Raw genomic sequence first — 42,686 nt, 5'->3', positions numbered from 1 at the left:
TCCTCTCCGTCGTAAACAACGGAGATTCCAAACATCACTGTTTGGGCTTCCTCTTTCGTTGAGTTGACTTACAAGGGTTGGGTTTCCCCGTCCAAGCAGAGGTCAGTCTCTCGGGAGGCGTTGATTTCCGTCTGCCCGACGGTATTTGCTAACTGTTTTAATGCAGATTTCAGAATATTTTTGGCGGCATTTTCATCTCGGTCTGCTACATACCCGCAGTGAGGACATTCGTGAAGTCCGGGTACTGAGAGTTTTGACAACCTTTTCACCGCAATTTGAACAATTTTGAGATGTGTATGCAGGTTCAACGGCAATCACCGGAACCCCATAAATTCTCCCAAAATATTCTAGCCATTCTCTAAATCTGTACCAAGCAGCATCATTAATTGACTTGGCTAAATGATGGTTTTTAACCAGATTGCGTATCCGTAGGTTTTCAATCGCTACCAAGTCGTTAGACTGGATGACGTGTTGAGCCTGTTTACAGACCCGATTCTGACGCCTGCGTGAAACTCTTAGATGCGCCCTTCCTAACCGATTTCTGGCTTTTTTACGGTTTTGACTTCCCTTTTTTGTTCTTGATAACCGACGTTGCAGCTTTTTAATTCGTCGCTCATCTTTTCTTAGAAAACGGGGATTCTCTACCTGTTTACCTGTTGAATCAGTGTAGAAATGGTTTAAACCGACATCCAAACCTGTTTGTTTGTTACTGAGTTCTTTGTTTTCCTTTCTGGTGTGGTCTATCAAAAATTGGGCATAATATCCATCGTGTCTTCTAATCACTCTAACTCGTTTAATTTGTTGGAGTTGATAGAAGTGCAAATCTCGACTTCCCCAAAGCTTAAATGTACCCGCTTGAAACTTATCAGAAAACGTTAAATAGCGTCTATCTTCTGAAAGCACCCAACCCGATGTCTTGTATTCAACAGAAGCTCTGACTTGATACTTTTTAAAGCTGGGAAAGCCTTTTATTGGTGCGCTTCCTTTAGGGGCTTGCAAAGCCGGGAGATCGCACCGCTTTTGGCCCGGTATTTTTTGCCGACAATTTTGATAAAATCGTTCAATTTAAAACAGATAGGATAAGGATTTAACGGATTAAGCTATCTGTGAGATGCCAAGATCTATGGGTTTTACAGTTAAGTTAATCCGTTCTTCCGCTTCTCTATCCGTTTTTAAATTGATGCCCAAGCTCTCTCTGCGTGTGCTTGTCGAGCCATAGAATTGAGTTTGTTTACCCAAGGAAAGTCGGGGTTGTCTGACAGCAGTTTGCAGTAGCGATAGGCATCGTTGCGGCTTTTAACTTGACCATTTATCCATGCTTTGATGATGCTGTTGCGAACGAAACGACCAGTACGGATAGCTTCGTCTAACTTTCTGTACTGGTATTGCGTTCCTTGCAGCTTCATTTCATACACAAGCATAGATTATCGACATCAAGCCACGATAAACTTATGTTAGCATAAAATAATCCGTCGTGAACGACCTTGCTCTAAACCTGCTTCTCTTGGTAAACAGCACCAGGAAGAAGATTAATTAAGGGCATTCGTTAAAATTTAATTTTTCATCACCCTTAATCATCTTCCATTTTGTTAATTTAATCTGTGACAAATTGAATTACGTTTTGGTGACAGCACTAGAAAAACCTAGTGACTTGCTTCTTCATATACTGTGATTTCTATCACAAGAGTAATTATACCACTTTTTCGCTACCAGAGCATAAAAATCTTTCAATCGGAATATATCTTAGAGAAAACTCGGCGAAAACCGTACTAAAATAGACGGTACATACGAATAATGACGGATTGCGCGAACCGTTTACATTTCGTTACGATAGGTTCATAGATTAAATTAAGGTAATACACCTTTTAAACAAGATGAATTCAGAGGTCATTCTTAATGAATAACTCTATACGTGTAGGTAACTTATTCGGGATTCCGTTCTATGTGAATGCTTCCTGGTTTATCGTACTCGGATTAATGACATTTAGTTACGGAACCAACCTAGCATCCGAATTTCCCACCTTGGGCGGGGTGAGTGCAGCTTTACTCGGTTTAGTCGCCGCTCTGCTATTATTTGCATCAGTATTAGCCCACGAACTCGGACATAGTTTTGTCGCGATCAAACAAGGAATTAACGTTAAATCAATTACGTTATTTCTATTTGGTGGACTGGCGAGTTTAGACAAAGAAGCTAAAACCCCCGGTGGTGCCTTTTGGATTGCGATCGCTGGCCCTGCGGTGAGTATTCTGTTATTTCTACTTCTAAGTGGAATTGGTGCAAGTATCGCAACAACAGGGCCGTTAGGGGCAATGGTGGGTCTACTGGCTTATATTAACCTCGCCCTGGCATTATTTAACCTGATTCCTGGCTTACCGCTTGATGGTGGAAACGTGCTTAAAGCCATCGTTTGGAAAATTACAGGAAAACAGTATACAGGTGTAATTTGGGCAAGCCGAGTCGGTCAAGCCTTGGGATGGACAGCGATCGCATTAGGATTCCTTCCGGCGTTATTCTTCGGTCAATTCCCCAACTTTTGGACAATCTTAATCGGTTGGTTCCTGTTACAAAATGCAGGGGTTTTAGCCCAAGATGCCACATTACGCAGCAAACTTTCTGAGTTCACCGCAGAAGATGCCCTGAGTAACGATACTCCGATTATTTCTGAGGATTTATCCTTGCGCGAATTAGCCAATGAATATATCATCGGAAAAGCTCAAGCCAGACGGTTCTTTATTGTTAATAACGAAGGTCAATTGTTAGGTCAATTTCAAGTCGATCAGATGAGATTTATTCCCACCTCTCAATGGCCGACCACTCAAGTCAAAGACCTGATGCAACCCATTGAACTTTCCCAAACGGTAGAAGCCACACGTTCATTACTCGATGTTGTTACTTTATTTGAAAAAGAACAAATTAATGAATTAGCCGTGATGCGAAATGGAATGTTAGTCGGGTTAATTGAAAAAGCCTCAATTCGCCAAGTGTTACAACGCAACGCTGAAGCCAAACCCGCTTAAATTTCAAAGCATTGTAACTAACCCTCAATTAAAAACCCGGTTTCTCGAAGAAACCGGGTTTTTGGGATGTACCTGAATTCTCCCAGTCAAGTTCAAAACTGTAGTAGGGGCGCATGGTGATGCGTCCCTTCTGATTTTGGTGAAGTCCGAAAACTGGGTAGGGGCTTTTCGGGTGGGCTACCCAAACCGTTAACCAACAAGATTTAATCAGGAGGATGACCCAATTTAGTTAATACCTCTCTCGCAGTCTCTTGTACACCTTCATATTCATCTTGAAGAAGGGCTAATAACGCCTCGATCACGGGATCAGAAGTATCGCCCAATTTGCCCAACGCCTCCACCGCAGCCTGACGCATATCTTTATTTTTATGTTGAAGAAGGGCTTCTAACCCCTGTATCACGGCTGGGGAAGTATCGCCCAATTTGCCCAACGCCCTAGCCGCAGCCTCACGCACACGTGCATTTTTATCTTGAAGACGGGCTAATAACCCCTGTATTATGGGTGGGGAACTGTCGCCCAATTCGCCCAACATCCTAGCCGCAGCCTTACGCACATTCCAATGTTCATCTTGAAGACAAGCTACTAACCCTGCTATCACGACTGGGGAAGTATCGCCCAATTTGCCCAACGCCTCGACCGCAGCCTTACGCACATATTTATATTTATCTTGAAGACGGGCTAATAACCCTTCGATCACGACTGGGGAAGTATCGCCCAAATTGCCCAACGCTCTTGCCGCAGCCTTACACACAGGTTCATTTTCATCTTGAAGACAGGCTACTAACCCTGCTATCACGACTGGGGAAGTATCGCCCAAATTGCCCAACGCTCTTGCCGCAGCTTCACGCACATCTTCATTTTCATCTGTCAGAACAGTGACAAGATCGCGAGCGGCAAATTTAGCGACTGAACCACTGGCTCCAATTTTTCTAAGATCGTCCAGCCGATCATCTACCGTAGCTTCTGGAGCAAATAAGTTGCGGATAAGGCGTTTAATTCGTCGGCGCTCTCGTTCTTGTTCTAAAGCTTCTAAGTCCAGTCCGGCTAGTTTACCCATTTCCTCTGCTACAAAACTGGGGACTCTAAATTCAGAACCTTTAGCCAAACAGCAATCTCGAACCGCTAACAAAAAGCCTTTGATTTCCTCTTTATTCTCCGATTTTTTCTGGGCTGCCGCTAAGAACTTCTTCCATTTTTCCGGGTCATCTTTGAAGTCATTTTGTAGCAAGTATAGGGCGGCTAGATACTCGGCTACGGGGTCTAAAGCAAAACGGATTTTATCTCTATCTCTTCTATCTTCTCCGTATCCTACGAATTTGATCAGACGGAGATATTTCTCAAAATAGTCAAGGCATGATTCCGCATTGTTACCCAAAGCTGTTACTACCTCCTCGCGGTTGGCTTGGGATGGCTTGTAGCTTTTTTCTAAACATTTCCAAGCAATGACTTTAGCATCCTCTTTGACTGTCGGATATTTATTGTTCGTCGCTCTTTCACCTTGAAGATTCAGCTTGTCAAGATAGTCCAGTATCAAGTCGGGGATATTATCTAGCTTAGACGCAGAATAATTGTTGTTTACTTCTGTAGGCTCGTTTTCATTAATCATCCGCTCGGCATAAAGCTTTGCCAGCAAAACGGTAATGGTTTTCCGTTCGCCTACAATGCGGGTAAGTTGGGAGCATTCTTGTAAAAAATCCTCCTGATCTTCCTCAAACAAATTCCACTTTTCGCGCTTCTTTAAATACTGCTCAATAAAGTAAGCTAATTTTCCCCCATCAAAGCGGCAAGTCTCTATTTTGATGTCAATTCCTCTAAACGTTTCATCGGTTCTGGAAGTGACAATAAAAGCATTCGCCGGAAAATCTTCACCGTCAAAATCGATTTGTTCGCGAGTTTGTGGACTCATCTCCGAGTAATGGTCTACAATTAATAAAATTCGGCGCTGTCGGAGAAGTTGTTCAACCAATAGTTCATCGGTAAACTTTTGTTCGCTGTCGGTTAATTCTTGAAGAAGGTTTACAACAGTTTTTGTGAGAGGCGTAGTATTTTCTTCAGCATTCGAGTCCAGGTCTTTTTCTATTAAAATGGGTAACATAGAATGTCCGGCTAGTTCGGAATTTTTTTCCATTGCCCATTTAGCAATTTCACAGGCTATGGTTGTTTTTCCCGATCCGCCCTCGCCCTTGATTAGCACTCGTATTCGCTTATCGTTCTTAAAAGTTTAGCTTAAATTTTCGGGGGTTATTTCATCAATTTCTTTATCATTTAATATCACCGGAACCGCAACGTAATCCTTTCGATCATCAACCGTTTCTTCTTTTAAAAAATTCTTCTGAAACGTTTCCAGATGCTTCTCAACCCAAGCATCTAATACCCGAGGACGATATTTTAGAAAGCGTAAAAGACCAACGGGTATTTTCATCGGCGGGTTTATGGGCGTTTGAGGTATGCTAAATTCCGCCGGGAGCGACAGCAACCACAGGGGACGAAACCGGAGAGTTCCCAAGTACAAAACAGCCAACACGGGAATTGAAAGCAACCACCATTGTTGCTTCTTCTCCTGATTATTTTCTGATTCGACTTCTGTTTTATCTTCGGTGAGTTGATTTGTTTTTTCTGACTCAGCAGAAGTGTTAGGTTGAGGTGTAGGTTGATCGATGGCTTGAGCATATTCCCAACTATTATTCGGTTTTGGGTTGGCGTGTGTTGGGGAAAAGCTTGTGATCGCGACGGGAAAAGAAAGACCCAATAGGGCGAGTTTCAGTAAAATTAATCCGCTCTGTTTGGACTGTGCCACAGATTAAAATACCCCTAAATGATAATTTGTTCTAAATCCAATATATACAGTCAACCCAATGATCGCCAATTAGCTGACAACTGCCTTTTTTTTGATAAGATACCTTTGATATCAAGTTATTGTTCAAACTTTAGTCTAAACTTTAGTATTTAGGCGAAACCCGCCCCTACAAAATTGTTAATTGCGATGATTCGACCCATTACTCCCGATGATACAGCCGAACTGATCGCCCTAGCCAAAGACACAATTAGCTTTGAACCAAACGAACTTGAGGAACTCGATAAAATGTTCGCCGACTACTTCAACGGTAATAGCGATGACATCTGCATTACCGACGATGAAAATGGGCTGGTAGGGGTGGCCTACTGCGCCCCCGAACGGATGACCAACGGGACGTGGAATTTGCTGTTGATCGCCATCCGCCCCGACTATCAGGGACAAGGACGGGGTTCCGCATTGCTGCGCCAGGTTGAACAAACGTTGATGGGGCGGGGTGAGCGCGTGCTATTGGTAGAAACCTCTGGGCTGCCCAGTTTCGAGCGCACACGGGCATTCTACCGCAAGTGCGGTTACGATGAGGAAGCGCGAATTCGTGATTTCTACGATATTGGCGACGATAAGATTGTTTACCGTAAGATGCTAGCTGTTCAGGGGATGTAATACCGATTTTTTATGAAGCTGCATTTAATTAATCCCCCCTTAGATCCCCCCTAGCCCCCCTTAAAAAGGGGGGAAGCCGCAGGCGGGGGGATTCCCTTAAAAAGGGAGATCAAGAGGGGATACGCCTGAACGGTTTGACGAGCTGATTTATCCAAAGTCCAATTGATAAACTCGCCCCTACAAATATATGAGACAATAAAAGGCGGTACATCGGAATAGAGAATTGAAAAACTGTGAGTTCAACTGTCGTCACGACTGAAAATGCAAAATCAACAGCTAGCCTAGCCCGTCGTGCTGTTTTCCCCTTCACGGCGATTGTCGGTCAGGAAGAGATGAAACTGGCTTTGCTGCTGAATGTGATTGACCCTAAAATCGGTGGTGTGATGATTATGGGCGATCGCGGAACGGGCAAATCGACTACAATTAGAGCGTTAGCTGACTTATTACCCGAAATTGATATCGTTGCAGATGATCCCTTCAATAGCCATCCAGACGATCCCGAATTGATGAGTGATAGCGTGCGTGAACGAGTTTTCAACCAACTCTCAGTTCCCGTCGCGCGTAAAAAAGTACCGATGGTTGATTTACCTCTGGGGGCGACGGAAGATCGGGTTTGTGGCACGATTGATATTGAAAAAGCCTTAGCCGAAGGGGTGAAAGCCTTTGAACCGGGTTTACTTGCCAAAGCGAATCGCGGTATCCTCTATGTTGATGAGGTGAACCTGTTAGATGATCACTTAGTTGATGTATTATTAGATTCTGCGGCCAGTGGTTGGAATACGGTTGAACGAGAAGGAATTTCGATTCGTCATCCAGCGCGATTTGTATTAGTCGGTTCAGGAAACCCAGAAGAAGGTGAATTACGCCCTCAACTGTTAGATCGTTTTGGAATGCACGCGGAAATTCGCACGGTTAAAGAACCGAATTTGCGGGTGAAAATTGTTGAACAACGCACTGCTTTTGATCGCCAACCTAAAGAATTTCTCGATCAGTATGTCAGCGATCAAGAACAACTACAACAGACGATTATTGACGCTCAAGAAAGACTTTCTTCTGTAGAAATTGACTATGATTTTCGAGTCAAAATTTCTCAAGTTTGTGCAGAATTGGATGTTGACGGCTTGCGAGGGGATATTGTTACAAACCGCGCCGCCAAAGCCTTAGCCGCCCTAGAAGGTCGCACAGAGGTAACAGTCGAAGATATTGGTCGGGTAATTACGTTATGTTTGCGTCATCGTCTGCGAAAAGATCCCTTAGAGTCGATAGATTCAGGATATAAAGTCCAGAAAGTTTTCCGTCAAGTATTTGGTTTACCCGAACCCGGGGAGGGGAATTAATTTAGGGGGTTAAAGGGCTAGAAAGTGGAACATTAAACCTTTAAAAACCCCTAACCCATGCCAAGACGTATTATTGGATTTGATCCGGGACTCGCGACTTTGGGCTTTGGTGTGATTCATTGTGAAAATACAAGGGAACGGGATGGCCGTTATTCCGTTTCTCTTGTTGATTTTGGTGTGATTAAAACACCCGCTCATCAGGAAATGGGAAAGCGTCTTTGTACGATTTATGATGATTTACACACGTTAATTGAACAGTTTAAACCTGATTTAGCGGTTGCAGAAAAATTGTTTTTTTATCGCATGGGAAGTACCATTCCCGTCGCTCAAGCCCGAGGGATTTTAATGTTGGTTTTAGCCCAAGAAAAAATTCCCTTGGTTGAGTTTACGCCTCCCCAAATTAAACAAGCGTTAACAGGTTACGGTAACGCCGACAAACGAGAAGTCCAAAATGCTGTTGCCCGAGAGTTAGACTTAGATAAAATTCCGAAACCCGATGATGCAGCCGATGCTTTAGCTGTTGCTTTAACGGCTTGGTTTGATGATGAAATGGTTCCTAAGCTATAAAATAGAAAAAAATATCAATTTAGGATAGATGGTTATTTTAACGTCTCAAGAAATTGCTCAATTTCGTTCCCAACTCTCAGAATATCCGCAAGCCTTAGAAGCCTTGGATACCATAGAAGACTGTGAAGGAGATATTGAAGATGCAGCCATTTCCCTCGCTATCCAAGTGGGACAAACACCGACAACCTCAGAAAATTGGTTGGATGGTGTAGCAAAGCGATATCGGGTGACAATTTGTCATCAAGAATACCGCGAGGAATTGTTGCAAGGGAATATTAGTAAAATGGTTGGACATTTAATTGCACAAAATACTTGTCCCCAACTGTTGGTGACTCCCGTTGTTATCTATGCGATAAAAACAGGTATTCAGCAATTCTGTGAACCCTTAGAATACAAGCTGTCCTCTTAAAGAATGAACCCAACACAAAATTAACCCAAAATTAGCCTAAACCTCTTGACTTCAACTCAGTTTTTCGCTTAAAATACCCATCAAAGTTAACCCTCAAAGACGAGGCGTTAACGCATTTTTTAATGTCCAAATTTCAAAGACTTTTCTGATGGGTGTTCAAACGGTCTCACCAAGGGGTTTAATGTGCTGAGAAAATTGAAGTTAAACTTATGGCATCAGGGTTTTATTTACTGGGGTTTATTCCTGTCACTCTCCGCTTGTACAACCTCATCAAGTGTTTCTCTCCAAGAAATAGAAACCCAACCCAAAGTATCTAAAGAAGTTGTTGCAGACTCCCCCATTTTTGAAACAAAACAGGTTAATGATAAAGGCGGATATTATTGTTCAGATGGCAAAACCGCATGGGGGCCAGTCACCCAAAAAATGATTGAAAAATGTGTTGACTGGGGAGGCGGAAGTAGCTGCAATAATAACCAATGGTCGGAAACACTCTTTCTCAAAGCCTACGGAAATCAACGCTGTCCTGATGGTTCTCGCTTCAATTCGATTACAGGTTATTGTGTAGAAGGAAAGAATGCTATCGGCCCTTTTCCTCAACAATTAGTAACAGCTTGTACTAACGCAGATGGGGGAAATTCTTGTCAATCTAATCGTTGGGATAGTCGATTTTTGTCTCAAATTTTGCGAAATGAAGGATTAATACAACCCCCAGAAGTTCCTCCACAATTTGTATTATTAGCCTTCGATGGTTCTAGTTCTCTAGAGGCCTGGAACAAGTCCCGAAACTTTGCAAAAACGTTAGAACAGAAAGACATTAATCTCCGCTTTACTTATTTTATCAGTGCCGTTTATTTTGTCAACAATGACAACCGCAAACTCTACGATGCCCCAGCAGGAAAGGGTCTCGGACGTTCAGCCATTGGTTGGGGCGGTTCAGCCGATGAAGTGAAACAACGACTCGAACAGCTTAATTTAGCCTATCAAGACGGACATGAAATTGCTTCCCATGCTGTTGGTCATTTTAACGGCAATAACTGGAGTGAAGCCGACTGGAAAAAAGAGTTTGAATACTTTGAAAAGTTCATTTTTGACGCTTATCAACTCAACGGTTTAACAGGTCGTCTCGCCTTTGACCGCAGTGCAATTCAAGGATTTAGAGCGCCGGAATTAGGAATCAGTCCCGGTTTATTTAAAACCTTAGAAAAAGAAGGATTTCGGTATGATACCAGTCGCTCGAACCAACTTAACTATTGGCCGCAAAAACAAAACGGCGTTTGGAATTTTCCGTTAGCGAGTATTACAACTGCTTTAACCAAACAAAGTTTATTGTCAATGGATTATAACTTTTATTATCTTCATTCTAAGGCAAAACCTAACCCCAGTCAAGCCAAACGGTATGAAGAAGATATGTTCAAAACTTATATGAACTATTTTGAGAGTAACTATAACGGAAATCGCGCCCCCATACATATTGGTCATCATTTTTCAGCTTGGAATAACGGTGCCTATTGGAATGCGTTATTTCAGTTTGCGGAAGCCGTTTGTGGTCAACCCGAAGTTCAATGTATTACCTATAGCGAACTTGCAGATTTTATGGATTTGCTGACACCTACTCAAATTACAGCTTATCAGAAAGGTGTTTTTCCCAAAACTGTAGGGAAGAATTCCTCTGAAAATCATCATAAATCTGTTGAGGAAATCTCATCTGATTTATGTCAAATTTAAGAGCCAATTAGAGATGAATTTTTTTGCGAAAATCGTCATTGTATTCAGCCTCCCAATAATTTTGAGCCGATTGAATTTGTAGAGGGTTGATAATTTCCGCATCGCTCAAATTTGCGTGTTTGAGGTTGGCTTGGTGAAAGTTCGCATTTTTCAGATGAACACCTCGGAGATTAGCACCTTTGAGGTTAGCTTCTTTAAAATTAGCATCTTGAAAATCCGTGTCAAACAGGTCATCAACGGAATAAAAATCAACTCTAATCAGAATAGCTTGATAGAATTGAGTATGATTCAAACAGGCTCCACACAAATTCGCATCAGTCAAATTTGCACCTTGAAAGTTGGCTTGAGCTAAATTTGCAGCTTCTAAATTAGCCCGTTCAAAGTTAGCCCCTTGAAGTTTAGCCTCTTGAAGTTTCGCTTCTCTCAAGTTCGCTTTTGTTAAGTTAGCTTCCCTCAAATCAGCTCCCTGTAAGATAGCGAGTTGCAAGTTAGCCTTTTCCAGTTTAGCTTGTTGTAGGTTAACATCCCGCAAGTTCGCCCGAGTTAAATTCGCCCCTTGTAAGTCTGCTTCTCGCAAATTTTGAACCTCTCGTAAATGGTTTGTTCTCACTAAATAGGCTTGACGTAGGTTCGCCCCTTTTACATTTGCACCTTGGAGTTCAGCGCCCATCAATTCTGCTTGCTCTAAATTCGCTTCAGAGAGATTCGCATCCGTGAGATTAGCTTCGCACAAATTAGCCTGTTTGAGATTGGCTCCGCGTAAATTAACGCCCTGAAAATCCACAGCCGAGAGGTTGGCTTGTACAAATTTAGCTTTTCGTAGAGAATAGGCTTGTTTGAGATGGCTTCCTTGCAAGTTAGCACCCTGAAAGTCTGCACATTTGAGGTTCGCCCCTTCGAGGTTGGCACCTGTGAGGTTGGCACCTGTGAAGTTCGTTTCATGGAGATTGGCACCTTGTAAGTCAGCACCTTGTAAATTCGCTCCACTGAGATTAGCATGACTCAGGCTAGAGCCTTGTAAGTTGGCTCCCTCTAAGTTCGCTTCGCTCAAACTGGCGCCCGATAGGTTAATCTGTTTGAGATAGGCTTGAGAAATATCGAGTCCATCGAGAGAAACACCTTCATTATTGAGGTCTTCGAGGGCTTTTAGTCTAGCTCGACTAGCTGAAACTCCTGAAGTTGCAGCACTATCAACCACCTGCCATGCTTCATAAATCGCCCGTTGTCGGCGTTTACGACTTTCGAGTAAATATAAAACCGCAACCGTTGAAATACTGAAGCTTTCGATATGGTCAACGGTAATCAGCGAGAGGATTTCCTGAGTAATACAATGTAAAGCCGTGTCTTGTACCTGACAAATGGTTTCACCTGCAACCCAGTTTTCAATGCGGTTAACAAACAGTAGACCAATATAAGCAATGACTAACGCCAGGTAAATGCGAAACCACAGACATTTATCAAAGGAGTGAAATAAAGGCGATCGTTGAAAGATATTTTTCCACTGATACCATTTTACACGTTTGGGTCGTTTCAAGGTCATACTGCTTCTACCGCTTAAAAAGAAGTCACGAGTTGACGACAACCCGTGCTTTCTCAAATCTTAATGTATTCTTACCATAGACCTCGAACGGGTGTGGGGGGTTGTGGCGGTTCACTTCCCACAGCCAGACAACTTCCATAAAGCCGTTTACAAACTTCATCAATTTTATCTTGATCCCGTAATGGATTTTGATACCCTCTAAATAACGGCCCGGGAATAATCGCTTCGTATTCTTCTTTGGTCATTTGTTCTATCAGAACTTCCGCCAGCGCTAAACCCTGTGTTAAGCTTGCAACCCTCTGTCCGGCTGTAATGGTTAGGGCGTTGGGGTCATCGGGGTTATCTTGGAGAGCCAGTTGAATTTCACCTTCTAAAACGTTTATTGTACCAATTCCGTCTTCATCAGCACTCATTAAATAAATCGTTCCTTGGACACCGACAGCGAACCCGGAAAGACAACCGTTAGCAGGGCCTGAAGCCACTAAAACCCCTTGTTGGACTTCGATACATTGACCCACAACAATCGCAGAATTTTCGGTGATTCGTCCCGATGCGCCTGTGTTAAAATCAATCTGCGCTCGGGCTTGTTCGGTGCGGACTTCTTCGCCGATAGTCGCATTATCGTTTTCTTGGGCAACTTGGTTTTCGATAAAGACTTCGTTGTTATCTCCGAGAATTTCTGTTAGGATTGCTAAATCGATTTGTGCGATCGCCTCAATAGCCGCAAAAGCGATGGTTAGGGCAACTCCTAATCCGCCTAAACGAGATTTCATGGGTTTAAGTGAACTCCTCATCTCCTCTCTCCTTTCTCTATGAATGGTTTACTTGTCTGTCGATGAACTTTTCAACGAAAACAGAAGTATTTCGGGATAGTTAATCTCCTAAATTTATCACTGTAAATCTAATCTGACTAGACCCGTTTTATATGACTGAAAACACGGGTCACAGTAAAATGAGGTGCTAAGTCCGAAGACCTAACACCTCGTTTATTTTAGACCAATTGTGACGAGAGGGGTTTTCTCACCTCCCCAGTTGAACTAGGAAGGCGGAAGAAGGTGGCTAACCGTTAGACAATTCCTTCAGAAGAATCAGTTGTCGTACCCACTAAACCGAAGGAAACTTGATATTGATAGGCTTGATAGAAGTTGATTTGAGTCACTTCTTGAACCCCGTAGAATTGAGTCAACTGTTGAGCATTTTGAGCTACGAATGTATCCAATTGTAACTCAGGATTTTCAGTCAGGAATTCATTGCTGTAGGGGTCAACACCCTCTTCTAAACCTGCACCGAAAGCATACTCAACAACTTGACGGTTACTAATTTCATCGAGAGGTTTACCGTAGAAATCAGTCAGGACATCTCCATTTTCTGCGATGTATTCATCGAGGTCATAAGAGTCATCAGTTTCTAAACCTTCTTCGAGGAATTGACCCTGCATTTCACCGATTAATTCATCATCTTCAACCTCACCGCTTTCATCAGTATCAAGTTCCTCTAGATTTTGCTCAATCAACGCAGCATTTTCTTGGCGGAACCACTCAGTATCGAGAATAGCAGAAGTGCTGACTGCTTGTGTTTCGGTATACTCGAAAGCAGCTTCATAGTTGAAGGAATAAACCTGTTCAACTCGGTAGTTTTCAACCACTTCTTCTAAACCGCGATAGTATTCGAGGTTAACGAACCCTCCGACATCTAAACCAATTTCGGTTGCTGTTTCTAAGATGAACGTCTTGACAACTGAAGCATCAAGTTCGGCGACTTTTTCAACAGAAATCTCGAAGTGTTCAGCGATTTCTGACTTATATTCTTCGACAAATCCATGAACATCAACCGGAGACAATTCTAAGCTATTTGCCAAGCCGTAGGTTGAAGCGTGTTCAACAATTTGAGTTTCGCTGAGTTCCTCAACTGAAACTCCAAAATTGGCTTCTAAAACAGTCTTTTGGGTAGATTTGTAGAACTCGACATCGACTTCTTCTTTTGCAACAAACTTGCTGTACACACCTCCGACAACCATTTCAGAAGGAAGTTCTGCAACTTGTTCAACCGCAATTTCAAACCGTTCTGCGAGTTCATGTTTAAATTCTTCTCGCAGGTAGTTTTCAGAGTCTTCATCGACATATTCTAACGGGTTGATTCCGTTTTTCCATCCCTTACCGAACATGAACTTGATTAAGTCTTTATCGGGGATGGAAGTAACATCGACTTCTCCACCTTCCATGTCGTCGGGGTCATCAACGTTATCACCTACGCCATCATCAGAATCATCAGAATCATCATCGGAATCATCATCCAAGTCATCATCGGAATCATCATCCAAGTCATCATCGGAATCATCATCCAAGTCGTCAGAATCATCATCCAAGTCATCATCGGAATCATCATCCATTTCTTCAGAATCATCATCGGAATCATCATCGGAATCATCATCGGAATCATCATCCATTTCTTCAGAATCATCATCCGAATCATCATCAGAGTCATCCGAATCATCATCCGAATCATCATCAGAGTCATCATCCATATCGTGATAGAACTTGGCGATTTCTTCTGCGTTATCTTCACGGTATTTGTCGAGGTCAATAGGACTATATTTGACCTTTTCTTCTCCGAGAATTTCCTCGAACTCGCGACTGAAGCAGATATCAACGACCTGTTTAACGCTGAGTTTAGAGATATCGGTGACTTCAATTTCAAACTCTGCTAACAATTGATTTTGTTGTTCAACCGTTAACTGCGAGATTTGATATTTCAGGTAATTAACATCGAGGTTAGCGAAGGTATCATCTAAACCATCGAGAATATCCGCATCCGTCAGAGGAACAACTTCTCCCCGCAGAACATCGTCTTCTGAGACTTCATAGAATGTCGCAATTTCGGTAGTCTGCGTTTGACGAATATATTCGTAGCTAATTTCAGACTGAACCAGTTTGAGTTCAAAGCTTTGGAATGTTTCGCTTCCAGACAGTTGAACCAGTTGTTGAGCAGTCAGTTCTTCAACATTGGTAACTGTAACAGAGAGGATGGTGTTAATTTCTTCGACGGTAACGGTTCCTGCTTCGACTAAACTGTTTAGTTGGAACTCAACGTACTCTTCATCAACTTCGACTTGTTTAGCAACCGTTGTAACATCGAGTTGTTTGATGTATTCTAGAACATCCGCATCGGTAAAGGGAGCATCTCCTTCAGCATCATCATCTCCTTCTACATCATCATCGCCTTCTACATCATCATCGCCTTCAGCATCATCATCTCCTTCAGCATCATCATCTCCTTCAGCATCATCATCTCCTTCTACATCATCATCGCCTTCAGCATCATCATCTCCTTCTACATCATCATCGCCTTCAGCATCATCATCGCCTTCAGCATCATCATCTCCTTCAGCATCATCATCGCCTTCAGCATCATCATCGCCTTCAGCATCATCATCATCATCGCCTTCATCACCCAGAAACTCTTCAATTTCGGTAGCGAAAGTTGTGCTGAAGTATTCAATGACTTGTTCTTGAGTAATTACAGCATCCGCTTCTAAGTCAAGAGCGGTAATGATTTGTTCACCGTAAACAGAGACAACGAACTCTAGGTTAAACTCAGCCGGTACCAGTTCAATTGTTGTTTCTTCACCCAGAATTTCCTCGAACTCGCTATCAGAAATTAACTGAGCAACTTGTTCGTTCGTGAGAGTATCAATATCCTCGACAGCAGTTAACTCAATCTCTAGAATTTCCGAAACACTGGTGAGATTTTCTGCGGTAATAACCTGAGTCAGTTGATAGCGAACGAAGTCATAATTAATGTCTTGTTCTCCACCTTCCACACTGACAACGTTCGACTGTGTAAACCATTCTGTTGCTAATTCGTCGGTGACACCATCTTCATCAACATCCGCATAGTCAGCAATTGCAGTAACATTTGTTTCCGCTAAGAACTCGAGAATTTCAGTGTCAGAAACCGTTACAACATCTTCACCTGTAATAGCGGCGATATCAACACCCAGCGCTTCAGCAATTGCAGCCGCGTAAGTGTCTTTAACGTACTCGAGGTCAACTAATCCTTCTAAGCTAAATTCTTCGCTGTGTTCGATAGCAAACTTGAAGACTTGCTCGAAGGAAAGTTCAGAAATATCTTTGAATTCGGCATAGTATTCTTTCAGTGCGGCTTCAAGTTCTTCTCCGAATTCTGCTTTGTATTCTTTAGCGTTGAACCAGTTTAACTTGCTAAACTCAACTGCACCTTCTTGTTCGTAGACGAATTCAACAATTTGCAGTTTGCTAACTTCGATAATAGACTCTACACCAAAGGTAGCTTGAACATCGCCTTCAAAAGTTTGACGGAAGTAGTCAAAGTCAATCTCTTGAGATAAACCACCGACTACAAAATCAATCACAACATTGACATTAAGTTCACTAACTTCAGTGACTTCAATATTGTAGAAAGATGCGATTTTCTCAGCGAATTCTGTGCGGTAAACTTCTACAGTTTCTTCTTCAATATAGGTTGAAAGGTCAATTCCTTGTTCCAAGCCAACCGTCACCATGTACTTGTAGACTTGTTCGGAACTGATTAAACTAACGTTTGCTACTTCAAAGAAACTTGTCAGTGCTGAAGCATTTTCTGTGCGATAAACTTCGACTTGGAATGCAGACAGTTGTTTGTCGGCTTCAAACCCTTCCGTGAAGAAGTATTCTTTGATTTCCTCAAAATTCAGGTCTTTTTCTTTCTTACCGATAGATTCTGCAAAGTCTTCCAGTTCATCTTTGAATTGCTTACGAACCCATTTTTCATCGATATAAGGGTGTTTTCCACCGTAGATAAATTCTAAGGTTTCATCAACGGTAACATCAGCACCAAATTGAAGTTCTAAAGCTTCTTTGTAGACTTCTTTCAGGTATTCAACATCAACCACTTGCTTCAGCAGTCCGAGTTTCAAACCTTCGCCTTTTAAGAACGCTTTGAGTTGACCATCGGTTAAGTCATCGAAGTCTTTAACTCCACCTTTGAAAAAGTCTTTGATTTCTTTTTCAAATCCTTTAAGTTCTTTACGCAGTTTCTTGAAGTCAAATACAGAACCACTTAACTCTTGCTCGAGGACAAAGCTCTTGATTTGAGAAACTTCTAAGCTGCTAACTTGCTCGATTTCAATATTAAAGAATTGAGCCAGTTGAACTGCATATTTTACTTTAGAATATTCGACATCAACCTCAATTTCTAAGTTCGCACTGTCGATAACTTGTTCATCGGTGAGTTCGCTGGCATTCTCAACATCAATTTCTTCGCGAATTTCTTCACCGTATTGTTTTTTGATGAAGTTGAAGTCTAGGAAAGCAGAAGTATTTAAACCTTCTTTAATTCCTTTTTCTTCTAGATATTCAAGAATTTGTTCAGGAGTTGGATTTTCTCCCAGTTCTTCAGTTAGCTTTTCGCCGTGAATTGCTTTGAGATAATCAAAGTTAACTTTAGCTGAAGGACTGTTTCCTTTGCCAACAACTTCCTCTTGAACGAATTGGATTAACTGTCCTAAATTCAGGGTTTCAACAGATTCAACTGAAAAGAAAGCTTTGATTTCTGCATCAAATTCCTTCAAAAGTTTATCAACATCAAAGAACTTAGACAGTTTGACTCCTTTCAGGTCAGACAAGTCTTTTTCGAGTAACAAGTCTTGCAGTTCTTCGTTGCTAATTTCACCTGTAATACCGAGTTTTTCTAACAGTTCGGCGTTCCCTTTAACAACTTTAATGTTGAGATAAACCTGAGATACGGGTTCTACTTCGCCATCATCATCGGGAGTTTCACCGTCATCGGGAGTTTCACCGTCATCGGGAGTTTCACCGTCATCGGGAGTTTCACCGTCATCGGGAGTTTCACCGTCATCGGGAGTTTCACCGTCATCGGGAGTTTCACCGGGAATGTTGACAGGAGGAACTTCTCCAACAATACCGTCATTTCCTTCACCGCCAACCTCGGAGTCGTCGCTATCGTCTCCTGCTATATCATCATCATCGGCATCATCATCATCGGCATCATCATCATCGGCGTCATCATCATCGGCGTCATCATCATCGGTGTCATCATCGGTGTCATCATCATCTAGAGGAGGAACGTCATCATCATCGGCGTCATCATCATCGCCTAAAATGAGGTTCAGGTTGCTAACAATAGACTCAACTAATTGTTCGATATCTAACTCAGCGATGCTAGAAATTTGCAGAACTTCTAGAACTTTAGAAACCGAGAAGGAGAAGCTAAACTCACGATTTTCAAACCGTCCAAACTTGAACCAGTGGTCAACCAGATTAATTTGACCGGACTGAACAAATTCAACCAGGTCTTGGTTGAGTTCTAAGTATTCACCAACTTTAAAGAAGTTGCTAAATTCCCGTCTTTCTTTCTTACCAAACTGAGAAAAATGCTTGAACAGACTGAATTGACCACCTTGAACAAAAGACTCTAAATCGGAGTTAAAGCTGAGATATTCGCCGGGTTTAAAGAAGTCGCCGCATTCGCGTTGTTCGTATTGTCCAAACCGCAGGAAGTGACGGATAGCACTGACAAATTTACCTTCACCTTGGAAAATGCTATCGAGGTCAGTATTCTTTTCTAGGTACTTCTGAACTTTAAATAAGCTGTTAAATTCCCGTCCTTCTTTGATGCCAGATTCTAGGAAATGGGTGAGTAAACTTTGACGGCTGACAACTTGGGCAACATCAATGTTTTTCTCTGAGTATTCGGTGATATTAAAAATGTAGCTAAATTCCCGACCTTCAAACTTACCAAACTCATCAAAGTGTGCTTTCGCATCCAGTTGACCTGCATCTACTAAGGCTTTGATGTCGGCGTTGAATTCTAAGTAAGCATCTACATCAAATAATTCTTCCAGGATATCATCTGTTGATTCTGTATCATCCAGTTCAACTCCTGTTTGTACCGCTTCATCGGGAAGGGGTTCTGCGCCGTCTCCTATTCCGCCATCGGGTTCAGTAGGGATGGGGGTCTCATCAACAGGCGTTTCTGAACCGTCGTCGATGTCATCATCTATATCATCGTCTGAGGTGACATCTACGGGTTGATTAATATCGTCAATGTTGTCGTCGATGTCATCATCCTCATCATCATCCTCATCATCGGTGTCATCCTCATCATCGCCGTCTTCTACTATTGTAATTTCGACGGGTTCATCGTCTGAGTCTCCCGGTACAACATCCACAGACTCAACGGGTTCTTCTGTGATGGTTTGGGTTTCTTCGTTAACAGGAAGGCCAGTTAAGGGGTCAAAAATTAAGTCATCCATAGCTAAATAAAACCTCTAGTTAAATTACAAAAACTTTACTCAAAAAAAATCTGTAGGTTAGTGACTAACCGGAGTCTACTTTTCCCTTCGAGATTTCACCCAGACTAGAAGGGGGAATTCGGTTGATAAAGACCCTAGAATTGAGCTGTGATTAGCTTCGTTTCAAGCCTGAATTGATGTCCTCCTTTCAGCTTGGATTTTTTAGTTCTCATCTTTCAGGATTTAATCTGAGGCCTTACACCGAACTTTTTGTTCTATACCCTGATTCTAATCAACAGTTTTAAGATCTCTATGAGGGTCAGATGAGAAGATTTTTATGATTTTTTAGACCTACATATTCAATTTTTACACCCTGACTCCAACAACGGCATCGGTGAAAACACGGAACTTTGAAATCCGCCCTAGAAAGTCTTGAAAGCATCATATCGCAAGGATTTTAGTATCAATCTCTAAGTGATAGCTAAAATTAAATCGGGCAATTTACGTGTTTTTACTGAGATCTAAAAGTTATAATTTATTCATACAAATTTTTTTGATCCAAAAATAAGTCACTCCGTTTTTGTTGAGATTGATCTAACGGAATGACTCAAAAATTAATTTTGATGGATTGTCAAGCTTCCTTAAAAAAAGTTAAGAAAATTACCTTATAAATTTCTCTTTTGTCTCTATCTTTCGATAGATTTTAGAAGATTAATAGGGCGACTGTTGTCAACGGCTCCGATCTGAATCCGGGAGTCAGAACCTTTTTATTTAAGACGTGATTTTCCAAATCCGGTTCCCTAATATTTCCACAAATTAAGGACAGAGCCGATAACCCATCCCTCTCACCGTTTCAATGCGATCGCCTCCAAGTTTTTTCCGCAGATATCCCACATAGACATCAACAATATTAGATCCCGGATCGTAATCATACCCCCAAACGCGATCCAGTAGTTGCTCTCGACTCATCACTTGTTCGGGATGACGCATCAAGGTTTCGAGAAGCTGAAATTCTTTAGCAGAAAGTTTGATGGGACAATCACCGACTTGGGCTTGACGAGTATACAAGTCCAGGAGAATATCCCCTGCGGTTAACACCCGTTCCTCTTTCATCGGTGCAGAGGTTTGATGGCGCAAACGGGCGCGAACCCTGGCGAGTAACTCCGCAAAGCGAAAGGGTTTAGTCACATAATCATCCGCCCCTTCTTCGAGGCCTGCGACTTTATCTTCGAGATCATCACGAGCGGTTAAGATAATGATCGGGACTGTTTCTCCCTGACCCCGTAACTGCTTCAAGATTTGAAAGCCATCCTGATGAGGAAGATTCAAATCCAGGATAAGCAAGTCAAATTGATTTCCCAATGCTTTTTGTAAGGCGTCATCGCCATCGTTAGCGACTGTTGTGGTGTAGCCATTAGCTTTCAGTCCCTTTTCGAGAAAGGCGGCGATCCGAGGTTCATCTTCAGCAATCAAAATCCGACTCATTAGACAGAACTTCCTTCAGGAGAATGATTTCAGGACAATTGATCAAAACGAATGCTGGATGTGAAATCCTAAAGATGCAGCCTGTATTTGCTGGAGTCGCTCTGGATTAAAATTCATCTTCTGTAACCGTTTACACTTAATTCTTAGAACCTTAAGCGATCCCCTCAATATTTATAGTCAACAGATCAACGTTTTGTTGGCCATCAGTAGATGCTTTGTCTGCTCTGGGATTGCCATCCTAACTGCATATCGATTCCATCTTAACAGTCAATGATTGATCGCCATCAGCAGTCCCGATAGATACTCGATACATAGATACTGTTTGCCTTAATCTCTAGTTTTCCCAAAAGCACCCCTAAAATATCAATCCTTGTAGTTATACGACTGGGAAATCTATTTTTCTCATCCGGTAGTCGGTTTTCCTCACCTGATGTCTTTTGTTGGACTTCTCCGGGTTTTTATGGGATCTCTTAAAATACAAGTGATATCAACAAGGGCAGTCCCCAATGGAAGTGTAAAATGACTCCTGCGATTCTCATTGAAAAACTGCAAAAACGTTATGGTTCTGTAGAGGCGGTCAAAGAGGTCTCCCTAGAAATCAAACCGGGGGAAATTTTTGGCTTACTTGGCCCGAACGGTGCGGGTAAAACCACGACTCTACGAGCCTTGTGTACGTTAATCACCCCCGATGCAGGTCGCCTAGAAGTCTCTGGGGTAGATGTAGTCAAACATCCCCGACAAGCGCGACAACGCCTCGGCTATGTCGCCCAAGAAGTCGCCTTAGACAAGGTGCTAACGGGTCGTGAGTTGCTAGAATTACAAGCGGCACTTTATCATCTGCCTCGGCCAACGATTAAAGATCGGATTGCCAAGGTGATCAATTTATTGGGTTTAGCAGATTGGGCGAACCTGAAAAGTGGTACTTATTCCGGCGGTATTCGTAAACGCCTAGACCTCGCGGCGGGACTTCTCCATCAACCGGATGTCTTGGTTTTAGATGAACCGACTGTGGGTTTAGATATTGAAAGCCGTGTGGCAGTTTGGGATTTTCTGCGCCAGTTGCGTCAAGCGGGAACTACGGTTTTGATCACGAGTCACTATTTAGAAGAAGTGGATGCTTTGGCCGATCGCGTGGCGATTATTGATCAGGGGATGGTGATTGCGACGGGAACTCCTTCTCAACTCAAAGATCAAGTCGGGGGCGATCGCATTACTCTGAGAATTCGCGAGTTTTCGCCGATGGAGGAAGCCCAAAAAGCGAAATCTCTGCTGGAAGCTTTACCATTTGTGACTGAAGCGATTATTAATACCGCTCAAGGAAATTCTCTCAACTTGGTGGTTCAATCTCAAACTGATGCGCTATTGACAGTACAACAAGCGTTAAAGGATGCAGGTTTACCGACCTTTGGGATTGCCCAATCTAGACCCAGTTTAGATGATGTTTATCTCGCGGCGACGGGTCGAACCTTAATGGATGCGGAACTCGCGGCGGTAGCGGTTCGTGACCCCAAAGCTGAGAAAAAACAGAATATGCGTTAAGGTGTTTTACAGTGACCAGTGACCGACCAAGTTCGGTGACACCCGACACGGGCCGGGTTTATGTCAGTTATTTGTAGGAAAACATACATTTACTCGGAACCCGCCCCTACCTGACACCTAACACCTAACATTGAAGGCATTGGTTTTTAGAGAGAATTAATCGATTAAACGTCTTGCTGAAATTGTTAAAACGTTGTCACAAAATATCGTCAATATGAGTAGTAGCACAACACCAACTTCATCGAATCTGAGTTTATCTCCGAGTCAACGGGAAACCATTCAACCCAATCCCGTAGGCGAATTTCTCCAAGAAACCCTAGCTTTAACTCGTCGGTTGTTTATTCAGCTTCAGCGTCGTCCGTCTACCTTGATTGCGGGTGTCATTCAGCCGTTAATGTGGTTAATTTTGTTTGGGGCGCTGTTTCAAAATGCACCCAAAGGTTTGTTTGGAGAAAGCCAAAATTATGCTCAATTTCTCGGTGCGGGTATCATTGTTTTTACCGCTTTTGCAGGAGCGTTAAATGCGGGATTACCTGTGATGTTTGACCGGGAATTTGGCTTTTTGAACCGTTTATTAGTCGCGCCGTTAACCACCCGTTTTTCGATTGTTATCGCCTCTGCAATTTTTATGATCACCATGAGTTTTGTCCAAACCTCCGCTATCATGGCGGCGGGCGCTTTTCTGGGGGCGGGACTTCCGGGAATTCCTGAATTGGGTTTGATTGCTTTGATGGTGTTTTTGTTGGTTTTGGGGGTAACGGGTTTAAGTTTGGGTTTGGCGTTTGCGTTACCGGGACACATTGAATTAATTGCCGTGATTTTTGTCACGAATTTACCGCTATTATTTGCCAGTACCGCTTTAGCACCGCTTTCATTTATGCCCGGTTGGTTACAGGTGGTTGCTTCCTTGAACCCCCTCAGTTACGCCATTGAACCGATTCGTTATCTTTATTTACATGAAGATTGGTCTTTCGGTAGTATCGTAATGCAAGCCCCGTTTGCGAATATTTCTTTGGGTAATGCCATCCTCGTTTTATTGGGATTTGCGATCGCGGCGTTATTGGTGATTCAACCACTTCTCCGCCGTCGCTTTGCCTAAGTCAAGCTTCTCAGTAAAATTCGATTGAGTTTGTCACCCTCTCTCTCAAGGGAGGGTTAAAATAAGGTCAATTAGTCTATCGTTAGAAATAGCAATTTAGGTGTGAACGCAATGAAACTCAAAGTCAAATCTGGTGTGGGGATGGCTTTGTCTATGCTATCCGCAGTTGGAGTCAGTTTAACGCTATTGTCACAGGCTACTGTTGCTCAACAAAGCAATTTGAGTCCACTTCAGGATTTTAACAGTCAGAACAATGATAGCGGTACGACTCTGGGTATTGATCAAAGTACCATGTACAATCTGATTCATCGGGCGCAAATGGGAACTTTGGATCTTGATGTGAATTCTGTTTATGATCAGCAAAAAAATAATATTCAGGATGCCGCCGCCGAATTTCGCGCCAAACAACGCCAAGTGTTTGAACAACGAAATCCTCAAGTTGCAGAAGAGGATTCTTCTACTGTCGAAACACTGAATCCCTCTAATTAAATTCAATCAAATTAAATGCACATTTTCGTTAAGGGATAGTTTGGATTGAGGTGTTTAAACCTTAAATCTTAAACTATGCCTTATTTATTGCTATGGCGTTTCTCAGAGTAATGAGGTACAAATTTGCGATCTTGCATGGTTGCCTTTTGCCTCTTGCCCTGCTTCGTAAATCCTGTACCTCACCAATATGAGAACGGCTATAGTTTATTCTAGGATTTCCATTTCTGTAATAATCTGTTCTTGGCGCGTTTTGCCACAGGGGTCATTACTCTGACAATCATTAACATTCACTTCTTCATAAGTTAACCTTACCTTTTGGTTGAGGTAATTCTCTGATTCTTGACAAATTTCAAAGCTAGCACCGATATTATATTCAACATCGTTTTCGTCTATTAAAGTGGCGTAGCACATGATATCGCCTGTATTTAAGTTCTGTACGGTTCCCACTTCTAAAACGGGGTTTTCAGCCCTTAAGTTTTCTGGCGGAATCGCCTCAACTGAAAGGGGAGAAACTGCCACTGTTGCTAAAGAAAGAAAAACGGTGAATTGGGTTAACATAATTGATCGAGAGTTTAAATTAGAAGACAAGATAGCATAACCCTAGAAAAAAGTAAATAGACTTGAACCCGAATGATATCTTAACCTGTATTGTTGAACATTTGTAAAACCGCTTTGTTTGATTTTTTTAAGTTTTATTCATACATCACCAATCTATAAAGGCAATCACTTCCTTAGGATAGATGTCAATTTTTTGAGAATCTTCTAAGGTTAAAATAGGTAAAAATTAAATTATCAATAAACTCAGGAGAACAAATGAAATCTTTACTTTCTCATGTTAAACTGTTCGGAATGCGTTTAATAAAAGTGTTCGGCTTGTTGATCGTGGTAGGAGTTTTATTTTCAAGTTTGAATGGTTTCAGTTCAATAACAACTGCTTTTGCCGCTTCTCTGACACCCGAAGCCGATTATTATCAAGTTTATGGCGTTAATAATCAGTCTCAAAGTAATAAAAACTTAGATTTAGACAGCGCAGCCAATCGTTCCGAAGAGGCTGCTGATAAAATCTATCAAGGTTTAGATAAAACCAAAGATTTTATTGGCAAAACTGAACCCAGAAAACAAGTGATTGAAAAAGCCAGAGATCACGCCAGCAACCGATTAAAAGAGCAGTCTGAACGAGCAAAATCTGCTGACAATCCTGATTCCCTCGATCCAAATGAACAAAATTTTCTGAAAAATATTCAATCCAACAAAAATTAAGGCAACCAACGGGGATTAAACCCAAAAAATGGCAATTCTTCCGGCTTGATTTCCGATTGAGTCGGATCGGATAATATTTCTAGGGGAAGTATCCACAAGCGACTGGTAATAATCGCATCACCCCCTGAACTCCGGGCTGAATTTTCAGATTCCTGTGAATTTTGCTGACTTTTAATCACCGTTTGATCAAACAGCAAAGCCAAACCATCCGGTGACAAACTCATATTAATCTCTTGTTGATTCGGTAAAATCACCAACGGCGCCAACTCACTGCTTTCTAGATCAATCACCGCAATATAGGGCTGTTCTTTATATTCTTGCTGCTCATCTAACAATTCCGTTAACAAACAAAATAACAACGTGTTACTCGGATCAAACTGAGCATTCAAAATATTACCAAAAGGAGGCGTGCGATAGAGTTCTCGTTCTTCCCCTTGATTATTCACCAAAAATAGCGATCGCGTCCCATCCTGGTTAAATCTTACCATCACGGCGGCTGAACCATCGTTGGCAAAGCCGAGAACTTGACCATATCGGGGTAAAAATTCTAAGGGTTCAGATCCGGGTTCTAGAGGTAAAATAGTCGTTAAATCTGGCCCTTGAGCAATCAGCAACGATTGACTATCCGGGCCAATCAAAAAGTCGCCGCCCTCGGTTTTCAGGGGTTCGGGCGAATCACCCGACTCAATAATCCAAGGACCCGAATCGGCGGGATTTTTTTTACTCACTCTCTGAACGACAATCCTTTGGCCATTGGGAGATAGGTCAAATTTGAGATTGCGATAGTTTTGACTATCTAGCAGTAACTTAACCACTCCTTGGGGTTGGCTGCGTTTGGGTTGCTGTTGTTGGGGAGAATTCGGATTAACTCCAGTCGTCACCGTGTAGAGTTGTGACTCAAATTTTCCTTGGGCTTGATCTTTGCGGGAAATCGCTGAAAACAGAATTTGATCGCTATCGGGATAGGGTTCAAACTCCAAAACCACTAAATCATCAGGCGTGAGTGCAATGGGTTGGGGGCTTTCTTGGGAGAGATTAACTAATATTAATCGCCCTTGTTGGTCTCCTGTGACTCCAATATAAGCAAAAGCCCGATCACGAGTGCGAAAATAGCCTGTAAACGGTTCAATCACCTGTCCGGTGTTACCTGCGTACAACTGATCGCTGGCATCCTTTAACTGCACGCTATAGGGCGTTCCGTAGGGGGCTGGTTCAACTAAAGTATAAGCCATCCGTCGGCCTGCCCAACTGATTTTACCGGGAAGGGGCGGATCAATTCGCAGATTTCGCTCTACACTTTCGCGATTCATCGGACGATTGAACGTTAAAATAAATCCGGTATCCAGGGCGCTAATATGTTTGTTATTCCAGCTAAATTCTCGGACTTTCGGTGTACTGCGATCGCCACTGAGTAACATCATTCCAATCAGCACCGTTAACACGATCATTAATGCGATCGCCACTCGATCCACAGGTTCGCTGTTTTTTAGCCAATTGTGAGGTTTAGCCTGGAATTGCGTCATGGAATTGATCACTCAGCGCAGATGTCTTTCCCTCACAGATTATCATGTTTTTGCCCAAGTTGTGGGGTGAGGTTTTAGTATGATTTCAGATTGTTTTGAGCGGAATCGTCTTAAACTTATAAAATTATTAGACTCTACACAAGCCATGACCCGTTTTCTTTCTACTCCAAATTTTCGTCAACTTATCCACAAATATCCCGAAGCTTTCGCTGCTGCTAGTTGTGCTATTTTAGTGTTTTTAGGTTGGTTATTTTTAAACTTAGGTTGGGTGGGGATTGCCTTATTCTTGCTTCCGGCTGCTTATGTGATTGGGGGCTATGAAAGCACCAAAGAAGGATTAACCACTCTGTTTGAAGAACATCAGCTTGATGTTGATTTGTTGATGATGGTGGCAGCTTTGGGAGCGGCAAGTTTAGGGTTATGGCAACGAGATTATACTTTAATAATTGATGGGGCAATTTTAATCCTAATTTTTGCGATTAGTGGGGCGTTAGAAAGTTTCGCCATGCAACGCACTGAACGCAATATTCGCCGTTTAATGACAGTTGCACCGGATACAGCCAGAACCCTTCGTAAGATTCACCAAAACCCGGTTTCTGACAGTCACTTCCCTATTTCTACCCCGAATTACCCCCAAGAAACTGGGTTTTTAAACGACTCCTCTGAAAATTTTGAAGAAGTTGAAGTTCCGATTCATCAACTCCAAATCAATGATATTGTGATTGTCAAACCCGGTGAACTTATTCCCACAGATGCTTTAATTATAGAAGGTCAGAGTCATCTTAATCAAGCTTCGATTACCGGAGAATCTATTCCCCTTGAAAAAACCATCGGGGATGAAGTGTTTGCCGGAACGTTAAATGGTCATGGGGCGTTACGTTTACGAGTGCATAAATCCCCTGAAAGTAGTTTAATTCAACGAGTCATTCGTTTAGTTGAACAAGCCCAAACCGAAGCCCCGCCCTCTCAACAATTTATCGAAAAATTTGAACGAAATTATGCTAAAGTTATTGTGATAGGAGGAATTTTACTGGCAATTCTTCCGCCTCTTTTATTCGGTTGGAATTGGGAAATCACCATTTATCGGGCTTTAATTTTTTTAGTAGTCGCTTCTCCCTGTGCATTAATGGCGGCAATTATGCCTGCTTTACTCTCAGGAATTGCCAATGGGGCGCGTCAGGGGATTTTGTTTAAAAATGGGGCGCAATTAGAAAAAATTGGCACAATAAAAGCGATTGCTTTTGATAAAACTGGAACCTTAACAACGGGAAAATTACAAGTGGTTGAAATCATTCCAACAGAAGGCAATTCTCCCGAAACAGTCTTACAACTCGCCGCCGCTTTAGAAGCCGTTTCTGAACATCCCATCGGAGAAGCCATAACGGGTGAAAATTCTGCCCAAAATCTACAACTTTTAACCGCCAAAAATGTACAAGCTAAAGCAGGTTTAGGAATTCTGGGAACCGTTGAAAATCAATCCGTGATTGTCGGAAAAGCGAGTTTTGTGATCGGCGAACTTTCTCAACATCATAAAAACCTAGAAGCGGAAACCTATCGCTTAGAAAATCAAGGAAAAACGGTGATTTGGGTGGCAAAATCTCAGGAAATATTAGGATTAATAGCAGTTTCAGATACCGTTAGAACTGAAGCCAAAAGCGTGATTGAACGGTTAAATCAAATGGGAATTAAACAGATTGTTATGTTAACAGGCGACAACCAACGCACCGCCGATACTGTCGCTCAATCTTTGGGAATTACCCAAATTTATGCTAACTTATTGCCTGAAGATAAACTAACCGTTATTCGACAATTAAAACAACAATATAACACCGTTGCCATGATTGGAGATGGAATTAACGACGCGCCTGCTTTAGCCCTCGCAACAGTCGGTATTGCAATGGGAGGAGGCGGAACGGATGTAGCCTTAGAAACGGCAGATATTGTGTTAATGGCGGATCGTTTAGACAAATTACCCGAAGCCGTTAATTTAGGTCGTCGTTCTAATCGAATTGTACGCCAAAATATTGTGTTTGCTTTATCATTTATTGGTTTACTTTTAGTCGCTAATTTTGCAGGTCAAATTAATCTGCCGTTAGGCGTGATCGGACATGAAGGTTCAACCGTTTTAGTCACCTTAAGCGGTTTAAGGTTATTAAAATCTTAAGGGCGGGTTCATTACAGTTTACAGTTATCAGTGACCAGTAAACTGTAAACTGTAAACTGTCTATGCTTGTTCCCAAAGTTCTTTCACTTTTCCGGGAAGCCAACTAGAAACTTCTTGAATTCGTTCTTCTGAAAGTTCATCTTTTGTCGCTGAAAATACGGCTGTTACCGCTTGTTCCCGATCAACGGTTCTCGGAAGTCCACCTTCATTTGCGACTCGGAATAAGAAGCGATCCGCGTCAATTTTAAAGATTCCTGGCCCCTGCCAGGGTGGACGAACCCGACTTAAAAAGCCTACAATCGGGTTGGTATCTTTCCAAAGTTCAGTAACTTCCATCTGGAGTGCTTTTTCTTTCGTTGGTAACGCTTCGGTATGCAGTTCATCTGCAACCCGATCTGCTGCTTCTGTTGTCATCAAATCTCGCATCACTCGGAAGACAACTTCCGTAAAATCTCGGGCATCATAAAGATCGGCAAAACCGCTTTTTTTCATCACTTTTTCCAGAAAAGAGCGATTTTCATCCGCGATAACAGTTCTTCTATCTTCAACTTCCGTCGGATCAACCTCGGGCAAATTTCGATTAAAAACGTCGTCTGGCATTATTATTTCCTTTTTTTATTCTCATTTTCATTGCCTTAGCTTAGTAAAAACTTTCTCAATTCATCTTCATCCTTAAGTTAGATATGTTGACTATCAAAAGATAGAGATTTAGTGAGAATTTAAAAAAGCATCAAAGGTTTCTCGGTCTGGAAGTGAGGGTTGCGCCCCTGATTTGGTTGTTGCTAACGCCCCCGCCGCCGTTCCCCAAATTACCGCTTCTCTTAACGATAAACCCTGTTCAAAAGCAGCCGCCATCGCCCCATTAAACGCATCTCCCGCCGCAACGGTATCAATCGCTTGAACCGGGAAAGCTTCCACTCTAAAATGTTCGGCAACGTTCATACAAAAAACCCCTCTTGAACCTAATTTTAAGACAACCGTTTTAACACCTCGTTCCAGCAATTTTTCCGCCGCTTTGATACAGTTTTCTTCTTCGGCTAAATCTAATCCCGTTAATCGCTTGGCTTCTGTTTCGTTCGGTGTTATAATATCAATCAAGGGGTAAAGTTCATCCGGTAAACTTTTCGGAGCCGGAGCCGGATCTAAAATCACTTTTACACCCGCTTCTTTGGCCGCTTTAGCCGCTAATTTAATCCCAGGTAACGGCACCTCTAACTGCAACAGTAACGCCCTAGCATGAGGCAATAAATGGGTTAATCTTTCAACATCTGAACCTGCAACTTTACCATTCGCCCCAGGGATAATAATAATCGTATTTTCGCTCTTTTGATCAACGGCAATCATTGCCACACCTGAACTCGTTTCGGCATCAATTTGAACCCCTTCCGTTTGGACTCCCGTTTCGTTGAGATGGGCTAAAAGTTCCTCTCCCAAACTATCTTTTCCCACTCGCCCCACCAAATAAGTTAACGCCCCTAAACGCGCTGCTGCTACCGCTTGGTTTGCACCTTTTCCACCGGGGGCAGTAAAAAAATGTTCCCCTTGTAATGTTTCTCCTGGACTCGGTAAACGAGGGGTTTTAACCACTAAGTCCATGTTAATACTGCCAAACACAATTAAACTCATAAGCTATTTTATTTAACTTTGGTTTATCACAATGTTGGTGAAGATGGTATCATAAACTTAACCTAAAAACATCTAACTTTCTAAGGAACTTAGTTGTGCGAGTTTATTTAGCTGGCCCCGATGTCTTTTTACCTGAACCCTTAAAAATGGCAGAGGCAAAAAAACAGATTTGTCAAAACTATGGCTTTGAGGGGGTATTTCCCTTTGATGCTAGTTTAGATTTAACCAACTTAACCCCTCGTGAAGCTGCAATCAAGATTTATGATTGTAATATTAACTTAATGAATAGCTGTGATTTAATCATTGCCAATATGACTCCGTTTCGCAGTCCCAGTTTAGATGCAGGAACCGCTTTTGAAATGGGATACATGACCGCATTAGGAAAGCCTATTTTTGGGTATACTAATGATAGTCGTCTTTACCCTGAACGAGTTTTGAATAAAACCTCAGAAACCTTAGATCAAGATGGACTGTTGATTGAACAATTTGAGATGATCGATAATCTCATGTTAGAAGCGGCTATTATTAACAGTGGCGGTGTTGTTGTCTATGAAGCCGTTGAACCCCAACAATATTATACAGAATTACGAGTGTTTAAAAAAGTTGTTCAAGTTGCCGCTCAAAAACTCTTGAGTTCATCATAAAAAACCCGGTTTCTTTGAGAAACCGGGTTTTTATACCCGAAAACATAGATAAATTTCAACCAACATGAATCCACAAATATCTCCCCCTAAAATTATTCTCGATACTGACCCCGGCGGTGATGATGCCTTTGCATTATTGTGGTTAATCAGTTTAGTAAAACAAGGATTCGCCGAACTTTTGGCCGTCACTTCAGTTGAGGGAAATGTGAATGCAAAACTCACCTTTACCAATGCTTGTAAACTCCTCCAACTGACCGATTTTCCTCAGATAGAAGTCGGACGAGGCATGATTAAAACCCAAAAAGAAATTGCCGATGCAGCCCATATTCACGGCAATGATGGCTTAGGAAATTTAGCCAAAACCTTACCTTCTCCCCAAAAATCCTATGAAAAAGCCAGATATTCCGATGAAATAATCATCGAAAAATTAACCGCATTTCCCGGAGAAATTACAATAGTCGCCCTCGCCCCTTTAACCAATTTAGCCTCCGCCGAAACCAAATTTCCCGGCATTTTAAAACAAGCCAAAGAAATTATCATTATGGGCGGTGCTTTTAACGTTGCAGGAAATGTTACCCCAGAAGCCGAATTTAATATCGCTTACAGTCTTGAAGCCGCAGAAATCGTTTTTAATAGCAGTAATAATTTAGTTATTTTACCCTTAGATGTGACGCGATCGCTGATTTTTCTTCCCGAAATGGCGGAGAATATTGCTGAAGTCAACCCCGAAAGTCCGATTTCTCAGTTTATCCTCGCCTTAGCCAAAGCCATGACTCAAACCTCCCTTTCCTACCGAGAAACCCAAGGAATATCGGGGTTTTTAGTTCACGATGCGGTTACTTTAGCCTATTTATTTTATCCTGAAACCCTACAATTTCGACGGGGTAGAGTTGAAGTAGAAGTCTTCGGGAAATGGACAAAAGGAAAAACCATTTGCGATCGCCGCCACCATGCTAAAATGGGAGCAAACGCCTGGGTCGCCCAACAGGTCAATTCAGCCGATTTATTGGCTGCTTTCGTAGAAGATTTGAAAAGTCTGGTAGAATATTAAATATTGGCTAAAATAATCGAGCAAAATTGTAAGCGGGGCGGGTTTATGTCAGTTATATCCTGTCGGATTAATTAATTATAATTTGGTAGGGGCGGGTTCAACCGAGATGTTTGTATCCGAGCAATAATTTAGATAAACCCGCCCCACACCCAGAACAGGATTAATCAACCGGACATGGTATTATTTCTAGGAAAACATAGATTTTCGCTGAACCCGCCCTACGATGCCGGGGCGGGTTTATGTAAGTTATTTCTAGGAAAACATAGATTTTCGCTGAACCCGCCCCTACAACAGTGGCCTCTTAAGCACAAATAACCTGATTTCGACCTTGATTTTTAGCTTGATATAACGCTTCGTCTGCCTTTTTAATCACAGTTTCCGGTGTCGAACCCTGATCGGGAAAACCAGCCACCCCAAAGGAAGCCGTTATCCGTCCTAAATCTTTCCCTTGATAGGATAACTGAAGTTGTCGAATTCCTTCACACAACTGTTCCGCCCTCGCTTTTACAGTTTCTAACGACATCTCCGGTAAAATCAACGTCATCTCCTCACCTCCGTAGCGACAGGCGACATCCGATAATCTAATTTGACGCTGAAGGAACCGGGCGACTTCCTGCAAAACCACATCTCCCGCCTCGTGACCAAAATGATCATTAAATTGCTTAAAATGATCAATATCAACCATAATAACTCCTAACGGTTGACCCGAACGTTGCGATCGCTGAAATTCTCGCTGTAAAACCTCTTTCAAATAGCGACGGTTAAACAACCCCGTTAACGGATCACGAATACTTTGGTTGTGCAACTCCTCCCGCAATTGTAAATTAGATAAACCCAAAGAAATCTGTTCCGCCACCGTTTGGGCTAACTGTTGTTGACCTTTACTCAACCCCTCAAATTCTTGGGTTCGCAGGTAAAATAATCCAAAAGCCTGTCCTTGAACAATCGTTGGAATACACAAAGAAGCCGTTGGTAAAGGATCACGCTGAACATGAGTACAAAACAAACCCGGTTGACTGTCACTAGCCAGGTGAATTTGTCCCCGTCGCAGCGCCCAACAATCATCAAAAGCCAGGTTCAGTTCACAAGCCGCTAATTCCCCAAATGTCGCGATAGACTCCACTTGATTCGTTTTTTGATTACTCAATAATACCGTGCCGCTACAACCCGGAAAAAGCTGTTTGAGAAACTCAGAAATCGGCCCGTAAGCCTCCTCAACCCCATGACAAGCTTGCAAAAACTCAATCATTTGATTAATAATAGCAGATTCCCGGTGGCGTTGCTCTAACTCTTGAACAGACTGTTCTAAGCGTTGGTTAATTTCAGCCAGATGTTGGTTTGCTCGTTGTAAAGCCAGTTCGGCTTGTTTGTGTTCTGTGATATTCTGATAAACAATCATCCCTAAAATCACCTCACCCTCTTCATTTCTAATCGGCACCGCCCGAACGAGATAAGTCTGATCTTGATATTGAATTTCTTCGACCCGTTCACTTCCCGCTAACGCCGTTTGATACAACGGTTCAACCGAAGTACAAGTTTCCGGTGATAACACCTCCGACAAAGTATAACCTTCTAACGCTTCTCGACGCAGTTGTAAATGGGCGAGTCCTTGACCATCAGCGACGAGATAGCGTAAATTGCGATCAAACAAAAAGATAGTCCCATTGGGAAAATTATGGGCAATGGTGCGATAAAGTTGTTCACTGGTGCGTAAATCTTCCTGAACTTTTTTCAAGATGGTAATATCGCTACAGGTACAAATCACCTGTTGAACCGTTCCATCTTCTCTCAGTTGCGGTTCAGCACTCACCAAAACCCAGATTAACTCCGTTTCGGCTTCCGCTTTCACCGTCGGACGATAAATCCCCATCAACACATTTTTCACCGCTTGACGGGTTACAATTGCTTGCGGAACCGGATGAGTGTTATACGGGAAAGGTGAACCATCTTCGTGAATCATTTTCCATTCTGGAGGGAGAGATGTTATCCCTAAGAGTTCCGCTTCCGATAACCCCACTAATTGCCATGCTTTAGGATTACATAACAACACTTCACCCTCAGACCCATGTAACGTTACGCCAACACTCAAATTCCGAATTAAGGTACTAAACCGTTCTTCACTTTGTCTCAGTGCAACTTCGGTGTGTTTGCGTTCGGTAATATCCAGCATTACCCCTTGTAGCAAAATCGCAGTATTGTCCTCATCTCGAATCACAACGGCTGCATCTTGTACCCATAATACATCCTGATTGCGCGTTAACAGCCGATACTCACAAACAAACGGGCGATCATGGGATGGTAAATTTTTTAAGCGATTACTCATCTGTTCTCGATCATCGGGATGCAGACATTGACACCACAATTGCGGGTTACTCATCCATTCATCCGTCGTATATCCTAACATTTGTTCAATGTGAGGACTAATATAAAGCGGCATACTCGCTTCCCCCACCGTTATCGTGTAAACCGTAGCAGGCATTTGTTCCACCAGCGCACGATAACGGGCTTCTGAGGCGCACAACGCTTGATCGGCGAGTTTCTGCTCGGTAATGTCTATTATCACTCCAAACAGCCGTATCGCTTGGCTGTGTAGGTTTTCGATCACTTCTCCTTGACTGTGAAGATAACGCAGTTCCCCATCGGGACGAATCAGGCGATACTCGATATCAAAATATTCTCCTGTGTTCAGGCTTCGTTGTAAAATGTTGTAGCACTGTTCCCGATCTTCGGAGTGAATCATCTCTAGCCATTCTTCTAGGTTGGGTTCCTCTTCGCAAGGGTCTAACCCGAAAATCCGAAACACTTCTTCTGACCAACTAATCTTTCCCGTTGTTACATCAAAATCCCAATTTCCCAGATGAGCAATGCGTTGAGATTCTAATAGGTTTTGAGTGCTATGACGCAGGGCTTCTTCGGTGCGTTTTCGTTCGGTAATATCTTCAACAACATAGCAGCATCGCGGACGAGAAAAGTTTCCCGGAACAGGACAAATTGTGGCGGAAAACCAATTTTTTCCCTTGATGGTTTGATGAGTATATTCAAAGTGAGCCGGTTTCTGAGTCTGTTGGGTTTCCTGACAATATTTGACCCACAGTACAGTTAAGTTTTCTGGAATTCCTAACCCCCGACAGGTTTGATGTTTTAACTGCTGAACTTCACAGCCTAATAATTTTGCGGTGGCTGGATTATCCCACAGATGACGTATATTATTATCCAGTATTTCCACAACTCCCATCATTAAGGTTGTGCTGTTACACAAACTACTGAGAATGGCTTCTTGTTCTTGTAGAATTACTTCGGTTTGCTTATACTCACTAATTTCGATCCAGTATCCCACTAATTCAACAGGATTTCCCCTTTCATCCTGAACTAATTTCACTTCATCCCGCATCCAACGATAATTACCATCTTGATGACGAAACCGATATTCGTAGCGATAGTAACCCTGTTCGGAAATTTTGTTCATTTCTACCGCTATAAAGGCTTGATCGTCGGGATGCACTCGCTCCCACCAAAACTCATAACTCTCTAAAAATTCTTCAGGGTCATACCCTAAAATTAGCCGCACATTTTTACTGACAAATGTGGCTTTATAGGTCTGATAATCACAGCTATAAATAATCGCTGGATTGGCTGATAATAAAAACTTTAATCTCTCTTTTTCCGATTGAGATTGACTTTCGCTACCGCGATATTTTGCCAGATATTGGGTTGATTTTTCGCCGCCTTCATCCACTCGGTTTTTCAGTTCTTCCGTCAGTTGATCATCAGCCTTTTCCCTCTGACGATATTGCGTAATATCCTCTCCCGTCAAAATTACATATTCCACTTGACCTGCATCGTTATATAGGGTACTATTAAAATGGGAAACCGTGCGGGCCTGTAAACCCCCTTTTGTTAGCCAAGTGAGTTCCTGCTGAGGGGGAAACTCAGAAGACGGTAAGGTTTGAAAATTGGCTTTGAATTGCTGTTGTTCCTCAGACGAGAGAAAGATTTCCCAGAAAATTTGATTTCGCACTTCTCGAAACGAATATCCCGTTACCGCTTCCGAGGCTTGATTAAACCGAACAATTCGTCCTTGGCTATCAAGAACCACAACTAAGTTACTGACCGTTTCTACAATCGCCGCATTAAGATCGGGTTTAGGGGGGGCAACTTTACCGTTTTGAGGGCTAGGGAGTTGAACGTCTTGGCTTAGGAGTAGACTCACCTGTTGTTGGAGAAGTTGAATCACTCCGTACATTTCCATCGCATCTAGACCCTTTAAAATGCAGTTTGGGGTGATGATTCCCGCAATCTGTCCCGATTGTGAACTGACAAACAATTGGGATATCCGATGTTGCTGTATTCGCCGATCCGCTTCTATTAGATTATCATCCGGGTGAATCAATGGCAAGCAGAAATTCATAATTTGATCCACTCGGATGCGATCATCTAACCCCAAAGCATAAAACTGAACTAAATCCCCGGCTGTGATGAAACCCAAAGGCTGAAGTTGATAATTATAAATTTTCTCAGCAATCACAAGACAATTTTCTGGAGATTTCGCGAGTTGTTGGGTAGCCTGTTGAACAGTAGCACTTGGGGAAACATAAATCACCTCTCGACGCATCACCTCTTCGACGCGGCGAAATTTGAGAAAGTCTAAAGGCGGTAAGCAACAGCGAAGACTCTCTAGAGTGACTAATCCTAGAACCTGCCCTTGATCGGATAGAATCGGAAGATGACAAATCTGGTATTGATTGAATCGGTGAATTAGGGTAAACGGATTTTCAAATTGCGATCGCTTTAGGGTTATCGGTTCAACAGTCATTACTTCCGAGATGCTAACCTGAACATCCAGCATTCCCTCTGCAATTAATTGGACAATATCCCCAGGAGTCAACAGTCCAACAAGGCGATCATCATCTATCACCAAAACACAACAGGTCTCTACATCTTCGATCTGATCATCTGTAAAAAGCTGACAAGTCTTTCTAGACCGACACATCAAGCTAAAGACTTCAGACAGAGGCGTTTGCGGAGAAACCGTTAACGGGTTGGGGTTAATCGCCGCATCCAGGCTAGAATCAAATTGAGATAAGCTGCTGGCAGGCATGGGTCATCGAGGGTTAGAGAATTTAATTCTATTTAAGCATTAGTCATAATTTCCTAGACACCCTGGAAGTTGGTTGTGGCTTCCCTTTCCTAATCTATTGTCGCATCTTTGACATCCGATGTCGGATGAAAATAGTGATAGATTTCTTGGGCTAATTTTAACCCAATTCCGGGGACTTCAGTTATTTGTTCGGGAGTTGCCATGCGAAGATAATCAATAGACCGAAAATGGGCTAAGAGTTGTTTTTGGCGATGCTGTCCTAAGCCGGGAATTTCATCTAAACGCGATCGCTTCATCCGTTGACTCCGTTTGTCTCGATGGAAACTCACCGCAAACCGATGGGCTTCATCTCGCAGACGTCGTAACAGTTGAACTCCCGGTTGTTCGGCGTCGGTTTCCAAAGGGAAGGACTCACCCGGCAGAAAGATTTCTTCCCGTTGTTTGGCTAAACTAATGACACGCAAATCTTCTAATAGGTTCAACTCGGATAACACTTTCACCACTGCTGACAGTTGACCTTTCCCGCCATCTATCATAATTAAATCTGGTTTATCGGCGGCTATTTTTTCAGGCGTTAATATCGGATAATCTCGAAACCGTCGTCCAATCACTTCAGCTAAACTGGCAAAATCATCAGACCGTCCTGACTTGACTTCGGGGTTTCTAATCTTATAATGTCGGTATTGTTGGTTGGCAGGTAAACCGTCAATAAATACCACCCGAGAAGCCACTGCATCTGAACCTTGAATATGGGAAATATCATAGCCTTCGATGCGATGGGGAATATCGGGAAGATCGATAACTTCGGCTAAATCTTGTAAGGCTTGATGATGGCGATCGCTAAATTTTTGCACTCGTTCAAGTTCATAGCCTGCATTGCGTTCAACCAGTTCTATTAATTCGGCTTTGGTTTGGCGTTGCGGGTTAACAATGGTGACTTTTCGACCTTTATATTCACTCAACCAGTTGGCTAGAATAGATTCTTCCGGTAAGGGATATTGAACCAAAATTTCACTGGGAATTTCCACTGGATCAACGGTTTGATAATGGTCTTCGAGAACCCGTTGTAAAATTGCCCCAAATTCTGATTCTTTTTGCAGATCAAACTGGATAACTTCCGCCTGAAACCCCAACCGCCCCACCAGTTGACCTGCCCGAATTTGAAACAGTTGAATACAGGCAAGTTTATCGTTAGCCGCTAAGGCAATGGCATCTCTCGATACTCTGTCATCGGGGAGAGAGACTTTCTGATCGGCATTGAGTGATTTTAGTCCTTGTATTTGATCTCTAATTTTGGCTGCGGTTTCAAAATTGAGGGTTTCAGCCGCAGTTTCCATTTGTTGGTTTAAAGAGTCAATCAGTTCTCCGGTTCTCCCTTGAAAGATCATGGCAACTTTTTGGATAATTTGATGATAGTCTTCGGGAGAGATTAACTGTTGACAAACTCCCGGACATCGCCCGATATCATAGTTCAAACAAGGACGATCTTTAAACAAGGGTTTCGGACGTTGACGCAAGGGAAAAATTTGTTGAACTAAATGCAGGGTACTGCGTAACAGTCGGGTATCAACGTAGGGACCATAATAGCGATCTTTGGCTTTTCCTAAACGGCGTTTACGAGTAATTAAAATGCGGGGATATTCTTCTGACCAGGTAATACAGAGATAGGGATATTTTTTGTCATCTTTCAGCAGCACATTAAAATAAGGCTGATGCTGTTTAATCAGATTGGCTTCTAAGGCTAAGGCTTCGGCTTCGGTATCGGTGACAATAAACTCTATTTCTGTTACCTGTTGGAGCATCATGGCAATCCGAGGACTGTGGCGGTTATAATCCCGAAAATAGGAACGAACTCGCGATCGCAATTTTTTCGACTTCCCGATATATAAGATCTGATCCGAGCGATCGCGCATTAAATAGACTCCCGGAACAGGCGGAATTTCTGTTAACCGACTTTCTAGGCGTTCAGGATGTTTGACCAGAGGCAGGGTTGGAGTTGAAGGCATTGTAGAGAAAGGGGGTTATTTGCAGCAACTTTTCTGATAATCTATATTATGATGCTCTCAATTGAAGAAAAAACACGCTCGACACAAAGGCACAAAGAGCGGATTTTCGGGAGATGTATGTTTTTGTTGTGAGTTTATGCTTCAAAAACGGTTCTGATGTGTCTCGGTACTGTTATATTGTGGGCAGATCATCCCTAAAAAAAGTAGTCGCATCTTCCGCGATCGCTATTCGGTTTCTTTTACTTCCTTTTATTTATGACTGTTGCTACTGCACCCAATCTGTTGTCTGAAGATGAAGCTCTGTCTCTGATTGAAACGGTGATCCAACAATCGGAAGCTGAAGATGTGTTTGTCAGTCTCAGCAACAGTGAAGAAGCACTGACTCGCTATTCGGAAAATCAAATTACTCAAAACGTCAGCAGTACCAAGTTTACCCTCTCGATTACCAGCTATTTTGGTAAGCGCAGTGCTACAACCTCTACAACTGAATTAGACCCCGAGGCGATTAAAGCGACGATTAAACGCTCAGAGGAACTCGCAACCATTGCCCCGGAAGATCCCGAATGGGTACCGTTGTTAGAACCGCAAACCTATGAAAACCGCATCCCGGCTTTTGATCAAGCAACGGCTTGTTTTTCCCCCCTACAACGCGGAGAACGAGTTCAAACGATTTGCAAAATGAGTCAGGATGCGAATGTTGAAGGTTCGGGAACTCTCAGCAGTGAAGCGGAATTATTTGCCATTGGCAATTCTCTGGGGTTGAGGGCTTGTAACCGTCTGACGAGTGCTGATTTTGGGTTTACTGCAAAAATAGACAAGGGTTCTGCTTGGAGTAAACGCAGTGCGATTAGTATTCAAGATTTACCGATAGAATCCCTCACCAAAACGATTATTAACCGGGCTTACTCTGCGCGAAATCCCCGTGAAGTTCAGCCTGGGGTTTATCCGGTGGTTTTTGATGGGGCTGCCTTTGCGGAGTTGTTGATGTGGGTGATGTTTAATTTGGATGCTCGGGCTGCTGATGAAGGGCGATCGTTTATGTCGCGGATGGATGAACAAGGAAAACCTGCCGGAAACCGCGTCGGGGAAGCGATGTTTAGTCCGTTGGTGAATGTGCAGCGAGATCCGGCGCATCCTTTAATTGGTGGTTCGACGTTTTTTGCAGATGGGCTGAAAAAAGATAATTTGTCTGTGATTAAAGATGGGGTTCCCCAAACGTTATCCTACAGTCGCTATTGGGCAGCCCAGCAGGGCGTTGAGGCGAATGGGGCGATGTATCCGGTTGTGATGGCAGGATCACCGCAAAGTTTGGCGGATTTGATTGCTCAAACAGAACGGGGAATTTTGGTTAGTCGCGCTTGGTATGTGCGATATGTAAACCCCCGCACGTTGGAGGTAACGGGAATGACGCGGGATGGTACGTTCTGGATCGAAGACGGGAAAATTGCCTATCCGATTAAGAATTTACGCTTTAATCAACGCTTGCCAGAACTCTTTGCAGAAGTAGATGGCTTGAGTCAGGTTGAACGTTATGGCAGTGTTGTGGTTCCGGGGGTACGGGTGAAGGCGTTTAATTTTAGTAGCATTACCGATAGCATCTAAGATTTCGGCGAATGCACATTTTCAAGATTCTGTCAAGTGGGGGTAAAAAAGGGTGGTGAAAATTTGTTCGTCACAGAGAAAGGGAAGGGGTAAAAACTTGACCAAAAACGGGGCTGGAGTACGATAACATAAGGGTTTCAGCCGCTTAAAAGAGTCAAAATACCTTATAGGTCAGACCATTCCTGTATTATGATTTGAGATTATCATACCAAAAAGGCTGAAAGAGCGCAAGTCCGTTTGCTAATTGAGAATTATTGTCGAGTTAAGTTTTGTAAAAAGGGCGATTTGATAGAATGTTTTGATTATTTAAGCTTTTATAGATGATTGAAGCTTATCGTTTAGGGGTGGGGAAGGGGAGTTGAAGAATTTTGCTAAAATAACTCGTCAGATCCCTAGTACCATTAATATCTCCTGTTATTACGGTGGCGAAGCGTAGAGCAAGCGCATTTTAATCGGGGGATAAAAGCGAGCGCAGCCCATTTTATTTGGCAGTGAAAGGTTAGCATTGACATCCTCCCATCGCCGGAGGCGATGGATTCCTAAACCTCACGATTTAGGTTTCTGCTTCTTAGCACCTGGCTTAACAGATTTACTCTGTTCGGCTCTTATGGTCGCTCCACAGACAAGCCACTGCGGTCTTGGGGTCTCCCCAAGTAGAGCAAGTGGCGCTGACACTGCGAGTCCCGCAGCCAAAATATTTATACTGGCGTTGATATCCCGGTCGTGGTGAGAGTCACACTTAGGACAATCCCACTCTCTGATATTCAACGGCATTCTTTCTACAATGTATCCACAGTTGGAACATCGCTTTGAACTGGGAAACCAACGATCTATTTTGATTAATTCTCGTCCATACCACTCAGCTTTATAGGAAAGTTGTCGAACAAGCTCTCCCCAATTGGCATCGCTAATTGCTCTGGCTAACTTATGATTTTTGACCATGTTCTTCACAGCTAAGTCCTCAACCACTATTCTGTGATTTTCACTTGGGAGTTGAGTCGTCAACTTGTGGGTATGGTCACGCCTGCAATCAGCGATTTTTGCGCTTATTCTAGCTACTTTAACTCTTGCTCTCTCTCGGTTTTTTGAGCCTTTGATTTTCCGGCTTAAAGACTTTTGAGCAAGTTGGAGTTTTTTGTATAGCTTGTTAAAATGTTTGGGATTAGAAACTTTAACTCCGTCGGACGTGGTGAACAGACTGGTAATTCCCAGATCGATTCCCACTTTTTTGTCGATGGGTTTTAGTTTGCGGTTGATTGGATCATTTATCCTCAAAGAAACAAACCATCTACCACTCGGATCTAATTTGACCGTAATGGTAGATGGTTTGCAGCTTTTGGGGAGTTGGCGACTCCATCTGATAGCTAAAGGTTCTTTACATTTGGCAATATAGACTTGACCCTCTTTAAACTTGAAAGCTGACTTGGTAAATTCGGCACTACCACCGTTACGTTTTCTCTTGAAGTTCGGGTATTTTGCTCGACCCGAAAAGAAGTTGGTAAATGCAGTTTGTAGATGCCTTAAACCTTGCTGAAGGGGAACACAACTGACCTCATTCAAAAAGTCTAATTCTTCCTCTTTTTTCCAGTTTGTCAGCATTGAAGATGTTTGAGAATAGCCCACTCGTTCCTTTTGTTCGTACCACGCTTGAGTTCGCGCCGCCAGTGCCAAGTTGTACACCAGTCTTACGCACCCCAATGTTCTCCTCAACAGGTTTTCCTGTTCAAGAGTAGGGTAAAAACGGTAGCTATAGGCTTTTTCTGTCATGCGTCACAT

27 protein-coding genes and 2 pseudogenes are annotated in these 42,686 nt (G+C 42.7%); 14 read left to right on the top strand and 15 right to left on the bottom strand.

All coding sequences use genetic code 11. The features are described from left to right. Positions 1 to 34 precede the first annotated feature (34 nt). Positions 35 to 1,065 (bottom strand): annotated as a pseudogene (locus WN50_RS35635) (RNA-guided endonuclease InsQ/TnpB family protein); the annotation flags it as partial. A gap of 113 nt (positions 1,066 to 1,178) precedes the next feature. Then, positions 1,179 to 1,421: pseudogene (locus tag WN50_RS00795) on the bottom strand (hypothetical protein); the annotation flags it as partial. Between the two features lie 475 nt (positions 1,422 to 1,896). Here WN50_RS00795 and WN50_RS00790 point away from each other — a divergent pair. Beyond that, positions 1,897 to 3,018, top strand: a complete 1,122-nt coding sequence (locus WN50_RS00790) for a site-2 protease family protein (RefSeq protein ID WP_046279955.1) — start codon at positions 1,897 to 1,899, stop codon at positions 3,016 to 3,018. A gap of 203 nt (positions 3,019 to 3,221) precedes the next feature. Here WN50_RS00790 and WN50_RS00785 read toward each other — a convergent pair whose 3' ends face one another. Then, the gene (locus WN50_RS00785; RefSeq protein WP_072075528.1) at positions 3,222 to 5,213 is read right to left on the bottom strand and encodes a sister chromatid cohesion protein PDS5; all 1,992 of its coding nucleotides are present in this window, start codon (positions 5,211 to 5,213) and stop codon (positions 3,222 to 3,224) included. A gap of 27 nt (positions 5,214 to 5,240) precedes the next feature. Then, positions 5,241 to 5,816: a hypothetical protein gene (locus tag WN50_RS00780; protein ID WP_046279957.1), complete on the bottom strand. Its 576-nt coding sequence runs from the start codon at positions 5,814 to 5,816 to the stop codon at positions 5,241 to 5,243. A gap of 186 nt (positions 5,817 to 6,002) precedes the next feature. Here WN50_RS00780 and WN50_RS00775 point away from each other — a divergent pair, with 186 nt between their 5' ends. The 5 genes from WN50_RS00775 to WN50_RS00755 all read left to right on the top strand — a co-directional run bounded on the left by WN50_RS00775 (position 6,003) and on the right by WN50_RS00755 (position 10,514). Beyond that, positions 6,003 to 6,476: a GNAT family N-acetyltransferase gene (locus WN50_RS00775; RefSeq protein WP_046279958.1), complete on the top strand. Its 474-nt coding sequence runs from the start codon at positions 6,003 to 6,005 to the stop codon at positions 6,474 to 6,476. Positions 6,477 to 6,709: 233 nt separating this feature from the next. Continuing rightward, complete coding sequence (bchI, locus tag WN50_RS00770) at positions 6,710 to 7,813, top strand: magnesium chelatase ATPase subunit I (RefSeq protein ID WP_046279959.1); 1,104 nt, start codon at positions 6,710 to 6,712, stop codon at positions 7,811 to 7,813. A 57-nt stretch (positions 7,814 to 7,870) separates the two neighbouring features. After that, on the top strand, positions 7,871 to 8,380 hold the full coding sequence (gene ruvC / locus WN50_RS00765; RefSeq protein ID WP_046279960.1) for a crossover junction endodeoxyribonuclease RuvC: 510 nt from the start codon (positions 7,871 to 7,873) through the stop codon (positions 8,378 to 8,380). A 28-nt stretch (positions 8,381 to 8,408) separates the two neighbouring features. Next, positions 8,409 to 8,789 carry a hypothetical protein gene (locus WN50_RS00760; RefSeq protein ID WP_046279961.1) on the top strand — a complete coding sequence of 127 codons (381 nt, stop codon included), beginning with the start codon at positions 8,409 to 8,411 and terminating at the stop codon, positions 8,787 to 8,789. A gap of 195 nt (positions 8,790 to 8,984) precedes the next feature. Further along, positions 8,985 to 10,514, top strand: a complete 1,530-nt coding sequence (locus WN50_RS00755) for a polysaccharide deacetylase family protein (RefSeq protein ID WP_235440786.1) — start codon at positions 8,985 to 8,987, stop codon at positions 10,512 to 10,514. 7 nt (positions 10,515 to 10,521) lie between these two features. Here WN50_RS00755 and WN50_RS00750 read toward each other — a convergent pair whose 3' ends face one another. The 4 genes from WN50_RS00750 to WN50_RS00735 form a co-directional block, all read right to left on the bottom strand. Then, positions 10,522 to 12,048: a pentapeptide repeat-containing protein gene (locus tag WN50_RS00750; protein WP_160315328.1), complete on the bottom strand. Its 1,527-nt coding sequence runs from the start codon at positions 12,046 to 12,048 to the stop codon at positions 10,522 to 10,524. Positions 12,049 to 12,125: 77 nt separating this feature from the next. Continuing rightward, complete coding sequence (locus tag WN50_RS00745) at positions 12,126 to 12,827, bottom strand: FecR family protein (RefSeq protein WP_049557414.1); 702 nt, start codon at positions 12,825 to 12,827, stop codon at positions 12,126 to 12,128. A 293-nt stretch (positions 12,828 to 13,120) separates the two neighbouring features. After that, the gene (locus tag WN50_RS35630) at positions 13,121 to 19,345 is read right to left on the bottom strand and encodes a hypothetical protein (protein WP_049557410.1); all 6,225 of its coding nucleotides are present in this window, start codon (positions 19,343 to 19,345) and stop codon (positions 13,121 to 13,123) included. A gap of 795 nt (positions 19,346 to 20,140) precedes the next feature. Then, a complete protein-coding gene (locus tag WN50_RS00735) occupies positions 20,141 to 20,809 on the bottom strand; it encodes a response regulator transcription factor (protein WP_046279963.1) in 669 nt (222 codons plus the stop codon). Between the two features lie 519 nt (positions 20,810 to 21,328). Between WN50_RS00735 and WN50_RS00730 the strand changes: the two genes are divergently transcribed. The 3 genes from WN50_RS00730 (at position 21,329) to WN50_RS00720 (ending at position 23,936) form a co-directional block, all read left to right on the top strand. Continuing rightward, the gene (locus tag WN50_RS00730) at positions 21,329 to 22,348 is read left to right on the top strand and encodes a daunorubicin resistance protein DrrA family ABC transporter ATP-binding protein (protein ID WP_046279964.1); all 1,020 of its coding nucleotides are present in this window, start codon (positions 21,329 to 21,331) and stop codon (positions 22,346 to 22,348) included. Between the two features lie 214 nt (positions 22,349 to 22,562). Beyond that, positions 22,563 to 23,447, top strand: coding sequence for an ABC transporter permease (locus tag WN50_RS00725; RefSeq protein ID WP_046279965.1), 885 nt, complete (start codon positions 22,563 to 22,565; stop codon positions 23,445 to 23,447). Positions 23,448 to 23,558: 111 nt separating this feature from the next. Then, positions 23,559 to 23,936, top strand: coding sequence for a hypothetical protein (locus tag WN50_RS00720; RefSeq protein ID WP_046279966.1), 378 nt, complete (start codon positions 23,559 to 23,561; stop codon positions 23,934 to 23,936). A gap of 204 nt (positions 23,937 to 24,140) precedes the next feature. Here the strand turns inward: WN50_RS00720 and WN50_RS00715 are convergent, their stop codons facing one another. Next, complete coding sequence (locus WN50_RS00715) at positions 24,141 to 24,494, bottom strand: hypothetical protein (protein ID WP_053221408.1); 354 nt, start codon at positions 24,492 to 24,494, stop codon at positions 24,141 to 24,143. Between the two features lie 255 nt (positions 24,495 to 24,749). On the opposite strand from WN50_RS00715, the gene WN50_RS00710 reads away from it, so the two are divergent. Further along, positions 24,750 to 25,196 carry a hypothetical protein gene (locus tag WN50_RS00710; protein WP_046279948.1) on the top strand — a complete coding sequence of 149 codons (447 nt, stop codon included), beginning with the start codon at positions 24,750 to 24,752 and terminating at the stop codon, positions 25,194 to 25,196. Here WN50_RS00710 and WN50_RS00705 read toward each other — a convergent pair. Then, positions 25,193 to 26,719, bottom strand: coding sequence for an Ig-like domain-containing domain (locus tag WN50_RS00705; RefSeq protein ID WP_046279949.1), 1,527 nt, complete (start codon positions 26,717 to 26,719; stop codon positions 25,193 to 25,195). The genes WN50_RS00710 and WN50_RS00705 overlap by 4 nt on opposite strands. A 145-nt stretch (positions 26,720 to 26,864) precedes the next feature. Here WN50_RS00705 and WN50_RS00700 point away from each other — a divergent pair, with 145 nt between their 5' ends. Next, complete coding sequence (locus tag WN50_RS00700; protein WP_046279954.1) at positions 26,865 to 28,883, top strand: heavy metal translocating P-type ATPase; 2,019 nt, start codon at positions 26,865 to 26,867, stop codon at positions 28,881 to 28,883. Positions 28,884 to 28,943: 60 nt separating this feature from the next. Here the strand turns inward: WN50_RS00700 and WN50_RS00695 are convergent, their stop codons facing one another. Continuing rightward, positions 28,944 to 29,483, bottom strand: a complete 540-nt coding sequence (locus WN50_RS00695; RefSeq protein ID WP_046279950.1) for a DUF2267 domain-containing protein — start codon at positions 29,481 to 29,483, stop codon at positions 28,944 to 28,946. 108 nt (positions 29,484 to 29,591) lie between these two features. Then, positions 29,592 to 30,509, bottom strand: coding sequence for a ribokinase (gene rbsK / locus WN50_RS00690; protein ID WP_046279951.1), 918 nt, complete (start codon positions 30,507 to 30,509; stop codon positions 29,592 to 29,594). 95 nt (positions 30,510 to 30,604) lie between these two features. Here rbsK and WN50_RS00685 point away from each other — a divergent pair, with 95 nt between their 5' ends. Both WN50_RS00685 and WN50_RS00680 read left to right on the top strand, forming a co-directional pair. Continuing rightward, the gene (locus WN50_RS00685) at positions 30,605 to 31,153 is read left to right on the top strand and encodes a nucleoside 2-deoxyribosyltransferase (RefSeq protein ID WP_046279952.1); all 549 of its coding nucleotides are present in this window, start codon (positions 30,605 to 30,607) and stop codon (positions 31,151 to 31,153) included. 64 nt (positions 31,154 to 31,217) lie between these two features. Continuing rightward, complete coding sequence (locus tag WN50_RS00680) at positions 31,218 to 32,204, top strand: nucleoside hydrolase (RefSeq protein WP_046279953.1); 987 nt, start codon at positions 31,218 to 31,220, stop codon at positions 32,202 to 32,204. Positions 32,205 to 32,505: 301 nt separating this feature from the next. Here the strand turns inward: WN50_RS00680 and WN50_RS00675 are convergent, their stop codons facing one another. Further along, positions 32,506 to 37,302, bottom strand: a complete 4,797-nt coding sequence (locus WN50_RS00675; RefSeq protein WP_046278250.1) for a PAS domain S-box protein — start codon at positions 37,300 to 37,302, stop codon at positions 32,506 to 32,508. Positions 37,303 to 37,391: 89 nt separating this feature from the next. Then, a complete protein-coding gene (gene uvrC / locus WN50_RS00670; protein ID WP_046278249.1) occupies positions 37,392 to 39,308 on the bottom strand; it encodes an excinuclease ABC subunit UvrC in 1,917 nt (638 codons plus the stop codon). A gap of 255 nt (positions 39,309 to 39,563) precedes the next feature. On the opposite strand from uvrC, the gene WN50_RS00665 reads away from it, so the two are divergent. Then, the gene (locus WN50_RS00665; protein WP_046278248.1) at positions 39,564 to 40,910 is read left to right on the top strand and encodes a TldD/PmbA family protein; all 1,347 of its coding nucleotides are present in this window, start codon (positions 39,564 to 39,566) and stop codon (positions 40,908 to 40,910) included. A 546-nt stretch (positions 40,911 to 41,456) separates the two neighbouring features. Here WN50_RS00665 and WN50_RS00660 read toward each other — a convergent pair. After that, a complete protein-coding gene (locus WN50_RS00660) occupies positions 41,457 to 42,677 on the bottom strand; it encodes an RNA-guided endonuclease InsQ/TnpB family protein (RefSeq protein WP_049557395.1) in 1,221 nt (406 codons plus the stop codon). Positions 42,678 to 42,686 lie beyond the last annotated feature (9 nt).

The sequence above is a fragment of the Limnoraphis robusta CS-951 genome, from assembly GCF_000972705.2.
This window is presented reverse-complemented; position numbering and strand designations above follow the sequence as displayed.

Coding starts and splice junctions, on each gene's coding strand:
- WN50_RS00790 (WP_046279955.1), top strand. CDS start 1,897: ATGAATAACTCTATACGTGTAGGTAACTTATTCGGGATTCCGTTCTAT.
- WN50_RS00775 (WP_046279958.1), top strand. CDS start 6,003: ATGATTCGACCCATTACTCCCGATGATACAGCCGAACTGATCGCCCTA.
- ruvC (WP_046279960.1), top strand. CDS start 7,871: ATGCCAAGACGTATTATTGGATTTGATCCGGGACTCGCGACTTTGGGC.
- WN50_RS00760 (WP_046279961.1), top strand. CDS start 8,409: ATGGTTATTTTAACGTCTCAAGAAATTGCTCAATTTCGTTCCCAACTC.
- WN50_RS00745 (WP_049557414.1), bottom strand. CDS start 12,827: ATGAAATCTCGTTTAGGCGGATTAGGAGTTGCCCTAACCATCGCTTTT.
- WN50_RS35630 (WP_049557410.1), bottom strand. CDS start 19,345: ATGGATGACTTAATTTTTGACCCCTTAACTGGCCTTCCTGTTAACGAA.
- WN50_RS00735 (WP_046279963.1), bottom strand. CDS start 20,809: ATGAGTCGGATTTTGATTGCTGAAGATGAACCTCGGATCGCCGCCTTT.
- WN50_RS00730 (WP_046279964.1), top strand. CDS start 21,329: ATGACTCCTGCGATTCTCATTGAAAAACTGCAAAAACGTTATGGTTCT.
- WN50_RS00725 (WP_046279965.1), top strand. CDS start 22,563: ATGAGTAGTAGCACAACACCAACTTCATCGAATCTGAGTTTATCTCCG.
- WN50_RS00720 (WP_046279966.1), top strand. CDS start 23,559: ATGAAACTCAAAGTCAAATCTGGTGTGGGGATGGCTTTGTCTATGCTA.
- WN50_RS00715 (WP_053221408.1), bottom strand. CDS start 24,494: ATGTTAACCCAATTCACCGTTTTTCTTTCTTTAGCAACAGTGGCAGTT.
- WN50_RS00710 (WP_046279948.1), top strand. CDS start 24,750: ATGAAATCTTTACTTTCTCATGTTAAACTGTTCGGAATGCGTTTAATA.
- WN50_RS00705 (WP_046279949.1), bottom strand. CDS start 26,719: ATGACGCAATTCCAGGCTAAACCTCACAATTGGCTAAAAAACAGCGAA.
- WN50_RS00700 (WP_046279954.1), top strand. CDS start 26,865: ATGACCCGTTTTCTTTCTACTCCAAATTTTCGTCAACTTATCCACAAA.
- WN50_RS00695 (WP_046279950.1), bottom strand. CDS start 29,483: ATGCCAGACGACGTTTTTAATCGAAATTTGCCCGAGGTTGATCCGACG.
- rbsK (WP_046279951.1), bottom strand. CDS start 30,509: ATGAGTTTAATTGTGTTTGGCAGTATTAACATGGACTTAGTGGTTAAA.
- WN50_RS00680 (WP_046279953.1), top strand. CDS start 31,218: ATGAATCCACAAATATCTCCCCCTAAAATTATTCTCGATACTGACCCC.
- WN50_RS00675 (WP_046278250.1), bottom strand. CDS start 37,302: ATGCCTGCCAGCAGCTTATCTCAATTTGATTCTAGCCTGGATGCGGCG.
- uvrC (WP_046278249.1), bottom strand. CDS start 39,308: ATGCCTTCAACTCCAACCCTGCCTCTGGTCAAACATCCTGAACGCCTA.
- WN50_RS00665 (WP_046278248.1), top strand. CDS start 39,564: ATGACTGTTGCTACTGCACCCAATCTGTTGTCTGAAGATGAAGCTCTG.
- WN50_RS00660 (WP_049557395.1), bottom strand. CDS start 42,677: ATGACAGAAAAAGCCTATAGCTACCGTTTTTACCCTACTCTTGAACAG.